General features: G+C 31.4%; 63 protein-coding genes, 4 tRNA genes and 2 pseudogenes. 48 read left to right on the top strand and 21 right to left on the bottom strand.

All coding sequences use genetic code 11. The features are described from left to right. Positions 1-119 precede the first annotated feature (119 nt). The 3 genes from AJN58_RS02995 to AJN58_RS02985 all read left to right on the top strand — a co-directional run bounded on the left by AJN58_RS02995 (position 120) and on the right by AJN58_RS02985 (position 1,679). Complete coding sequence (locus tag AJN58_RS02995) at positions 120-767, top strand: ferritin family protein (protein ID WP_002855562.1); 648 nt, start codon at positions 120-122, stop codon at positions 765-767. A 64-nt stretch (positions 768-831) separates the two neighbouring features. After that, positions 832-1,071: a ComEA family DNA-binding protein gene (locus tag AJN58_RS02990; protein WP_002855574.1), complete on the top strand. Its 240-nt coding sequence runs from the start codon at positions 832-834 to the stop codon at positions 1,069-1,071. A 32-nt stretch (positions 1,072-1,103) separates the two neighbouring features. After that, entirely contained in the window at positions 1,104-1,679 is a 576-nt protein-coding gene (locus tag AJN58_RS02985; RefSeq protein ID WP_070291959.1) for a ribonuclease HII, read from the top strand. Here AJN58_RS02985 and AJN58_RS02980 read toward each other — a convergent pair whose 3' ends face one another. The 3 genes from AJN58_RS02980 to AJN58_RS02970 all read right to left on the bottom strand — a co-directional run bounded on the left by AJN58_RS02980 (position 1,680) and on the right by AJN58_RS02970 (position 9,066). Continuing rightward, positions 1,680-3,125, bottom strand: coding sequence for a glutamate synthase subunit beta (locus AJN58_RS02980; protein ID WP_070291957.1), 1,446 nt, complete (start codon positions 3,123-3,125; stop codon positions 1,680-1,682). It abuts the gene before it with no gap. A gap of 9 nt (positions 3,126-3,134) precedes the next feature. Further along, positions 3,135-7,625, bottom strand: a complete 4,491-nt coding sequence (gene gltB / locus AJN58_RS02975) for a glutamate synthase large subunit (protein WP_070276302.1) — start codon at positions 7,623-7,625, stop codon at positions 3,135-3,137. A gap of 133 nt (positions 7,626-7,758) precedes the next feature. Then, positions 7,759-9,066, bottom strand: a complete 1,308-nt coding sequence (locus AJN58_RS02970; RefSeq protein WP_070276304.1) for a Na+/H+ antiporter family protein — start codon at positions 9,064-9,066, stop codon at positions 7,759-7,761. A gap of 205 nt (positions 9,067-9,271) precedes the next feature. Here AJN58_RS02970 and AJN58_RS02965 point away from each other — a divergent pair, with 205 nt between their 5' ends. Together AJN58_RS02965 and AJN58_RS02960 are read left to right on the top strand one after the other, a co-directional pair. Next, positions 9,272-10,510 (top strand): sulfite oxidase, encoded by a 1,239-nt coding sequence (locus tag AJN58_RS02965; protein ID WP_070291955.1) that lies wholly within the window; start codon positions 9,272-9,274, stop codon positions 10,508-10,510. Positions 10,511-10,512: 2 nt separating this feature from the next. Then, positions 10,513-10,854, top strand: coding sequence for a monoheme cytochrome C (locus AJN58_RS02960; RefSeq protein ID WP_002857673.1), 342 nt, complete (start codon positions 10,513-10,515; stop codon positions 10,852-10,854). Positions 10,855-10,879: 25 nt separating this feature from the next. On the opposite strand, the gene gyrB is transcribed toward AJN58_RS02960, so the two are convergent. The 3 genes from gyrB to dnaA form a co-directional block, all read right to left on the bottom strand. After that, positions 10,880-13,189 carry a DNA topoisomerase (ATP-hydrolyzing) subunit B gene (gene gyrB, locus AJN58_RS02955; RefSeq protein ID WP_070291953.1) on the bottom strand — a complete coding sequence of 770 codons (2,310 nt, stop codon included), beginning with the start codon at positions 13,187-13,189 and terminating at the stop codon, positions 10,880-10,882. 29 nt (positions 13,190-13,218) lie between these two features. Continuing rightward, positions 13,219-14,286: a DNA polymerase III subunit beta gene (gene dnaN / locus AJN58_RS02950; protein ID WP_002860849.1), complete on the bottom strand. Its 1,068-nt coding sequence runs from the start codon at positions 14,284-14,286 to the stop codon at positions 13,219-13,221. Between the two features lie 158 nt (positions 14,287-14,444). Further along, on the bottom strand, positions 14,445-15,767 hold the full coding sequence (gene dnaA / locus AJN58_RS02945; protein ID WP_070291951.1) for a chromosomal replication initiator protein DnaA: 1,323 nt from the start codon (positions 15,765-15,767) through the stop codon (positions 14,445-14,447). Between the two features lie 94 nt (positions 15,768-15,861). Here dnaA and ruvC point away from each other — a divergent pair, with 94 nt between their 5' ends. The 4 genes from ruvC (at position 15,862) to AJN58_RS02920 (ending at position 20,501) form a co-directional block, all read left to right on the top strand. Continuing rightward, positions 15,862-16,344, top strand: a complete 483-nt coding sequence (ruvC, locus tag AJN58_RS02940) for a crossover junction endodeoxyribonuclease RuvC (RefSeq protein WP_083265154.1) — start codon at positions 15,862-15,864, stop codon at positions 16,342-16,344. A 202-nt stretch (positions 16,345-16,546) separates the two neighbouring features. After that, positions 16,547-19,087 (top strand): flagellar hook protein FlgE, encoded by a 2,541-nt coding sequence (gene flgE, locus AJN58_RS02935; RefSeq protein WP_070291947.1) that lies wholly within the window; start codon positions 16,547-16,549, stop codon positions 19,085-19,087. Positions 19,088-19,335: 248 nt separating this feature from the next. Continuing rightward, a complete protein-coding gene (gene queF / locus AJN58_RS02925) occupies positions 19,336-19,719 on the top strand; it encodes a preQ(1) synthase (protein ID WP_044778580.1) in 384 nt (127 codons plus the stop codon). Positions 19,720-19,856: 137 nt separating this feature from the next. Then, positions 19,857-20,501, top strand: a complete 645-nt coding sequence (locus AJN58_RS02920) for an outer membrane beta-barrel protein (protein WP_070243342.1) — start codon at positions 19,857-19,859, stop codon at positions 20,499-20,501. Between the two features lie 35 nt (positions 20,502-20,536). Here AJN58_RS02920 and AJN58_RS02915 read toward each other — a convergent pair whose 3' ends face one another. Next, positions 20,537-21,166, bottom strand: coding sequence for a hypothetical protein (locus tag AJN58_RS02915; RefSeq protein ID WP_002860843.1), 630 nt, complete (start codon positions 21,164-21,166; stop codon positions 20,537-20,539). Positions 21,167-21,628: 462 nt separating this feature from the next. On the opposite strand from AJN58_RS02915, the pseudogene leuD reads away from it, so the two are divergent. Further along, positions 21,629-22,015: pseudogene (gene leuD, locus AJN58_RS02910) on the top strand (3-isopropylmalate dehydratase small subunit); the annotation flags it as partial. Here leuD and AJN58_RS02905 read toward each other — a convergent pair. The 3 genes from AJN58_RS02905 to AJN58_RS02895 all read right to left on the bottom strand — a co-directional run bounded on the left by AJN58_RS02905 (position 21,995) and on the right by AJN58_RS02895 (position 22,707). Further along, on the bottom strand, positions 21,995-22,525 hold the full coding sequence (locus AJN58_RS02905; RefSeq protein WP_053872649.1) for a GNAT family N-acetyltransferase: 531 nt from the start codon (positions 22,523-22,525) through the stop codon (positions 21,995-21,997). The pseudogene leuD and the gene AJN58_RS02905 overlap by 21 nt on opposite strands. 27 nt (positions 22,526-22,552) lie before the next feature. Then, a tRNA-Val gene (locus tag AJN58_RS02900) sits at positions 22,553-22,628 on the bottom strand. Positions 22,629-22,631: 3 nt separating this feature from the next. Further along, positions 22,632-22,707: transfer RNA gene (locus AJN58_RS02895), tRNA-Ala, on the bottom strand. A 115-nt stretch (positions 22,708-22,822) separates the two neighbouring features. Between AJN58_RS02895 and AJN58_RS10560 the strand changes: the two are divergent. The 7 genes and pseudogenes from AJN58_RS10560 to AJN58_RS10035 form a co-directional block, all read left to right on the top strand. Beyond that, positions 22,823-23,107: pseudogene (locus AJN58_RS10560) on the top strand (DNA topoisomerase); the annotation flags it as partial. Continuing rightward, complete coding sequence (locus AJN58_RS02890) at positions 23,084-23,563, top strand: topoisomerase DNA-binding C4 zinc finger domain-containing protein (RefSeq protein ID WP_410002395.1); 480 nt, start codon at positions 23,084-23,086, stop codon at positions 23,561-23,563. The pseudogene AJN58_RS10560 and the gene AJN58_RS02890, both read left to right, overlap by 24 nt. Then, entirely contained in the window at positions 23,560-24,585 is a 1,026-nt protein-coding gene (locus AJN58_RS02885) for a hypothetical protein (RefSeq protein WP_070240256.1), read from the top strand. Before AJN58_RS02890 ends, AJN58_RS02885 begins: the two co-directional genes overlap by 4 nt. A 209-nt stretch (positions 24,586-24,794) precedes the next feature. Continuing rightward, the gene (locus AJN58_RS02880) at positions 24,795-25,910 is read left to right on the top strand and encodes a hypothetical protein (RefSeq protein WP_070240254.1); all 1,116 of its coding nucleotides are present in this window, start codon (positions 24,795-24,797) and stop codon (positions 25,908-25,910) included. 166 nt (positions 25,911-26,076) lie between these two features. Beyond that, positions 26,077-26,415, top strand: a complete 339-nt coding sequence (locus AJN58_RS02875) for a hypothetical protein (protein ID WP_070240252.1) — start codon at positions 26,077-26,079, stop codon at positions 26,413-26,415. After that, complete coding sequence (locus tag AJN58_RS02870) at positions 26,412-26,693, top strand: hypothetical protein (protein WP_070209948.1); 282 nt, start codon at positions 26,412-26,414, stop codon at positions 26,691-26,693. Before AJN58_RS02875 ends, AJN58_RS02870 begins: the two co-directional genes overlap by 4 nt. A 53-nt stretch (positions 26,694-26,746) precedes the next feature. Beyond that, the gene (locus AJN58_RS10035) at positions 26,747-26,974 is read left to right on the top strand and encodes a hypothetical protein (protein WP_186820934.1); all 228 of its coding nucleotides are present in this window, start codon (positions 26,747-26,749) and stop codon (positions 26,972-26,974) included. Between the two features lie 171 nt (positions 26,975-27,145). Here the strand turns inward: AJN58_RS10035 and AJN58_RS02865 are convergent, their stop codons facing one another. From AJN58_RS02865 to AJN58_RS02850, 6 genes are all read right to left on the bottom strand, one after another. Continuing rightward, positions 27,146-27,535: a hypothetical protein gene (locus AJN58_RS02865; protein ID WP_053872655.1), complete on the bottom strand. Its 390-nt coding sequence runs from the start codon at positions 27,533-27,535 to the stop codon at positions 27,146-27,148. Position 27,536: 1 nt separating this feature from the next. Beyond that, complete coding sequence (locus AJN58_RS02860) at positions 27,537-28,331, bottom strand: Fic family protein (RefSeq protein ID WP_004305857.1); 795 nt, start codon at positions 28,329-28,331, stop codon at positions 27,537-27,539. 202 nt (positions 28,332-28,533) lie between these two features. Further along, positions 28,534-28,698, bottom strand: coding sequence for a YopX family protein (locus AJN58_RS09735; RefSeq protein ID WP_079860130.1), 165 nt, complete (start codon positions 28,696-28,698; stop codon positions 28,534-28,536). A 63-nt stretch (positions 28,699-28,761) separates the two neighbouring features. After that, positions 28,762-29,016, bottom strand: a complete 255-nt coding sequence (locus AJN58_RS10300; protein ID WP_261665673.1) for a hypothetical protein — start codon at positions 29,014-29,016, stop codon at positions 28,762-28,764. A 131-nt stretch (positions 29,017-29,147) separates the two neighbouring features. After that, entirely contained in the window at positions 29,148-29,372 is a 225-nt protein-coding gene (locus AJN58_RS10295; protein WP_257841569.1) for a hypothetical protein, read from the bottom strand. Between the two features lie 458 nt (positions 29,373-29,830). Then, positions 29,831-29,918 (bottom strand) — tRNA-Ser (locus AJN58_RS02850). Positions 29,919-30,053: 135 nt separating this feature from the next. Here AJN58_RS02850 and AJN58_RS02845 point away from each other — a divergent pair. Continuing rightward, positions 30,054-30,130 (top strand) — tRNA-Met (locus AJN58_RS02845). 13 nt (positions 30,131-30,143) lie between these two features. On the opposite strand, the gene AJN58_RS02840 is transcribed toward AJN58_RS02845, so the two are convergent. From AJN58_RS02840 to AJN58_RS02830, 3 genes are read right to left on the bottom strand one after another with little or no spacing between them, the layout of a single operon-like run. After that, positions 30,144-30,242: a hypothetical protein gene (locus AJN58_RS02840; RefSeq protein ID WP_002869298.1), complete on the bottom strand. Its 99-nt coding sequence runs from the start codon at positions 30,240-30,242 to the stop codon at positions 30,144-30,146. Then, complete coding sequence (gene rlmN / locus AJN58_RS02835) at positions 30,239-31,309, bottom strand: 23S rRNA (adenine(2503)-C(2))-methyltransferase RlmN (protein WP_070291945.1); 1,071 nt, start codon at positions 31,307-31,309, stop codon at positions 30,239-30,241. Before rlmN ends, AJN58_RS02840 begins: the two co-directional genes overlap by 4 nt. Before the next feature lie 22 nt (positions 31,310-31,331). Next, a complete protein-coding gene (locus tag AJN58_RS02830; protein WP_004305850.1) occupies positions 31,332-31,868 on the bottom strand; it encodes a purine-nucleoside phosphorylase in 537 nt (178 codons plus the stop codon). A gap of 79 nt (positions 31,869-31,947) precedes the next feature. On the opposite strand from AJN58_RS02830, the gene rsmA reads away from it, so the two are divergent. From rsmA to secY, 24 genes are all read left to right on the top strand, one after another. After that, positions 31,948-32,748: a 16S rRNA (adenine(1518)-N(6)/adenine(1519)-N(6))-dimethyltransferase RsmA gene (rsmA, locus tag AJN58_RS02825; RefSeq protein WP_070291943.1), complete on the top strand. Its 801-nt coding sequence runs from the start codon at positions 31,948-31,950 to the stop codon at positions 32,746-32,748. Further along, the gene (locus AJN58_RS02820) at positions 32,717-34,711 is read left to right on the top strand and encodes a ribonuclease J (RefSeq protein WP_074469935.1); all 1,995 of its coding nucleotides are present in this window, start codon (positions 32,717-32,719) and stop codon (positions 34,709-34,711) included. The genes rsmA and AJN58_RS02820 overlap by 32 nt, the downstream gene beginning before the upstream one ends. A gap of 35 nt (positions 34,712-34,746) precedes the next feature. Then, positions 34,747-35,508 (top strand): pseudouridine synthase, encoded by a 762-nt coding sequence (locus AJN58_RS02815; protein WP_002853086.1) that lies wholly within the window; start codon positions 34,747-34,749, stop codon positions 35,506-35,508. 198 nt (positions 35,509-35,706) lie between these two features. Then, on the top strand, positions 35,707-36,018 hold the full coding sequence (gene rpsJ / locus AJN58_RS02810; RefSeq protein ID WP_002779353.1) for a 30S ribosomal protein S10: 312 nt from the start codon (positions 35,707-35,709) through the stop codon (positions 36,016-36,018). 9 nt (positions 36,019-36,027) lie between these two features. Further along, the gene (rplC, locus tag AJN58_RS02805; protein WP_070240244.1) at positions 36,028-36,603 is read left to right on the top strand and encodes a 50S ribosomal protein L3; all 576 of its coding nucleotides are present in this window, start codon (positions 36,028-36,030) and stop codon (positions 36,601-36,603) included. After that, positions 36,600-37,214 (top strand): 50S ribosomal protein L4, encoded by a 615-nt coding sequence (rplD, locus tag AJN58_RS02800; protein ID WP_002829330.1) that lies wholly within the window; start codon positions 36,600-36,602, stop codon positions 37,212-37,214. Before rplC ends, rplD begins: the two co-directional genes overlap by 4 nt. Positions 37,215-37,216: 2 nt before the next feature. Then, on the top strand, positions 37,217-37,498 hold the full coding sequence (locus tag AJN58_RS02795) for a 50S ribosomal protein L23 (protein WP_002856384.1): 282 nt from the start codon (positions 37,217-37,219) through the stop codon (positions 37,496-37,498). Position 37,499: 1 nt separating this feature from the next. Beyond that, positions 37,500-38,330, top strand: a complete 831-nt coding sequence (gene rplB / locus AJN58_RS02790) for a 50S ribosomal protein L2 (RefSeq protein ID WP_002869292.1) — start codon at positions 37,500-37,502, stop codon at positions 38,328-38,330. Position 38,331: 1 nt separating this feature from the next. Then, positions 38,332-38,613 (top strand): 30S ribosomal protein S19, encoded by a 282-nt coding sequence (gene rpsS, locus AJN58_RS02785; protein WP_002851509.1) that lies wholly within the window; start codon positions 38,332-38,334, stop codon positions 38,611-38,613. Between the two features lie 10 nt (positions 38,614-38,623). Next, positions 38,624-39,049 carry a 50S ribosomal protein L22 gene (rplV, locus tag AJN58_RS02780; protein ID WP_004305840.1) on the top strand — a complete coding sequence of 142 codons (426 nt, stop codon included), beginning with the start codon at positions 38,624-38,626 and terminating at the stop codon, positions 39,047-39,049. Further along, a complete protein-coding gene (rpsC, locus tag AJN58_RS02775) occupies positions 39,049-39,750 on the top strand; it encodes a 30S ribosomal protein S3 (protein ID WP_002851138.1) in 702 nt (233 codons plus the stop codon). Before rplV ends, rpsC begins: the two co-directional genes overlap by 1 nt. Before the next feature lie 2 nt (positions 39,751-39,752). Beyond that, positions 39,753-40,178 carry a 50S ribosomal protein L16 gene (gene rplP, locus AJN58_RS02770; RefSeq protein ID WP_002779441.1) on the top strand — a complete coding sequence of 142 codons (426 nt, stop codon included), beginning with the start codon at positions 39,753-39,755 and terminating at the stop codon, positions 40,176-40,178. Beyond that, positions 40,165-40,350 carry a 50S ribosomal protein L29 gene (gene rpmC, locus AJN58_RS02765; protein ID WP_002851566.1) on the top strand — a complete coding sequence of 62 codons (186 nt, stop codon included), beginning with the start codon at positions 40,165-40,167 and terminating at the stop codon, positions 40,348-40,350. The genes rplP and rpmC overlap by 14 nt, the downstream gene beginning before the upstream one ends. A gap of 11 nt (positions 40,351-40,361) precedes the next feature. Continuing rightward, positions 40,362-40,613: a 30S ribosomal protein S17 gene (gene rpsQ, locus AJN58_RS02760; protein WP_002851549.1), complete on the top strand. Its 252-nt coding sequence runs from the start codon at positions 40,362-40,364 to the stop codon at positions 40,611-40,613. Beyond that, positions 40,613-40,981, top strand: coding sequence for a 50S ribosomal protein L14 (gene rplN / locus AJN58_RS02755; protein WP_002779438.1), 369 nt, complete (start codon positions 40,613-40,615; stop codon positions 40,979-40,981). Before rpsQ ends, rplN begins: the two co-directional genes overlap by 1 nt. After that, complete coding sequence (gene rplX / locus AJN58_RS02750) at positions 40,981-41,214, top strand: 50S ribosomal protein L24 (protein ID WP_070248637.1); 234 nt, start codon at positions 40,981-40,983, stop codon at positions 41,212-41,214. Before rplN ends, rplX begins: the two co-directional genes overlap by 1 nt. Positions 41,215-41,217: 3 nt before the next feature. After that, entirely contained in the window at positions 41,218-41,763 is a 546-nt protein-coding gene (gene rplE / locus AJN58_RS02745; protein WP_002851453.1) for a 50S ribosomal protein L5, read from the top strand. 1 nt (position 41,764) lies between these two features. Further along, the gene (locus AJN58_RS02740; protein WP_002851478.1) at positions 41,765-41,950 is read left to right on the top strand and encodes a type Z 30S ribosomal protein S14; all 186 of its coding nucleotides are present in this window, start codon (positions 41,765-41,767) and stop codon (positions 41,948-41,950) included. A 9-nt stretch (positions 41,951-41,959) separates the two neighbouring features. Further along, the gene (gene rpsH / locus AJN58_RS02735) at positions 41,960-42,355 is read left to right on the top strand and encodes a 30S ribosomal protein S8 (protein WP_002860830.1); all 396 of its coding nucleotides are present in this window, start codon (positions 41,960-41,962) and stop codon (positions 42,353-42,355) included. Positions 42,356-42,433: 78 nt separating this feature from the next. Beyond that, on the top strand, positions 42,434-42,970 hold the full coding sequence (rplF, locus tag AJN58_RS02730; RefSeq protein ID WP_004305835.1) for a 50S ribosomal protein L6: 537 nt from the start codon (positions 42,434-42,436) through the stop codon (positions 42,968-42,970). Between the two features lie 9 nt (positions 42,971-42,979). Next, entirely contained in the window at positions 42,980-43,336 is a 357-nt protein-coding gene (gene rplR, locus AJN58_RS02725; RefSeq protein ID WP_044778598.1) for a 50S ribosomal protein L18, read from the top strand. Between the two features lie 11 nt (positions 43,337-43,347). After that, positions 43,348-43,791 carry a 30S ribosomal protein S5 gene (gene rpsE / locus AJN58_RS02720; protein ID WP_002779428.1) on the top strand — a complete coding sequence of 148 codons (444 nt, stop codon included), beginning with the start codon at positions 43,348-43,350 and terminating at the stop codon, positions 43,789-43,791. Between the two features lie 4 nt (positions 43,792-43,795). Beyond that, positions 43,796-44,188 carry a 50S ribosomal protein L15 gene (rplO, locus tag AJN58_RS02715; RefSeq protein WP_002868266.1) on the top strand — a complete coding sequence of 131 codons (393 nt, stop codon included), beginning with the start codon at positions 43,796-43,798 and terminating at the stop codon, positions 44,186-44,188. Next, complete coding sequence (gene secY, locus AJN58_RS02710; protein ID WP_070274845.1) at positions 44,188-45,453, top strand: preprotein translocase subunit SecY; 1,266 nt, start codon at positions 44,188-44,190, stop codon at positions 45,451-45,453. Before rplO ends, secY begins: the two co-directional genes overlap by 1 nt. A 27-nt stretch (positions 45,454-45,480) precedes the next feature. Here secY and AJN58_RS02705 read toward each other — a convergent pair whose 3' ends face one another. Then, complete coding sequence (locus tag AJN58_RS02705; RefSeq protein ID WP_070210590.1) at positions 45,481-46,752, bottom strand: MFS transporter; 1,272 nt, start codon at positions 46,750-46,752, stop codon at positions 45,481-45,483. 174 nt (positions 46,753-46,926) lie between these two features. On the opposite strand from AJN58_RS02705, the gene topA reads away from it, so the two are divergent. From topA to AJN58_RS02675, 6 genes are all read left to right on the top strand, one after another. Beyond that, a complete protein-coding gene (topA, locus tag AJN58_RS02700; protein ID WP_070291939.1) occupies positions 46,927-49,029 on the top strand; it encodes a type I DNA topoisomerase in 2,103 nt (700 codons plus the stop codon). Between the two features lies 1 nt (position 49,030). Beyond that, positions 49,031-49,867 (top strand): biotin synthase, encoded by an 837-nt coding sequence (locus AJN58_RS02695; protein WP_070210588.1) that lies wholly within the window; start codon positions 49,031-49,033, stop codon positions 49,865-49,867. Then, positions 49,848-51,023: a cation:proton antiporter gene (locus AJN58_RS02690; RefSeq protein ID WP_060816449.1), complete on the top strand. Its 1,176-nt coding sequence runs from the start codon at positions 49,848-49,850 to the stop codon at positions 51,021-51,023. Before AJN58_RS02695 ends, AJN58_RS02690 begins: the two co-directional genes overlap by 20 nt. Positions 51,024-51,137: 114 nt before the next feature. Further along, positions 51,138-52,406, top strand: coding sequence for a citrate synthase (locus tag AJN58_RS02685; protein WP_002922091.1), 1,269 nt, complete (start codon positions 51,138-51,140; stop codon positions 52,404-52,406). A gap of 79 nt (positions 52,407-52,485) precedes the next feature. Beyond that, the gene (locus AJN58_RS02680; RefSeq protein WP_070278383.1) at positions 52,486-53,250 is read left to right on the top strand and encodes a 3'(2'),5'-bisphosphate nucleotidase CysQ; all 765 of its coding nucleotides are present in this window, start codon (positions 52,486-52,488) and stop codon (positions 53,248-53,250) included. 39 nt (positions 53,251-53,289) lie between these two features. After that, positions 53,290-54,057, top strand: coding sequence for a hypothetical protein (locus AJN58_RS02675; RefSeq protein ID WP_074469934.1), 768 nt, complete (start codon positions 53,290-53,292; stop codon positions 54,055-54,057). A 3-nt stretch (positions 54,058-54,060) separates the two neighbouring features. Here AJN58_RS02675 and AJN58_RS02670 read toward each other — a convergent pair whose 3' ends face one another. Continuing rightward, on the bottom strand, positions 54,061-55,815 hold the full coding sequence (locus tag AJN58_RS02670; RefSeq protein WP_070291938.1) for a hypothetical protein: 1,755 nt from the start codon (positions 55,813-55,815) through the stop codon (positions 54,061-54,063). Positions 55,816-55,983 lie beyond the last annotated feature (168 nt).

Here is a 55,983-nt window from a genome sequence, read left to right as displayed (position 1 = left end):
AAGCTTAATTTTTGTGAAATTTATTTTGATATACATTTTCATAAATGATAAAAATTATTAATTGACAAAAATATTTTTTTATAATACAATGCTTTTTGATAATCAAAAAAGGAGTCAAAATGAGACAATATGAAACCTATAAATGCCAAAAATGTGGTAATGAAGTAGAAGTTCAAAATGTAGGTGGCGGTAAGCTTAGCTGTTGTGGTGAAGAAATGAAATGTATCACTACAGATTTAACTGCAGTAAATTTGATGAAAGCTTTTGCAGGCGAATCTATGGCAAGAAACAAATATGATTTGTTTGCTGATGTAGCTGAAGAAGAAGGTTGGCATGCGGTTGCTAGACATTTTAGAGAAGCAGCTGAAAATGAAAAATGGCATGCAAGAGCAGAATTTAAAGCTTATCATGAAATCGTTGATGGCAAACCTTTAGAAGTAACTACAAAAAACCTAGTAAGTGCTGCAGAAGGTGAAAACTATGAGCACACAACTATGTATCCAAATTTTGCAAAAATTGCTGAAGATGAAGGCAAAAAGGCTATAGCGAGATTATTTACAGCTATTGGTAAAGTAGAAATTGAACACGAAAGAGAATATCTAGCACTTAAAAAAATGCTCGAAGAAGAAGAATTTTTCAATAGTGAAGTAGAAGAATTATGGGTTTGTGAAGTATGCGGACATATACATCGTGGTAAAAAAGCTCCAGCAGCCTGTCCTTTATGTAAAGCACCAAAAGAGTATTTTAAACGCGAATTTTTGGGTTAAGTTAAGAAATTCTTATCCTTTTTAAGATAATATTATAATGATTTTTTAATAAAAGGATAAGAAAATGAAAAAATTACTATTTTTATTTTTTGCTTTAACGGCTTTTCTCTTTGGTGCTGTAAATATCAACACTGCAACGCTAAAAGAATTAAAAAGTTTAAATGGTATTGGCGAAGCTAAGGCTAAAGCAATTTTAGAATACCGTAAAGAAGCAAATTTTACAAGTATTGATGATCTTAAAAAAGTTAAAGGCATAGGTGATAAGCTTTTTGAAAAAATCAAAAATGATATCACAGTAGAATAAAAGGGCATTTTTGCCCTTCTTTTTAGAAAAATTTGAAAACTTTATTTGACACAAAAGAACTTTTAAACGAATTTGATATAAATTTAATCGGTATTGATGAAGCAGGACGCGGTGCTTTAGCAGGTCCTATGATGATGGCAGCTTGCAAACTGAACAAAAAACTTGATGGGTTGTGTGATTCTAAAAAACTAAGCGAAAAAAAACGCGAAGAACTTTATGAAATCATCATCAAAAATTCAAATTATCTCATACTTGCTTTTTCTTCAGAGCAAATCGACGCACTAGGCTTAAGCACTTGTTTAAAAACAGGCTTAAAGCTTATAAAAAAGCATTTTAAAACAGAAAATAACTTCTTATATGATGGAAACACCAACCTAGGTATAAACGGGATAAAAACACAAATCAAAGCCGATACTAGCATTTTGCAAGTAAGTGCAGCTAGCATACTTGCAAAAGTTAGTAAAGATAGGGTGATGAATTTCTTAGCTAAAGACTTTCCTTGTTATGAATTTGAAAAAAACAAAGCCTATGGCACAAAAGCTCATAAAGAACTTATAGCTAAATTTGGAATTTGCAAACTCCACCGAAAAAGTTTTAAACTTTTATGATTATTTTGCTAAATTTTGATGCAAACTCAAAGCACATTCTATACCATCTTTTATAGCCCAAACAACTAAAGATTGTCCTTTTCTAGCATCTCCACAAGCAAAGATTTTTTTATGAGTGGTTTGGAAATTTTCTGTGCTTATGTTGTTTTTCTCATCTAATTTCACTCCAAAATTTTTAGAGATAGCTTCTTCGCACCCGCTAAAACCCATAGCTAAAAGCACTAAATCCGCTTTATAAGTTTTTTTAGAATTTGAAAATTCGACATTTATAGCTTTGCCTTCTTTAAACTCGCGTTTTAAATCATTTGCTTCAACGCCTTCTACATGAGTTTTTCCTAAAAATTTCTTTGTCATTTTTTGATATTCCCTAGGATCTTTGCCATATACAGCAATGGCTTCTTCTAAACCATAATCAGTAGTAAAAATGTCAGCTTTTAAAGGCCAAGGATTGTTTTGGCTTCTTTGCAAAGGTCTTTTTGGACTTCTTTCAAAACGCACTATAGATTTGGCCCCTTGTCTTGTCGCTACAGCGATACAATCAACACTTGTATCCCCACTTCCTATAACTAAGACATTTTTACCCTTGGCCGTATCTGCGCCCTTGCCTGTTTTTAACAAAGTTTTGGTATTTTGCGTTAAAAAATCAAGGGCAAATTCAACCCCTTTTAGCTTTCTACCTTCTATATCAAGATCTATAGGCTTGCTTGCTCCTGTACAAAGTACCAAAGCATCAAATTCTTTTAGAAGTTTTGAAACCTTATCTTTGCTGTCAATATTTTCATTCGCTTTAAATTCAATCCCACTTTTTTTAAGCAAATCCACCCGTCTTTGAACTATACTTTTATCAAGCTTCATATCAGGGATACCATACATCAAAAGTCCGCCTATTTTATCGCTTCTTTCAAAAACACTTACTTTATAACCTAGTGAATTTAAAGTATTAGCACAAGCAAGCCCAGCAGGCCCACTTCCTATGATAGCAATTTTTTTGCCATTGTATTGCTTAGGTTTATTTACTCTTACTAAATTTTCTTTAAAAGCATTTTCTATGATGGATAATTCATTATTTTTGATGCTCACGCTTACACCATTTATCGCACACACACAAGAATCTTCACAAGGAGCAGGGCAAACACGACCGGTAAATTCAGGAAAAGGATTAGTAAGTTCAAGTCTTTCATAAGCTTCTTTCCATAAAGAACGATAAATAAGTTCGTTCCATTCAGGAATGAGATTGTTTAAAGGACAGCCTACATCTTTTCCTTCGCTCATCACACCCGTATGACAAAAGGCCACGCCACAATCCATACAACGCCCACCTTGAAATTCTTGTTCTTTTTTATCCAAAGGTATAGTAAATTCTTTGTAATTTAAAACCCTTTCCTTAGGAGCAATTTTTTTAAAATCCATTCTTTTAAAGTCTAAAAAACCTCTTGCATTTCCCATTTTTACTCCTTATTTTTGTGTGATTTTCAAAAATGCTGCTAAATTTGGATCTTTTTCATTTTTACAAAGATCAAGCATTTTTAACATCTTTTCATAATCTCTTGGCATGACTTTAAAAAAGTCTTTTTTATCGAATTTTTCTAAGATATCTTTAGCCTTTTTAGAATCTGTATAAGCGATATGTTTTTCTATCACAGCTTTTAATTCTTTTTCATCCTTAGCATTAAGATCTTTAATATCTACAAGCTCGGTATTTACATGTGCTTCATTGTGTCTTCCAAAGATATAAACAACGCCCCCACTCATACCAGCAGCGAAATTCGCACCCACATCGCCAAGCACTACAACTTGCCCCCCTGTCATATATTCACAACCATGCACGCCTGTTCCTAAAACCACAGCCAAAGCTCCTGAATTTCTTACACAAAATCTTTCCCCTGCTATACCATCTAAATACACTTCACCTTTTGTAGCTCCGTATAAACAAGCATTTCCTGCGATTATATTTTCTTCAGGCGAAAAAGTAGCTTCATTTGAAATTTTTGCTATGATTTTGCCACCACTTAAACCCTTGCCTAAATAATCATTGCTATCGCCTATAATCTCAAGTTTAATGCCCTTTAACAAAAACGCTCCAAAGCTATTGCCTGCATTGCCTATAGCTTTGATATGGATACTATCTTCGTCTAAAGCATCTTTTCCATAAGTTTTTAAAATTTCACTTGAAAGCATAGTCGCAAAAGTACGGCTTTGATTTCCTACTTCTAAAGAAAGTTTGATAGGCTCTTTTTTCTCCACAGCATTTTTACAAAGCGGTAGTAAAATTCTATAATCAATCGTTTTTTCAAGTTTATTGTCTTTATAATCTTTAAAATGCACAGCAGTTTTATTATAAGTAGGCAAGGATTTTAAAATTTTATCTAAATTTAGCTTTCCTGCTTTACCTTGCACACTTTTTTGGCGGAGTTTATCCACGCGACCTATCATATCATCTAGGCGTTCAAAACCAAGCCTTGCCATGTATTCTCTAAGCTCCTGGGCTATAAAATACATGAAATTAATCACATCATCTACTTTGCCTTTGAAACGATCTCTAAGTTCTATATCTTGAGTGGCTATACCAAAAGGACAGGTATTTAGATGACAAACTCTCATCATCGTACAACCTAAAACAATCAAAGGCGCGGTTGCAAAACCAAATTCTTCAGCTCCTAAAAGTGCTGCTATGGCTAAATCACGCCCATTCATAAGCTTTCCATCAGTTTCTAATCTTACCCTATCTCTAAGCTTGTTTAAAATCAAAGTTTGATGTGTTTCAGCCAAACCTAACTCCCAAGGAATTCCTGCATGCGGTATAGAAGTTCTAGGGCTTGCACCCGTACCTCCATCATAACCTGAAACAAGGATTAAATTCGCTCCTGCCTTAGCCACACCTGCAGCAACCGTTCCTATGCCATTTTCGCTTACAAGTTTTACTGAAATTTTAGCGTCTTTGTTAGCATTTTTTAGGTCATAAATAAGTTGAGCCAAATCTTCTATAGAATAAATATCATGATGAGGAGGTGGGGAAATAAGCGTCACACCTGCAGTAGAATGCCTAGCCTTGGCTATCCAAGGATAGACTTTAAAGCCCATTAATTGTCCGCCTTCACCTGGTTTTGCGCCTTGAGCGACTTTGATTTGAATTTCTTTTGCATGACTTAAGTAGTTTAAATCCACGCCAAAACGCCCACTTGCTACTTGCTTAATGGCTGAGTTTTTATCCACACCCTCTTTGATTTCATAGCGTTCTTCATCCTCGCCACCTTCGCCTGAATTTGATTTAGCACCTATTTTATTCATAGCCTGTGCTAAACACTCGTGCGCTTCTTTAGAAATAGAACCATAACTCATCGCTCCTGTTCTAAAGCGTTTAACTATACTTTCTACACTTTCAACCTTATCTATACTGATAGCTTCACTAAAATCAAATTCCATCAAAGAACGCAAATTAACTTGTTTTTCATCTACTAAAGCCGAGTATTTTTTAAAGCTTTTATAGTCTTTGTTGCGACAGGCTTGCTGAAGATTAAAAATCACAAGCGGATCGATTAAATGTTCTTCTTTAGCACTTCTAAAACCATGAATTCCTTTAGAATCTAAAGCCTTATGTGTATCGTTAAAAGCATGTTTGTGTAAAGCAATGAGCTCTTTTTCAAAATCTTCTAAATCCATACCTTCAATGCGTGAAGTTGTAGAAGTGAAGTATTTATCAATCACCTTAGAGCTTAAGCCCAAACATTCAAAAAGTGCAGAGCCATTATAACTTTGCAAGGTAGAAACTCCCATTTTAGAAGCAATTTTGACTATGCCACTTGAACTTGCCTTGATGAAATTTTCTACCGCCTTTTCATAACTTAAATTTAAATCTTTATTGGCAATGAGTTTTTGTATGCTCTCATAAACCAAATAAGGATTAATAACAGTCGCACCATAACCTAAAAGACATGCAAAATGATGAATTTCTCTAGGTTCACCACTTTCGATGATAAGACTTGTGTGTGTTCTTAAATTTTTTCTTACTAGATGATTATGCACTCCAGAAACAGCAAGCAAAGCAGGGATATAAGCGTTTTTTTCATCGACTCCTTTATCGCTTAAAATGATAATAGAAACACCTTTTTTAACCTCATCTTCTATCTTAACACAAAGTTCATCTAAAGCCTTTTCTAAAGTTTTTTTAGAATAATCATAAAGTATAGAAAATTCTTTAACTTGAAATTTATTTAAAGCCTTAACTTCAAAAAGTTCTTCATTGCTTATCACAGGCAGGGCTATTTTTACGCGTTTTGCATTGTTTTCATCGGGTTTTAACAAATTGCCTTCGCTTCCTAGATAAATCCTTGTAGAAGTAACAATCTCTTCTCTTATAGCATCAAGGGGAGGATTAGTTACTTGTGCAAAAAGTTGTTTAAAATAATTATACAAAGGTTGATAAGTTTTAGAAAGTATAGCCAAAGGAGTATCTACACCCATAGCTGCTATAGCTTCTTTACCATTTTGAGCCATAGCAGCCACACTCATTTTAAGCTCATCATAACTCCAACCAAAAGCTTTTTGGAGTTTTAAAACCTCATCTTCTTTTAAAAACTGATGTTTATAAACTCCACTTTTTTGTTTTTCAAGTTCAACTAAATTTTTAAGCCATTTTTTATAAGGCTTAGCATTAGCATAATGCTCTTTGATTTCATTATCAGCTATAACTCTACCTCTTGCTGTATCAACGAGCAAAAGTTTTCCAGGTTCTAAGCGTTTTTTGGCTTTGATATTTTTTTCATCAAGTTTTAAAGCCCCTGTTTCACTTGAAAGTATGAGCATATCATCTTTTGTAAGATAATACCTTGAAGGACGAAAGCCATTTCTATCCAAACTCGCCCCCATAATCACTCCATCAGTAAAAACTATAGCAGCAGGCCCATCCCAAGGCTCCATCAATAAAGAATGATACTCATAAAAAGCACGCTTTTTGCTTTCCATATTTTCATTTTTATGCCAAGGTTCTGGCACCATCATCATAAAAGCTTCTTCTAAAGTGCGACCATTTAGAGCTAAAAATTCTAAAGTATTATCAAACATTGCAGAATCACTGCTAGGCTTAGCTATGATGGGAAAAATTTCATCTAAATTTTCAAAATACTCACTTTGCATCAAACCTTCTCTAGCTCTTATGCTATCAACATTTCCGCGTATGGTATTAATCTCTCCATTATGCACCATATAACGGTTTGGATGGGCTCTTTCCCAACTTGGGAAGGTATTAGTCGAAAAGCGAGAATGCACCAAAGCGATGGCTGATTTCATATTGACATCTTTAAAATCAAGATAAAAATCGCTCAATTGAGTTGAAAGAAGCATTCCTTTATAAACTATAGTGCGTGAAGAAAAACTTGAAAAATAAAATTTTGGCACATTAATAGCTCTTTTTTCTATAAGGCGACGCGTACTATAAAGCACTCTTTCAAACTCAAGTCCTGCACTTATTTTACTTGGTTTTTTCACAAAGGCTTGTAAAAAATAAGGCATAGCTTTTAAAGCACTTGCACCTATATCGCTAGGATTAAAAGGCACTTCTCTAAAACCTAAAAATTCAAGTTTTTTATCCTTTAAACCTTGTAAAAATATCTCTTTTGCTTCTTCTTTTGCATCAGTATTGGGTGATAAAAACATCTGTGCTACGGCATAATCACCCTTTTTAGGGAGTTCAAAACCCAATTCTTGAGTTTTAAAAAAATCATGTGGAATTTGGATCAAAATCCCCGCTCCATCACCTGAATTTTCTTCAGCTCCTACACCACCTCGGTGCTCAAGATTCATCAAAATTTCTAAAGCATCACAAATAACCTTATAAGAGGCAATACCGCGTATATTAGCAACTGCAGCGATGCCACAGGCATCGTGTTCGTTCTTTGGATGATATAAACCTATGCTTTGATTATTTTCTAGGATATTTTCTAAATCCATTTTGCTCTCCTTATAAGGCTGATTTAAATTTTGTTAGCTTTATAAGGATTATAGCATACATTTTTTTAAAATCGATATAATTTTTATCTTAAAAATAAATAAATTAAAAAATATTTTAATAGATTTGCAAAAATTATAAAAACATGGCGATAATACTACCTAAAATCAATAATGGACCATTATAGAAAATAAAAGTTGGTATGCAAGTATCTTTAATGTGATCGTGTTGTTTATCAGCATTTAATCCTACAGTAGTTCCCATGGTTGTTTCACTGGCTGGACTTCCTGCATCTCCTAAAGCTCCTGCTACTCCTAAGATAAATATAATAAGTGCTATGCTAAAACCAAGTTCCAAACAAATAGGACAAAAAAGCGTAGCTATGATAGGTATAGTTCCAAAAGAAGTACCTATACCCATAGTGATGATAAGTCCTATTAAAAGCATGAAAAATACTGCTAAAAATTTACTTTGTTCCATCCAAGGAACGACTGAATTTACAAGCTCTACTACTGATCCACTTTCTTTTAAAACTTCTCCATATCCTGCAGCAACAAGGATAACAAAAGCTATAAAACCCATCATTTTAAGCCCATCATCAAAAACTTCATTGACTTTTGAAAATTCAACTCCACCCAAAATAACCATTAAAACAAAACCCAAAAGTCCTGATAAAGGTAAATTCATAGTCAAAATTTGTAAAATTAAAGTTAGAACAAGCCCAGCTAAAACGCCCCATTCCTTACGCGTCATTTCAAGATTTTCTAAATCCACTTTAGCAATTTCTAATTCTTGATACTCTCTTGGCTTACGATAAAACACAAAAAGCGCTAAAAAAAGTCCTGTTATCATACAAATAGCAGCAAAATACATAGTATTTGTAACATCATTTAAAGATACACTTACATTATTTGCATTTAAATTATCTTTTAAAAGATCTTGAAAAGTAAGTCCAAAGCCTACTGGCAAAACCATATAAGGCGTAGTAAGTCCAAAAGTTAAAGCACAAGCAACCGCTCTACGATCGATTTTAAGTTTATTAAAAAGACTTAAAAGAGGTGGAATCAACAAAGGTATAAAAGCCACATGAATAGGAATTAAATTTTGAGAAAAACAAGAAATCAAAGCTATAGACAAAAGCAATAAATATTTTTTATGAGATATAAAATGACTTACTATCTTAATCAAATATGCAGTTAAATTTGTCTTTGAAATCGCTGCGGCAATAGCCCCTAAGAGTATATAGCTAAGAGCCGTTTTTAAATTTTCTTTCATTCCGCTTATAAGTATATTCATAGTATCTACGAGTTCAAGATGAGAAAATACACCTGCAACAAGAGCTGAAATCAAAAGACTCAAAAGCACATTAAAACGAAACAAACAAAGTAAAGTCATCAAAACAACACTGATAATAATAGGATTAGTAAGTAAAGTCAAAATCATTCCTTAAATAATTTTAAAAATTCAATTGTAGAAAAAACTTAGTTAAAATGTAATAAAACTCGAACATATGATGATTTTATTTTAATATGCAAAATTAAAAAAATAATTAATTTTTTTAATTTAAATAATTAATTATATTAATTATTTAAATTTTTAAAATTTATAATAAAATAAAAGATTATATAAATATTTAAAGGATATTTCAATGAAACAGAACGATCAAAAAGAAAATCGTAGAGACTTTCTAAAAAATATAGGACTTGGCTTATTTGGCATTAGTGTATTGTCAAATTTTTCTTTTGAAAATTTTTTAGGAAGTAAGGCTTTGGCAAAAGAATTGCCTGATTTTAAAATAGAAGGTAAAAAAGATCTTATCTATCATGGTGAAAAACCATTAACAGCAGAAACTGAAATTTATGCTCTTGATTCTGATTTTACCAAACCTGAAAATTTCTTTGTTAGAAATAATGGCTTACCACCAAGCCTAGAAACGATAAAAGAAAGACTTCATAAAGGTTGGACTTTAGAAATCGATGGAGAAAGCATTATCAATAAAAAATCTTACACCATAGAAGATTTAAAAAAGAAATTTAAAACCTATACTTATGCCTTAACAGTTGAATGCGGTGGAAATGGTAGATCCGAAGTTATACCTAGCACAAAAGGAACTCAATGGGGTTATGGTGCAGTAGCTTGCGGTAGATGGACAGGAGTGCGTTTAAAAGATATTTTAAAAGATTGTGGCATCAAAAATGATGCGGTTTATATCGGATATTATGGCATAGATACAAAATTAAACGGTGAAGAAACTTCACCTATTAGTAGAGGGGTTCCTATTTCTAAAGCTTTACAAGATGAAACTTTAATTGCTTGGGCTTATGAAGGTAAAGATATTCCTTTAATCAATGGCTATCCGCTTAGACTTGTTTGCGGTGGTTATCCTGCAAGTACAAGTGGCAAATGGCTTTATAAAATTTCAGTAAGAAATAAAATTCATGATGGTGAAAAAATGGAAGGTTCCTATAAAGTTCCTGTAAATCCAGTAAAACCAGGAGATTTTAACTATAAAGGCGAGATGAAAATCATAGAATCAATGCCTGTAAGATCTGTAATTACTAATATCAAAAATGGTTCTGAAATAAAAGCGAGTAAAAAATTTGAAGTTAGAGGTAAAGCTTGGGCTGGCGAACTTGAAGTTAGTGAAGTTTATATAAGCAATGATTATGGTGTAACATGGACTAAAGCAAAGGTAGAAAAACCATTAAATAGATTAGCATGGCAAAAATGGAGTGCTCAAATATCAATACCGACAAAAGGATATTATGAAATTTGGGCAAGGGCTATCGATAGTCAAGGTAACAGTCAACCTATGGTTTTAGCACAGTGGAATCCAGGAGGATATATCAATAATGCATGCCATAGAGTTAATGTTTATGGAGTTTAAGTATGAAAAAAATTATATTGATCTTAGCATTGTTTTTAAGTGCAAGCTGGGCACAAAATCTTGAAATTAATCCTGATACAGGATTGATTATCGATCCTGATTCACCTTTAGTGGAAGCAAATTGTTTAGCTTGTCATGGATCCAATCTCATTACCAATATGCACGCAAGTAGAAAAGCTTGGTTAGCAGCTATAAGATGGATGCAAGATAGTGAAGGACTTTGGGAAATAGAACCTGAAGATGAAGAAAAAATTTTAAATTATCTTGAAAAATATTACGGAGAAAAATACGATACAAGAAGAAGAATTCCTCTAGCTATATTCTTACAAAACAAAACTCATTGAAGAAATGATTTCTTCAATGATAAATTTACACATCCAAATGTTTTACATCTTTAGCGTGTGCTTGAATATAATCGCGTCTTGGTTCAACTTCATCACCCATAAAGAGATTAAAGGTATCGTTTGCACTTTGTGCATCTTCAATAGTAATTTTTAAAAGTCTTCTTACACTTGGATCCATTGTGGTTTCCCAAAGTTGCTCAGGATTCATTTCTCCTAAACCTTTATAGCGTTGTATAGTAGCACCTTTTTTAGCATTGGTTTCAACATCTTCAAGAACTTCTAAAATATCTTTATCAAATTCCAAGCCTCTATCTTTAATCTTATCAAAAATATAACTTGCTTCTTCATATAGTGGATGAGTGAAAAGTTCTTCATTGATCACAAGTTCTTCTAGGCCATTTTGAGTTTGAACAAAAGCTCGAATTTCATTTTCGTTGATATAATGATTTAAGATATTGTGTCCTTGTGTTTCTAAAAATTGTTTGATTACACTAAATAATTCTTCATTATTTGCTTTAACTAAATTTGATTTTTCTATCATATAGCGTATCACGGAAATCACATTAAAACGCTTTTCAAGATCTTTTAAAATCGCACGATAAGCTGCAACGATTTTCAAATAATCTTTTAAATCATTCATTCCTATACCTTCATAATTTAAACCTTCTATTCCCGTTTCTATCAAGTATTCACTCAAAGCTTTTTCATCTTTTAAATAAATTTGCTTTTTAGCTTTTTTATAAAGATATAAAGGCGGTTGTGCTAAATAAATATGTCCATTTGTCACAAGTTCATTCATAAAACGGAAGAAGAAAGTTAAAAGCAAGGTTTGTATATGTGATCCATCAACATCCGCATCTGTCATGATGATGATTTTATGATATCTTAGTTTTGAAAGATCAAAATCTTCACCTATACCACAGCCAAAAGCGGTAATCATATTTTGAATTTGCTCAGATTTTAAAATTTTATCCAGTCTTGCTTTTTCAACATTTAAAATTTTACCACGCAAAGGCAATATAGCTTGAAAAGATCTTTCTCTACCTTGTTTTGCAGAACCTCCTGCAGAATCCCCTTCCACAAGATAAATTTCACTTTCACTTGGATCTTTACTTTGACAATCAGCTAATTTCCCTGGTAAAGTTCCTACGCTTAAACTTTCTTTTTTACGCGTTAATTCTCTGGCTTTTTTCGCTGCTTCTCTTCCTCTAGCTGCCATTAAGGCTTTGTTCATTATAGCTTTAGCTTCGATAGGATTTTCTTCAAAATATTTAGTCAAATACTCAAAACTTGCTTTTGAAACTATAGGACGCACATAAGTTGAACCAAGTTTTCCTTTGGTTTGTCCTTCAAATTGTGGTTCAGGCACCTTTACACTCACAACAGCGATCAAACCTTCACGCACATCTTCGCCCGTGATTTTATTATCCTTTTCTCTAGCACTTGCATTTGCTTCTATATAGTTACTTATCACACGAGTTAAGCCCATTCTAAAACCAGCTTCATGTGTTCCACCATCTGGGGTTTTGATATTATTTACAAAAGAGAGTAAATTTTCGCTATAAGTATCATTGTAAAGTAAAGCTACTTCAACATTCACATCTTCTTCATCTACGCTAAAGAAAATTGCTTTAGTTAAAGCTTCTTTTTTATTTAAGTCTGTAACAAACTGAGAAATTCCACCTTCAAAGTGAAAACTTTCATGTTTGCCTACGCGGTTATCTTTGAAATTTATAGTGATTTTTGGATTTAAGTATGCAAGTTCTCGAAATCTTTTAGCCAAAATTTCATAATCAAATTCAGTCACTTCAAAAATTTGATCATCAGGCCAAAATTCTATAGTTGTTCCTGTCTTTTTACTTTTTCCTATCACACCAAATTCACTGATAACTTTACCTTCTGAAAATTCTTGACGATAAATTTCTCCATTTCTTTCAACTGTAGCTACAAGTTTTTTAGAAAGTGCATTTACAACTGAAACCCCAACACCGTGCAAACCGCCTGAAACTTTATAAGTATCTTTATCAAATTTTCCCCCTGCATGAAGGACAGTTAAAACAACAGTTAAAGTTGGCATATTTTCAGTTGGGTGCATATCAACAGGAATACCACGACCATTATCACTAACTATACAGCTTCCTTCAGTAGTGATTTCTACATCTATAGTATTACAATGTCCTGCCATAGCTTCATCGATAGAATTATCCACAACTTCATAAATCATATGATGAAGTCCGCCTATGTTTGTATCTCCTATATACATACCTGGGCGTTTTCTAACAGCTTCTAGGCCTTTTAGGACTTTAATATTACTCGCACCGTAATTTTCTTGCATATTTTTCCTTTATCTTTTACTTGTTCTTATTATAAAACCATAGGCATGATAATCATTGATAGTCCTTGGGATTTGACTATAAATGCTGAATTAGGTTCATTTACACTTAAAGTGAATTTTTCTTCTTCTATAGAAGTTAAGAAATCAAGTAAATATTTGATTTTTATAGTAAGATTAAATTCTTCACTTACTCCTGTTTGAATTTCAAGTTCTGTTTTTGCTTCCATATTGTCTAAACTTATACCTTCAAAGATGATTTTATCTTTGTTAAAATGAAGTTTCATTTTTTCAGTTACAACGCTGATTTTTTTAAGACTATCTATAAAATCTTCAGTTGAAAAGCTAAGTTCTTGTTTGAAAGTTTTTGGTATAACTTTTTCATAATCTGGAAATTTATCGTTAATAAGTTTTGTAAAGAATTCAAAGTTTTCATTTTTAGCGATAAGCATATTTTGATCATAAAAAATTTCTATTTTTTCATAGAAAAGTTTTTGCATTTCCATGATAGCTTTTTTAGGGATACTAAAACTGAATTCTTGATTATTTGCTTTTTCTAAAGTATAGATTGCAAGGCGTTTTGTATCAGTTCCTACGAAGTTAATTTTATCTGTTTTTATATCTAAAAATGCACCATTTAAGGAGTATTTTGGGTTGTTTGTATCAATACTTGGTAATATCTTTTTAAGAGAACGGCTTAAATCACTTGAATCAATGTCAAATTGGTTTTTTCCTTCTGTATTTGGAAAATTTGGAAAATCTTCGTGATTAAACATAGGAAGTTTGTATTTTGTACTTTTTTGTCTTATAAATAAGAAATTATCAATAGTTTCTAAAACAACTTCTTCATTATTTAAGCTTTTAATAACATCTGCAATACTTTTTGCATTTGCAGTAGCAAAACCACTTGATTCTACGCGGATTTTTTTTATCTTATAGTTGATACCTATTTCATAATCACTAGCTCTAATAAGAAGTTTATCTTCATCAGCATGAAAAAAAAGATGAGAAGTAATGGTGCTTGAATCTTTTTTTTCTACATAAGCATTACATAAAATCACTGCAGATTCTAAAGTATTTTTATTGATACTTAACTTCATTTTTTCTCCTTGGTTTATTTTAATTTAAATTCGTTGTAATAATAAGCTTGTTGAAATTGTGAAATTCTTCAAAGCAAAATAATCAAATTTGTATTTTATCATACTTTGCTTAATTTCTTTTTTTCACACTCTAGAATTTATTTTTCACATCCTTTCACTTAACTTTGACTTTTAACAAGAATTTTGTTTTTAAGTTCTTCGATTTTTGCTTTTAAAGAAGTATCATTTTCTATCATTTCTGTGATTTTTTTAACATTATGTGAAATAGCTGTATGATCTTTCATTTCAAAATAATTCGCAAGTTGTGGCATAGTCAAAGCTGTAAGTGTCCTAGCTAGGTAAATCACAATGCGTCTTGCTGTGACTATATTTTGAGTTTTTTTATTGGATTTCACATCGCTTGGTTTGATGTTAAATTCTTTACATACTAAAGATAAAATATCATCTATGGTGATATTTTCTTTCTTTTCTTTGATATGATCTTTCATCACACTTTTGGCAAGTTCGAGTGTGATTTCTTGTCCTAGTATGGTTGCATAAGCATTTAAACTTATGATGATACCTTCGATTTCTCTTATATTATCCCCTAAAGAAGTAGCGATATAGTTTATGATATCATTAGAAAGATTGATATCGTTAAATTCACATTTTTTTCTTATGATGGCTATTTTTGTATCTAGTTGAGGTGGAGTTATATCAGCTATGATCCCATGTGCAAAACGACTTTTTAAGCGTTCGGTTATACCTTTTAGCATGTTGGGTGGATTGTCTGAAGTCATGATGATTTGTCCATCGTTATTTTTGATTTCATTAAATATAAAGAAAAATTCTTCTTGAATTTTATCGGTTTTTCCTAAAAACTGCACATCATCTATAAGCAAAACATCGCAGTTTCTATACTTTTCATGAAATTTATCTAAAGAGCCATTTTTTAAATTTGAAGTAAAATCATTTATAAAATTTTCACTTGTAGCGTAAATGACTTTTTTTCCCATTTCTAAGCTTGCATTTCCAACTGCTTGAAGTAAATGTGTTTTTCCAAGTCCTGTAGGTCCATAAACAAAGATTGGATTATAAAGTTTTCCAAGTTTGTCTTTATGCGCTACGGCTTTACATGCTCCATAAGCGTATTTGTTAGAATCCCCCACAACAAAACTTTCAAAAGTAAAAGAAGGATTTAAAATCGTGCTTTGTGCCTTTATATGAGCTATGTCGATTTTTGTGCTTTTGTTGCTTTGTTTAGCACTTTGTGCTTGTATATTTATGATGGCTTTATTTCCGCTTTGCACTTCATAAAAATGTGCGATTTTTTTGCCGTATTTTGTTTGTATGAATTTAGCCATGAGTTCATTTGGAGCATTAAAAACCAAAAGATCTGCTTTGCTTTGCTTTTCGTTGAATTTTAAATTTGATAGATAATTTTCGTATTCGTTTTCGCTTAATTCTTTTTTTAAATTTTCAAGTATTTGGCTTGGATTCATAATCTCTCTTTAAATTTTGCATAATGTATAAATTTTATCTTAAATTTCATAAAAAAAGGTTAAAATCCGCTTTTGTATTTTATTTTCAAAAGGTATGAATTTGAAAATTTTAGGTATAGATCCAGGTTCGAGAAATTGTGGTTATGCTATCATAGAAGCCAGCAAAGGAAAAAACATTCTCATAGAAGCAGGGCTTATAAAGATAAAGCCAAGTGCTTTACAGTATCAAATCACAGAGCTTTGCGAGGGTTTGGATTTGATTTTTAAAAATCATTCTTTTGATGAGGTGGCTATAGAAGATATCTTTTTTGCTTACAATCCAAAAACCGTTTTAAAACTCGCACAATTTCGCGGAGCTCTATCTTTAAAAATTCTTCAAATTCATGGAGACTTTGCAGAATACACTCCCTTACAAGTGAAAAAAGCCGTCACAGGAAAAGCCAAAGCAACCAAAGAACAAGTTGCTTTTATGGTAAAAAGACTTTTAGGACTTAGCAAAGATATCAAGCCTTTAGATATCACAGATGCTATAGCAGTGGCTTTAACCCATGCGGCAAATTTAAGAGTTAGGGTGTGATTTAGTAATTTTCATTACATAAAAGCCCAAAGCTCCATAAACTCCTAAAATACCTTTAAATTTTTTCTATAAATTTTTAAAAAATTCATAAAAAATTTCAAAAGTTGGAACAGAACTTGCTTGTAAAACTTCACATAAACGCAAAAGTTTTTTAAAGCCAAAGCGTTAAATTTTTAAAGCAATATTTTATAAAGGATTTAAGATGATGAGATCACTTTGGTCTGGCGTAAGCGGACTACAAGCACATCAAGTTGCGATGGATGTTGAAGGTAATAACATTTCAAATGTTAATACCACTGGTTTTAAATACTCTCGTGCAGATTTTGGAACTATGTTTAGCCAAACAGTAAAAATCGCTACTGCTCCAACTGATGGAAGAGGTGGACAAAATCCACTTCAAATCGGTCTTGGCGTTTCAGTAAGTTCTACTACAAGAATTCACTCTCAAGGTTCAGTTCAAACTACAGATAAAAACACTGACGTTGCTATCAATGGTGATGGTTTTTTCATGGTGAGTGATGATGGTGGTCTTACAAACTATCTTACAAGAAGCGGGGATTTTAAACTTGATGCTTATGGGAATTTCGTAAATAATGCCGGTTTTGTTGTGCAAGGATGGAATATCAATTGGGACGATCAAACCATAGATAGCTCAAGAACTCCACAAAACATTTTCATCGATCCTGGTATGCATATCCCTGCAGCAAAATCAACCGAAGTAGCTATCAAAGCAAATTTAAATAGTGGTTTAAGTATAGGAACTTCAAGTAGAAATCTTTATGCACTTGATTCTGTTCATGGTTATAATAATAAAACCAACAGAGCAGAAGATGAAAATGATACAGGAACCACTCAGTTTTATACTACTTCTAAAAATGCTATAGAAGTAACAGAAAAAGGCGTGGATGCAGGATCGTTATTTAATGCAAAAGGGCAAGGCTTAAATTTAAGAGATGGACAAGGAATTTGGGTATCTTATGCGGATGCAAAATACTCTACAAATAAATTAGGTGTAAGCGCTTTTGATCCAAATTTACAAAGCAATCAAACTGCAGCTTTTTGGGGAACAGCAGATCAAAAAGTAACTTTAGATATAACTTTAAATGGTGTAAGAATTACAAATAGTGATATTCAAAGCATAGATGATGCTATAGCTTATATTAATACTTTCACTGCTCCAACAGATACAAGAGACGGAACAGGAGTAAAAGCGGTTAAAAATAAAGATGGCAGTGGAATTGATTTTATCAATACAAATTCTGATGGCACTACAGATAATATGAAAAATATTAATCTTAGTGTTTTATCTACGAATACAGCAGGCGAGGCTTGGACAGCAACTTGGGATGATAAGACACAAAAACATACTTTTAAACAGGTTCAACAAAATAATGGTTCTTTATGGACAGCAACAGCAGGAACAGCAGGAACAGAAAATAGTTTAACTGGCTCTAGAGATGTGCAAGTTATTACAGCTCATAAATATATTTATAGTTCAAATCCTGTGGATATAGGTCCTATGTATAATCCTGATGGTGGTCCTGGATTTCAAGGTGGAGCTAATCAAGATACACGACCAACAGATCCTGCTTCAGCAGCCTATTATGATGCAGTTCATGGCAAGCTTTTAAATACAGATGCAAGAACTTTTAGAACGACTGAAGATTTAAGAGAACTTTTACAAAGAGACGCCAGATATGGGGTGGATTATGATGGAAGTGGAACTTTTGCAGCAGCAGATATCAATCAAGCTGTAAAAGTAGTGGTAACAGAAAACGGAAATTTTGCTATATCTAATGCAAAAGAAGATTCTACTATTCCTCCAAATGCTATAGCGGGAACAACACAAACGACTAATCCAAAAAATATGAGCTTTAATATCACAGCTTATACTAACAAAGAAGGCACAGTTAGCACCAATGATGCTTTTACAGCTATGTTTAAAGCTTTTGATGGTCCTTTAGTTGTAGGTGGATCGATCAAAGAAAGTGAGCAATTTAAACTTTCAGCTTTTTCAGCAGGGCTTGAAATTTATGATTCTTTAGGTTCAAAACACACTTTAGAAGTGCAATTTGTAAAACAAAGCACCACTCAAGATGGGGGTAATGAATGGCAAATGATCATCCGTGTGCCAGAACCTGCGGAAATCAATACCACAGGAGAAGGTCCAAACAATATCATCGTAGGAACAGCAAGATTTAATAATGATGGATCTTTGGCAAACTATACACCAAAAACGATCAATTTCTCACCAAATAATGGTGCTGCGCCAAATCAACAAATCAAACTTTCCTTTGGAACAAGCGGAAGCAATGACGGCCTTGTAAGCTCAAACTCTGCTTCAACTCTAACAGGACAAGCAACCGATGGTTATACTTCGGGTAACTTAAAACCTGATGCTATCCGCGTTGATGATAAAGGAAATATCTTAGGCGAATTTACCAATGGTAAAACTTTTGCAGTGGCAAAAATCGCTATGGCTTCAGTGGCTAATAACTCAGGTCTTGAGGAAATCGGCGGAAACCTTTTCAAAGTTACTGCAAATAGTGGTAATATCGTAGTAGGTGAAGCAGGAACAGGGGGTCGTGGTGAGATGAAAACCTCAGCTCTTGAAATGTCAAATGTGGATTTGAGCCGTTCTTTAACAGAACTTATCATTATCCAAAGGGGTTATCAAGCAAACTCAAAAACCATTTCAACCAGTGATCAAATGCTTCAAACCTTGATCCAGCTTAAACAATAGTTTAAGCTTAGTATTCTATAAAATATTGTTTTTTGCTCCCTTAAAGGGAGCAAGCCTTGCTTTACAAGCCTATCTTGGTAGTCTTGTAATACTAGGCTTAGGCTTGAACTGCCTTCAATTTATTGCTAACTCACTCTTGCTAGGGGTGAGTTGCAATAAAATTGCATTTTCTTATCTGTATCATAATCGTTTTAAAAACTTATTTTGTTATAATTTTTGCTCGAAATTTAAATTTTTAAGGAAAATCTATGCGTTATGGTGAAAAAGAAATCAAAGAATTTGATGTAGAAAATATGGAAATTTGGCCAAATGATGCGAAAAATGACTATATCATTAAAATCACTTTGCCTGAATTTATGTGTTGTTGTCCGCGTTCGGGTTATCCTGACTTTGCGACGATTTATCTTGAATATATGCCTGATAAATTTGTGGTTGAGCTTAAGGCGATAAAGCTTTATATCAATACTTTTATGTATAGAAATGTTTCACATGAAGCAAGTATCAATGAAATTTACAATACTTTAAAAGATAAATTAAAACCAAAATGGATTAAAGTTGTGGGGGATTTTAACCCGCGTGGAAATGTGCATACGGTGATAGAATGTCGTAGTGATATAGTTGTTCCAAAATAATATTTGAGTAAAATATTCACATATTTTTATGTAAAGATTAAATATTTTATAAAAAATTCTTATTTAATCTTTGAAGAATATATAATATAAAAAGATCTAAAATTTTTAGATCGAATTTTATTATAAGGAGTTAGGTTATGAATAAAAAATTATTAAGCATTGTCGCAAGTGCTACTTTGTTTTCAAATTTGGCTTTAGCAGATGAGAATTCCGGTTTTTTTATAGGTGCTGATGCAGCTTGGATACATGCTCAAGTAAAAAGTGAGTTAAAACATAAGAATACAAAGCAAAATTTTAATGGAGATATTTCAGGTAATATACCATCGTTTGGTCTAAAACTTGGATATCGTTTAAATGAAAATCATAGAATTTATGCTGGTTATAATTATTCTGATGAATTTAGTGATTTTATCAAAACTCCTAGAATTCAAATCGAAGGTGATTTTACTACACATAAATTTTTAACAGGTTATGATTTTACTCCTAAGCTTTTTGAAAAAACCAGAGCTGTTTTAGGTGTGTATGGAGGATATGCAAGAACAGATCTTACCTTAAAAACAAGCTTTTTATCTTTGTCGCAAAATTTTGACGGTTATTTTTATGGAGCGAAAATAGGTGCTTTATATGATTTGACACCACATAATGAAATAGAATTAGGCTTTAAAGCAGAGCAAATTCATTATAATTCTAGAAATTTTTATCAAAATCAAGTGGGTTCAAACTTTTACGATCCTAAACAAACAAATTATGGTGTATATTTAGGATATAATTATAAATTTTAATCTAATGCAAGTTTTTATAACTTGCATTAATGAAATCAACCTCCACCAATAAAGTATTTTTCAACATCATCAAGTAATTTTTCACAAATTTGAGAATCTGTATTTTTTTCTACTATAAGATTTATATAAGTTTTAGTATCTCTAAAGCTTCCTGCTGATTTTGAATTTTCGCGAGTGAGTTTTTGAGTGTCTCTAGTGTATTCTATATTGATGTTAAATTTTAGCGCAGCGCTTGCTTCTCCTAAATTTGTTTTTACTACTACATTCATTTTAGAAGCTTTAGCGAGTGTGGCTTGGGTTTTATTTATGATTTCTTTAAAGCGTTGGCAAGATCGTATGAGTGTAGCGATAAATTTGTTATCAAGTCCCTCATAAGCTACTTTGAGTTTGTTTTTGATATCTTTTGTACTTTCCTTTTCAGGGGCGACAAAAACCATGTAAAAACCGTTTTTTATAGCTACATTGTCTGTTTTTACATCGCGTCCACTTGACATAACTTTAACATAAATGGCATTATCAAGATAAACACGATCTACCATAGGGCCATAAATTTCGTATTCTTTTTTTCGGACTATGACTTCACGGGCTAGCATATTTAATTTTACATTGGCTTCGTGAATAACAGGTTCCATTTCTTTTTTAATCTCTAAGAGTTCTTTTAACATCAACATCCTTTTTGTTACTTAAAATTACAATTATATCAATAATTTTCTTAATTTAAGAATTTTACAAATACATTTACTAAAAATATGATACATCAAGGATTAGTTTTAACAAAGGAGGAAAAGATGAAGCAAATTTGTAAATTTCAAATTCAGTCCAACAAAAAAGTAAAGACAATACTTTTAATCTGCTACTGCAACTCTCACTCTAAAACTCAATTTTATTTTTAATCATTTTTTACATTTTTAATTTTTTATCATTGTTGTTAAGTTTTTGAAATTTTATTCATTTAGTCTATTTGGTTTTAAAGGATTAAATCATGAAAGATAATAAAATCATAATCTTTGATACCACTTTGCGTGATGTAGAAAATGCGATTTAGAAGAAGTGGTTATGGCGATAAAAACTTGCCTTGAAAATTTAGACTACGATGAAAATATTTATAATTTAGATGATGTTTATGTTTGGTGAGTTTTGAAAATTTTTGTAGCGGCTCTTCAAGAAAGCATGCGCCTTGGGCTTTGGTTGATTATGGTATTAGAGTTATTATCGCACCTTCTTTTGCAGATATTTTTAAAAACAATGCCTTAGGAAATGGTTTGCTTACCATAGAACTTACTAAAGATGAGGTTTTGGAAATAGTTGATGAGTTAAAAAAATCCCAAGATAAAATATAGAAATTTCTTTGTTGGAAAAAAAGAGTATTTTTTAAAGATAAGATTTTTTCTTTTGATTTAGATGATTTTCACAGAATTTGTCTTTTGGAAGGACTTGATAATATAGCTTTGACTTTAAAACATGAAGCACAAATCAAAGCCTATGAGAAAAACTCAAAAAGCTTTTTGGTTTAGAATTTTTTCATAAGCTAAAAAAGGATCTTGGTAATTAGGTATGTTAAAATTTCCACAAAAATTAAAATCGAGCTTTTTAAAAAGCGAATTCATAGGAAAATTTTTACTATGAGTATCTGCTCTTAAACTTGCCTTGTGATTTTCCAAGGCAAAATTTTCGCAAAAATTTAAAAGTTTTTGTGCTACGCCTTTGCCCTTTGCCTTTTGTTTGACGGCTAAACGGTGTAGATAAAAGGCTTTATCATCATAATTTTTGTTAAAAATAACTTGTTTATAAAATTCAGGTTCAAATTTTTCATTGATACAGATAAAGCCTAAAATTTCATCATTTTCTTTAAACACATAAAGTTCTTGTGCTTGTATATCTTCTTGAAAAACTATTTCATTGGGATAATTCTCATCCCATTGGTGAAAATTCATAGCTTTCATAGCATTTAAAGCATCTTTTGTGATTTCAAGTATAGAATTTAAATCTTTATGGATGGCTTTTTGTATGATAGTGTTTTGCATGATAATCCTTTGTATAAGGAAGGGTGATGGTGGCTCCGATTGGACTTGAACCAACGGCCACTACCATGTCAAGGTAGTGCTCTACCAGCTGAGCTACGGAACCATATGGTGGAGCATAGCGGGTTCGAACCGCTGACCCCAACGCTGCCAGCGTTGTGCTCTCCCAGCTGAGCTAATGCCCCTTTATAAGTCTGAGATTTTATCGCAATATTACTTGTTTTTGGCTGAAAACTAAAATCAAATTTTTAATTTATGATGTAATATACTACTTTATTAAAAGATTTAAATCAAGTTTCTAAATATGTTAAAGATGAAAAAATTAAAAAACTTTTAATAGAAAAAGATAAAGATAAAAAAGGCGAAAATGGCGGAATAGGAACTCCAGCAACAAGAAGTAATCACATAGAAACTTTAATAAACAGAGGCTATATTGTAGTTTCAAAGGATAAAAAGCAAGTTGTTAATGCTACAGAACTTGGAATTAATTTAATCCAAAATTTAGATCTTATATTGACAAATCCAGACATGACAGCTTTATGGTTTGAATCTCAAAAAGAAATACAAGAAGGAAAACTAAAAAGAAGCGATTTTTTAAATTCAATTAATGATTTTATTTTAAAAATAATTGATAATGAAAAGAGTTTAAACAAAAAAATTGCTTCTAATGAAGAAAAAGAAAAAATAACTTGTCCTAAATGTCAAAAAGGTTTTTTAAGAGAAATAAATGGAAAATTTGGAAAATTCTTTTCTTGTTCTGAATATTCTAATGGTTGTGATTTTAAGGCAAAATCTGTTAATGGAAAACCTGAATTAGAAAATAAAAGCACTAATTTAAATACATCTTTTAAATGTCCTCAATGTAATCAAGGAAACTTAATAAAAAGAGAAAGTAAAAATGAAAAAAACAAATTTTGGTATGGTTGTTCTGAATGGAAAAATGGTTGTAAATTTATGTGTCCTGAATTAAATGGCGAACCTAATTTAAATGCTAAAAATAATTTTCAAAACAATTATAAGCAAAAGGTTAAATACAAATGAAAAAAATAATTTTATTTTTATTGCTGTTTAATTTCTTATTCGCAGAAGGAACAAATAATGGGCAAGGAGTTGTTTCTGAAACTACTAAAGAAGAAATGCAAAAAATATTTTCTAATAGAAATGATGACATAGAAACTAATGATGGATGTAGTTGGGAGTGTAGAAAGGTTAATAGCGGATATGGAACTCAAATCATAGGATTTGATTTTAAAAATGGGACAACTTTTTGTAGAGTTTATAAAAATGAAAATTTTGATTTAGATTTAAAATTTAATGCTTCAAAAACTAATTTATCTTGTGCTAAACAAGTGTATACAGGACTTGATACTGAATTAAAAAATTATGAAAATATAGATAGAAAAATTAATTTAGAAAGTATAATTAAATGGACGCCAAGCGATACTAAAATTAATTTTGCAAAATATTTAGTTGCTTTAGCAACTTTAAATCCAAATATTATTGATAGAGAAAAAACTTATAATTTAGGAGAATTAACCTTAAAAGATGGTATAGATAATTTTAGCATTAAAACTATACAAAAAAATCAAAGTTTTATGGATTTTTTGATAGCTCCAAATTCTGTTTTAAATCAAAATAAAGGATTTTCTACTTCAAGTATAAGTTTGCAAGAAACTTCAGCTGTAGATGGTTTTAATAAAAATAATATGGCGTATTTTTCAAATCTATTTTTAGCCAATGAAAAAATTTATCAACATTTACAAATTCTAATTCTTGTTTTAGTTGGTGGATTTTTTCTTACTTCAATTAGTGCAGAAAAAATTCAAGCTTACTTAGAAAATAGGGGCGAAAATGAAGGAAAGCAAAAATTTTTACATAAATTTTATATTCCAATGATTATGATAGGAACATTTTTTATGCCTATACCCGAAGGAAATGGTTTAGCTCACTCAACAATTATGCAAAACGTCATTAGATATTTTGCATTAAAATCAACAGATATTGCAGATATGGCTAGTGCAATTGGTGGAAAAACCTATATGGATAAATTTATAAAAGTATAGGTGGAGTAAATATTCAAGGTATTAAAGCCTTATTAGAAAAAAAGAAAGAAAATGAGTTTCTTATAAGTCAAGGAGATGAAATTTATAAAAAAACTTGTTCTTTAAGATATAAAAACCAACTATCTGCCATTAGAGAAAGCTATATCACTTCTTTAACAGATGAAGATAAAGAAAAAATAAAACGATTTTTAGCTGAAGATAGTAATGATATGGCAGGAAAAAATGGCGATATTTCCTTGGAAGCTTGTATAGCTTTAGAAGCTGATATTTTAAAAGCAAGAAATGAAATAACTAAAATAAATTCTCAAATGGAAAAAATTGATAAATTAAGAGATAACACTCAAAAAATCAATGAAATGAAAAATCTTGATGCTTATTTTGCAGTAAGAGAAATGCAACTTGGATGGATAAATTCTTTATTTACGCCAAGCAGTGCAATTTTAGCAGAAGTAACTATGTTTAAAGAAGAGCAAGGTGATGAAGATGAACAAAAAGAAAGGATGATTAAAGCAACTAAAAAAAATATTCAAAACACTAAAGAAAATATAAATAAAGGAGATATTGAAATTAGTAAAGATGATATTACAGATAGCTCTTTAGGATGGATAGCAGGTAAATTAGTATGGATGATGTTACCAGGAGCTTCAACTATAAAAGATTTTGTAATGGAAAATACTGGAAAATTCATGGCTGTAATTCAAGCAGCAGCAGCTTCTACTGTGCCAATCATAGGAACAGTAGGTGGAGCTATCGTTGGATACATAACAGGAACAGTTGTCTCAACAATTACAGGATATGCTATAGCTATAATGTTAATAGAATGGACCTTTCAAAAAATACCATTATTGGTTTGCACTACAGCTTCTATTATAATATTTGTATCTTATTTAGTTTCTTTGATAAAATATTTTTATATTTCACCATTCGTTGTAGCTTTCTCCTTAGCAACTAAAAGAATGGATAAAATTATTGAATTCTTAATTAATGGCATGGCTATATTTTTAAAACCCGTATTAATTATTCTCTTTATATATTTATCATTATTTATAAATGTTTTAGTAGACGAATTTTTCTTATTTGTTTCTGTAGAACAATTTACAGGAATTAAAACTAGCGTATATAATTTTCACACTAACTTTATTATAGGTGCAATCACAGGCTTATTAACTATATTTGCAAAAATTGCTTCAGCGGTAATTATGTGGAATTTAATTATTAAAGGGTCTTCATGGGCTTTATCATTAGTAGGTATTGATGGAAAACAAAGTGAAATGATTTCTCAAGGTATGGAAAACACTTTAAACAAGAGAGCAAATATTGTTTAAAGAAATCTCAACTAAACCAAATATATACAAAGGAATAAAATGGAAAATAAAATGAAAAAAATATATAGAACTTGAAAGAAAAGAAGGACAAATCAATGACATTCCATACACTATTTTGAAAGTTGAATATCCTAATCTAAAAGAATTAAAAGATAAGGATTTATTAATGCAAAATGACAAAGGACAATGGCTTTGTGGCTATATTGGCTTAAAACACGAACAAGAATTAGATTTTAATAAGTTGAAAAATGAAGTTTGTATAGCCCCTATTTATTTAGAAAAATTTGACACTGATTTATTTGAAAAAGACGAGAATATTACTAAAATCATATTTTTTGATCAAAATCATTCTTGGAATAAAAGTAGGATAAATACTCAGTTAGATGAAGATTTATGCTTAAAAGATATTGAAAAAGTAGTAAATCACATTATTAATTTTAACAAAAATAATATAAAAGAAGAAAATTCCAATAAAGAATATAAATTTCAAAGGAGAAGAAAATGACAAAAATAGATTATTATAATTTTTTAGATGAAGCAGATTACTTAATGAAAAAATACAAAGAAGAACAAAAGGAGCTTACAGAAGAAGTATTTTTAAATTTTTTAAAAGAAATGGTAGAAAAATACAATCTTAATAAAAGAAAATATGATTTTTTTGTGCTTCATAATAATTTTTTCTTTGTAACAAAAAACAAGCAATGTTACACAATAATCAGCTTTGAAAAAGACAAAGATAGAAAAATAGATTTTTCAGGATATAGCCTTGAAACAAAAGAATAAGGACAAAAATATTTTGAAGAAAATTTTAAAGAATATGAGAAAGTTGATTTTTTATGGAAAACATAAAATTTGAGAAAAAATTAAAAGAATTAGAACTTACAAAAAAAAGAATTTGTAAATATGGAAAGAGTAACTATGTTAAAATTACAAATCCAAACGCAACAAAAAAAGATATAGAAAAGAATAAAAAGAAAATGGTAGAAGAGAAAGAAAGTAAGGGGAGCAATCTTATACAATTAAGAATTAGCGATAAGACGAAAGAATACCTTCAAGAGAGCTGACAGCTTAGGTTTTCCTTTAAATACATATATTTATCATCTTATTATGAAAGATATGGAAACTTTTAATCGAAAGTGATTAAAAGTTTTTTCGAAAAATGCTAAACTCAAAGAAACACTAGATAAAAAAGCTGAAGAGTTAGGCATTAACACAACTCAACCCATAAAAACATTTTAATTATCAGAAATATCACAAAATTTCCTTCGCAAATTACACTCAACGCTAAGTATACTATAATGATCATTATAATTTATAATCATTATATCAGCATATTCATATCTTCCATTTTCAATTTCTTTTTTAGATTCTTTTTGTGAATTTAAAAGAAAATTATAATCTCTTTCTTTAAGTGTTTTAATATTTTTTATTTCGCTTAAATCAATTAAAGAATACTTTCCACTTGTTTTATACTCTTCATCAATTTTTTTAAGTGCAAATTCATATCCTTCTTTACTTCCTTGCTCTGAATTATAAGTATATTCTTTAAGTTTAGGTTCTCCACAACCTATAAAAATTAAAGATAATCCAAAAATAATTAAATGCAAACTTTTTTCTTTTTTCATTTTAGTTCCTTCTTATTTTATCTTTTAAATTTTCTTGATATTCATTTTTTTCATTTTTTAGAGCGAAATGTTTTCTTTTTTCTAGTTCATTTTTAACTTCTTTTATTACTATTGTGTCAAATTTTTCAAAGTTTTTATAATAACAAGCTTCTTCCAAAGCTTGAAAGTATTCTTCTTTTGAAGAATACTTAATATTGATAGGTGGATAATTATTTTTAACAAGCTCATAATTCATTAAAAGCCTTGACATTCTTCCATTACCATCAATAAATGGGTGTATTCTAACAAAGTCAATATGTATTCTTGAAGCTCTAATAATAGGGTGTAAATTTTGTGCTTCATTCTCATACCAATTTAAAAAGTTTTTCATTTCAAAATCAATACTCAAATAATCAGGTGGAATATGTTTTGCACCGCTAATCACTACATTAGCCTTTCTATATACTCCAGCATTCTTTATATCAATTGTTTGTAAAATAATTTGATGTAAAGATTTAATATCAAATTCATTTAAAATTGTATTAGCATTTGCAAGTTCTAACATAAAATCAATAGCATGTGAATGGTTTATGGTTTCTAAGTGTTCTTTTACACTTTTTCCTGCAATAGTCATACCTTCAAGCACTGCTTTTGTTTCAAATAAGGTAAGTGTATTTCCTTCGATTGCATTAGAATCATTTGTATATCTTAATTTAAAATCTTCTTCTAGTGATTTTTTAGTTTCAAAAGCTAGTTTGTGTTCTTTCAAAAAATCTTTTAGAATATCAATTTCCTTTAGAACATCTTTTAAATTCATTTTCTTTTCCTATTTTTTATAATGATAGAATATTTTTTTATTTTATCAATTTTTCTATTAATTTAACCATCCCAATACAAAAAACAGATATTTCTCCATATTAAGACAGAAATTCCCTAACTTTTCTTTTGTTATTCATTTTTTCTCTTTTTATTCCAAAGATAATCAATATTATATTATATAGTATTATATTATAAAATTTTCACTCCTTAACTTCTAATAACTCCTTGTTTTCATGGATATTGCCTACGATTTCAAAATTATAATAATATTTTTCATAATAAGTTATTTCTCCACCTTGTTCCGCATCTTCATCTATATTCGATGTAAGCACAAAACCATTTTTCCCAAATTTAACAATACCCATATATTTTTGCCAAAAATGATAAGCTGTGATAAATGTATAAAAAGATTTATTTTTTATGAAAAATTATTTGATTAATTCTAAAATATCTCTTTTTTTGTTAAGTTCAAGTTGTCTAGAATAATAAAAATATTTGGTCAAAACCAAAATTCCTATATGGAATTCTTTTTTCTTATCTAAAAATTTCTTAATATATTGATGAGCATTATTAATAATTTCCAATGCATCTTTTGGGCGACTTTTAAAATATTCAATTACTGCTGACAAATTCTCATTATCAATCAAAGCAAAGTGATAATTTGGTTTTAAAGTTCCTTTCATAAACTAAGTTTCGCAAGTTATTTTTGGAGCTAAAACTAAAGAATTAGAATTCATAGCCCATTTTAAGTTGCTTGCTACATCGTTACACTCTAAAGAAATTATAAATTTATATTTCATTTGTTCTTTTTTGTTTAAAAAGTTTTTTTCCATTGGCTAGGTTGTTTTGAAGTATCTCCTATATTGCAAAAAGTTCTACCAAAATAAGAATCAAAAAATTCTTTTCTATGTTTTTGATATACTGCTCCTCTAAATATTGCTATATCCTTTTTATTTTCATAGTTTATGTTATCTTTTAAAAAGCAAAAATGCCTATTTTTATCAAGTTTTAATAAAATATTATTTATATTATTTTCCAAAGATCTTGATTTGCAAATAGTTGCTTCTTTAAAAGTATGTCTTACATCGCCAAATTCTTTATTCCATAAAAATTCATCTTTAAAGTATTTACTGATTTCATAAGCATCAAAAGCATAAGAGGTGTCTTTAAAAGGAAATTTTCCTATTTTTTCCTTTGCTGTAGGTGTAAAAAATTCATTTATTTGATTATAATATTTAACTCGAGTTTGTATTTCTTCTAAGTCTTTAATATTGTATTTTAAAATATCATTAAAAATTTTATCTAAATTTGTTTGAAAAAAAATATCTTGGTATAAAAGATATTCCCATTCCTTTTAAATTCATCAAAAGTCTTGATTGTAGCATTATAAAAAACCTAATAAATAAAATTTTTAATATTTTATCAAAAATTTAAGAATTTGTAAACAATAAAATAACTTTTGACAAAACAATAATTTTTAAATATTAAAAATAAGAATGGCAGACAGGAAGGGATTCGAACCCTCGAAAGCTTGCACTTTACACGCGTTCCAGGCGTGCTCCTTCAACCGCTCGGACACCTGTCTATGAAATAAAGCTTTCATTATATCTATAAAAGCTTTAAAAATAAAGAAATTTTTTAAATATTGAAAATAAAATTATTTTTTTAAAAAATCAGAAAATTTTTAGTAAAAAGTAGTATAATTATATTTTTATTTTTAGTCAGGGTAGCTCAGCTGGTTAGAGCGCTGGTCTCATAAGCCGGAGGTCGGGAGTTCAAGTCTCCCCCTTGACACCATTAAATGTAATAATTATTTTTTTTCTTTTGTTACTACAAAAACAATTCCACCGAAACCTATAATCACAACAGCTGTTATAAAAACGATTTCAAAAATATCTAACATTGTCATTGTTCTTTTGCCCTTTCTTTAAGCTGTCCACAAGCAGCTGAAATGTCAAGCCCTTTACTTTCTCTTATAGTGCAAGTTACACCTTTATTACTGAGTAAATCTTGGAATTTAATCGCATTTTCTAAACTAGGGCGTTTATATAAACTTCCTTCATGTGGATTAAAGAGTATTAAATTCACTTTAGCTTTAATGCCGTTTAAAAGCTTGACTAATTCTTTAGCGTGTTCAAGCTTATCATTGATACCATCAATTAAAAGATATTCAAACATTACCCTTTTTCTTTGATCTATAGGAAATTCACGCACCGCATCCATAATCGCAGCGATATTATAAGCTTTATTGATAGGCATAAGCTCAGTTCGAAGCTCATCATTAACCGCATGCAATGATATAGCAAGTAAAACACCTAAATTCATTTGACCTAATTCTTTGATTTGTTTTGCTAAACCGCTAGTGCTGATGGTTTGACGGCGAGGACTTATGGCAAGCCCCTCATTTTGCGCTAAAATTTTTACCGCTTTAGAAACATTTTTAAGATTATCCAAAGGCTCGCCCATACCCATATATACTATATTTACACGGCGTTCATAAGGGATATTGTTTTGTTTCTTTATCCATAAAATTTGTCCGACTATCTCACCTGCACTTAAATTTCTTTTCAAACCACCCTTGGCAGTAAGACAAAAACTACATCCGCTTTTACAACCTACTTGAGAAGAAACACAGATAGTATATCTCGCATGAGAAATTCTTTTGCCCTCCGCGTCTATTTTTTCTTCTTTCATAGGCAAAAGCACACTTTCTACTCTTAAACCATCGATGAGTTCAAAAAGATATTTTATACTTCCATCTTTACTTTGCTCATTTTTAACGCATTTTACAGGTGAGAAATGAAAATTTTGTGTAAGTTCTAAACGTAGATCTTTTGGTAAACTTGACATATCGGAAAAATTATTGGCGTATTTTTGATAAATCCATTGATAAATTTGTTTCACGCGAAACATCGGTTTGATTTTTTCTCCTAATTCTTCAGGTAAAAAATCTAAAATATTAACAAGCTCTTTCAAAATTATTTTCCTTTTTGAATTTTTAAATATAATGATATTTTTTTAAGTATTCTTCTAATTTTTCTTTTGCCTTTTGATGATTTTTTATAAAATCTTCGTGAGCATTTTCATTGCAAAAATTTGTCGCACATAAAATACACTCTGCATCAATATCTAAATTTTGAGCTACGCTTAAAACAGAAAAGGCTTCCATATTTTCTGCAAAAAAACCTAATTTCGAAAATTCTTTTGCTGCTTTTGAATTTTGACAAATATAATTTGAAGAATTGATTTTGATTGTTTCACGAGAAACATTTTCTTTTTCTAAGCAAATTTCATATTTTGCAGGAGTATAAAAAGCATGTGAAATTTTAGAAAATTCTACATTAAAAGCGCATGAACTTCTATAAATTTCTAAAATTTCCCCCTTATCATAAAGCCCACAAGTTCCTATAAATATGAGTTTTGATGGTTTTTCTTTTAAGCAAAGTTGACCCAAATGAAAAGCTGATTCAACCAAACCTATACCTATGGCTTTTGCAAAAGAAAAATTTTCATTTCCACCCGCACAAACAATCATTTTGATCCTTATGAAATTTTACAAAAATAATTCTACCTAAAAAGACTTAATTAAGAATTTTTAGATAAAATTATTTCTTATGGTTAAAGCAAAAAAACAATACGGACAAAATTTTTTAATCGATAAAAGCGTATTAGCAAAAATCATCCAAGCCATACCCAAAGAGATGAACAATATCATTGAGATTGGGCCTGGCTTAGGTGATTTAACGCAAGAACTTTTAAAAATTTCTCAAGTAAAAGCTTATGAAATCGATAATGATCTCATACCTATTTTAAAAAAGAAATTTCAAAAAGAACTTGAATGTGGAAAATTTAACTTGATCCATCAAGACGCAAGCGAAGCTTTTAATCCTAGTCTTGATGAAAAACCATATTTTTTGGTTGCAAATTTGCCTTATTATGTTGCAAGTCACATTATATTAAAAGCTTTAGAAGATAAAAATTGTCTAGGGCTTATTGTAATGGTACAAAGAGAAATGGCTGAAAAATTCTGCGCTAAAGAAGGGAATAGTGAGTTTTCTTCCTTAGGTGTTTTAAGTGCAATGATTTGCGAAAGAAAAATACTTTTTGATGTTGATCCACAATGTTTTAATCCGCCGCCAAAAGTTATATCAGCGGTGATGAGTTTGATTAAAATTAAGGATTTTGATGAACTTTGTGAAATAGAAAATTTCAAAAATTTTCTAAAAGACTGTTTTAAAGCTCCTAGAAAACAACTCTTAGGAAATTTAAAAACATATAAAGCAAAAGTTTTAGAAGTTTTAAGCATTCTTGGCTTAAAAGAAAACATCAGACCACATGAAATTTGCGTTAATTCATACCTTAAAATTTATGACAAATTAAAGGATGAATATGGACGAAAACAAAGAGATAAATAAAAACGAACAAAATCCGAACTCAAATTCAAAAAACAATAAACGCTATAAATATAAAAATCGCAGAAAAAAATTAGCCGATTCTTTGCAAAATGAAAATGATACTCCAAAAATTGATCAAAATTCTAACAAGGAAATTTCTGAAAACTCAGAGAATAAAACTGAGAAAAAAAAGAAAAAAAATCGCAATCTTCCTTCAAAACTCACAGGCAATGAAGATTGGCAAATCGCTCTTGCAGAATGTATAGAAGCTAACCGTGTTTCACATGAAAACCGCTTACACCCTTTAAAATATAATAATTCTAGCGAACATAAAATCCGCATTACTCCTTTAGGAGGCTTAGGAGAAATCGGTGGAAATATTAGCGTTTTTGAAACCAATAAAGATGCAATCATAATAGATATAGGTATGAGTTTTCCTGATGGAACTATGCATGGGGTAGATATTATCATCCCTGATTTTGACTATGTAAGAAAAATTAAAGATAAAATTCGTGGTATAGTGATTACCCATGCGCATGAAGATCATATCGGTGCGGTGCCTTATTTCTTTAAAGAATTTCAATTTCCTATCTACGCTACACCTTTAGCTTTAGGAATGATTTCAAACAAATTTGAAGAACATGGCTTAAAAGCAGAACGCAAATGGTTTCGTCCTGTAGAAAAACGCAAAGTTTATGAAATAGGTGAATTTGATATAGAATGGATCCACATCACGCATTCTATCATTGATGCTTCAGCACTTGCGATCAAAACAAAAGCAGGAACGATTATCCACACAGGTGATTTTAAAATCGATCAAACCCCAATTGATGGCTATCCAACAGACTTAGGGCGTTTGGCACATTATGGAGAAGAAGGAGTTTTATGTCTTTTAAGTGATAGTACAAATTCTTATAAAGAAGGTTATACAAAAAGTGAAAGCTCTGTAGGGCCAACTTTTGATCAAATCTTTGCACGTACCAAAGGCAGGGTGATCATGAGCACTTTTAGTTCTAATATCCACCGCGTTTATCAAGCTATCACTTATGGTTTAAAATACGGTAGAAAAGTTTGTGTGATCGGTCGTTCTATGGAAAGAAATCTTTATACTACTATGGAATTAGGCTATATCAAACTTGATAGAAAAATTTTCATCGATGCTGATGAAGTAAGCAAATATAAAGACAATGAAGTGCTTATCGTAACTACAGGAAGTCAAGGTGAAACTATGAGTGCGCTTTATAGAATGGCAACAGATGAGCATAAATTTATAAAGATTAAGCCTACAGATCAAGTAATCATTTCAGCTAAAGCTATACCAGGAAATGAAGCAAGCGTTTCTGCAGTGCTTGACTATCTTTTAAAAGCAGGAGCTAAAGTAGCGTATCAAGAATTTAGTGAAATTCATGTAAGCGGACACGCTAGTATAGAAGAGCAAAAGCTTATGCTAACTCTTACTAAACCTAAATTTTTCTTACCGGTTCATGGGGAATACAACCATATCACCAAACACAAAGAAACAGCAATGAAGTGCGGTATCCCTGAAAGAAATATTTATCTTATGAGTGATGGCGATCAAGTAGAACTTTGCCAAAAATATGTCAAACGCATAAAAACCGTAAAAACAGGTAAAGTTTTTGTAGATAATCAAATCAACAAACAAATCGCCGATGATGTAGTTATAGATCGCCAAAAACTTGCAGATAGTGGTATAGTAGTTATTATCGCACAAATTGACAAAGCTACAAAAACACTGATCAACAAACCAAGAGTATTTAGCTATGGGCTAGTAGCTGACAAACACGACCATGCTTTTAGCAAAGATATGGCTGAAGTTTTAGGACAATTTTTCATCAATGTTAAAGATGAAGTACTCAATGATCCAAGATTTTTAGAAAATCAAATCCGCCAAGTTTTAAGAAAACACATCTTTAGAAAGATTAAAAAATACCCAACCATAGTTCCAACTATTTTTGTAATGTAAAAAAGGGCAAAAACGCCCTTTTTAAGGAAGATCAAATGAGAATTAATAAATTTATATCCCATAACACCCGCTATTCACGCCGTGAAGCCGATGAACTTATCAAACAAGGCTTAGTAAAAATAAACAACAAAATTGCCCTTTTAAGCGATGAAGTTAAATTTGATGATAAAGTTTTTGTTAAAGGTAAAAGAGTACAAAAAAGAACGCAATTTAGCGTGATAATCTACCATAAACAAAAAGGTGAAATTGTCAGTAAAAAAGACGATCGTGGAAGAAAAACTATATATGATACCTTGCCAAGACAATTTAGCACTTGGCTTAGCGTAGGCAGGCTGGATTATGCAAGTGAAGGCTTACTTTTACTTACAGATTCTCCTGTGATTGCCGATGCTTTAATGCATAGCGATTTAGAAAGAGAATACTACCTTAAAGTTAAAGGCACGGTGAGCAAACAAGTCATCGAAGCCATGCAAAATGGACTTGAGATTAAAAATGAAAAAAAAGGCGCGCATGCAAAAACTAAAATTACCTCTATGAGTTTTGCTCCTTTTATAGACTTTGAAATTTTTGGATCAAGTGGAGGCTATACTAAGCTTAGAGTGGTTATAAATGAAGGTAAAAATAGAGAGCTTAGACGCTTTTTTGGACATTTTGATCTTGAGGTTATGGATCTTAAGCGTGTTGCTTTTGGGGCTTTAGATCTTGGTATGTTAAAGGCGGGAAAACACCGTTATTTAGAAAATGGCGAATATGAAAAATTAAGAGATTTTTTGAAATTTAATGAAATAAGATATTGATCATTATATACAAAAATTTAAAAAATAATGATAATTTTTAAATTCTAAAAATTCTATTATTATCCTTTTTAAAAGGAAAATAATAGAAAAATTTCATCAAATTCCTTGACTTTGAAAACAAGATTTTATATACTCTCATTTCAATTTTTATAAAGTTGGTTAGTTTTTAACTAACGAGTTCTTTTTAAAGGAAATATTATGGAAAGAATTAGGCTTAAGCTAAAAGCTTATGACCATCGAGTACTAGACAGAACAGTTGCAGCAATCGTAGAAGCTGTTAAAAGAACAGGTGCGGATATCAGAGGTCCGATACCAATGCCTACTAAAATCAAACGCTATACAGTTTTAAAATCTCCACACATTAACAAAGATTCTCGTGAGCAGTTTGAGATAAGAATTCACGCGCGTATGCTAGATATAGTAGCAGCGACTCCAGATACAGTTGATTCTTTAACTAAGCTTGATTTAGCGCCAGAAGTAAGCGTTGAAGTAAGAGCTATGGGTAAGTAAGGATAAGATATGGAATATATTGTAGAAAAAATCGGAATGAGCAGAACAATTACTAATCCAAGTATCGCTGTAACTTTACTAAGAGTTGTAAATGCAAAAGTATGTGAAGTTGAAGGCGGAAAGGCTTTAGTAGCATATCCAAAAGGTAAAGCAAGTAATAAATGTGTCGCAGGACAACAAAAAAAGTATAATCTTTCTGCAGAATACAATAGATTTGCGACTTTAGAAGTAGCAAATACTGAAGCAGGAGATTTAGATGAAACTCCATTAAATGAAGCAAAAATTTTAAAAGTAAGCTTTAACACCAAAGGTAGAGGTTATAGCGGTGTTATGAAAAGACATAACTTTGCAGGGGGTCCAGCAAGTCACGGTTCGAGATTTCATAGACGCCACGGATCTATTGGTAATAGAGAATGGCCAGGTCGTGTTCAACCAGGTATGAAAATGGCAGGACACTATGGAAATACTAAAGTAACCGTTAAAAACGAAGTTGTATCTTATGATTCTGAAAACAAAATTTTAGTAGTTAAGGGTGCAGTACCAGGTTATAATGGTGCTATGGGTAAAATAAGGATTGCAAAATGAGTAAAGTAGTTGTTTTAAATGATAAATTAGAAAAAGCAGGTGAACTTGATTTACCTTCAAAATATGCGGAAGTAAATCCACACAATCTTTACTTATATGTAAAATCTTACCTTGCAAGTTTAAGAGCAAATACAGCTCATACTAAAGGTAGAAGTGATGTAAGCGGTGGTGGTAAAAAACCTTGGAGACAAAAAGGTCGTGGCGGTGCTAGAGCGGGTTCAACAAGAACTAACGTTTGGGTAGGCGGTGCGGTTGCTTTTGGTCCAACAAATGAAAGAAACTACTTCCAAAAAGTAAATAAAAAACAAAAAAGATTGGCGCTTGAAAGAGCTTTAGCAGATAAAGCAGCTAAAGGTGTGTTATTTACTGCTGATTCTTTGGCTATTGAAAGTGGTAAAACAAAAGATGCAAACGCTGTGATTAAAAAACTTGGCGTCAAAGATGCTTTAATCGTTAAAGATTTACTAGATGAAAAAACACTTTTAGCTTACAGAAATTTAGCAAATTGCTATGTAGTTGATGTAACTGAAGTAAATGCTTATTTAGTATCTGTATTTAATGCTGTTATCATAGAAAAATCAGCGTTAGAATCTATTACAAAAGAGGGATAATTATGGCAGATATTACTGATATAAAGACTATACTTTACACAGAAAAAAGTTTGAATTTGCAAGAGCAAGGTGTCGTAGTTATTCAAACTTCACCAAAGATGACTAAAACAGGCTTAAAAGCGGTTTTAAAAGAGTATTTTGGTGTAACTCCAAAAAGCATCAATTCATTAAGAATGGATGGAAAAGTTAAGCGTTTTAGAGGTCGTTTAGGTCAAAGAAACGATTACAAAAAATTCTATGTTAAGCTACCTGAAGGTGTTAGCTTAGAAAATACGGAGGCTTAAGATGGCAATTAAAACTTATAAACCATATACTCCAAGTAGAAGATATATCACAGGTTTAAGTTCTGAAGATATTACAGCTAAACCAAGTGTGCGCTCACTACTTGTTAAACTTCCAGTGCACGCAGGTCGTAATAGCTATGGAAGAATTACAAGTCGTCATAAAGAAGCGGGTGCTAAAAAACTTTACAGAATTATTGATTTTAAACGCCGTAAATTTGGTATAGAAGGCAAAGTAGAAGCAATCGAGTATGATCCATATAGAAATTGTAGAATTGCTTTGATTGCTTATAAAGATGGGGAAAAAAGATATATTCTTCAACCACGTGGATTAAGCGTTGGCGATATTGTTGCAGCTGCTGAAAGCGGACTTGATATTAAACCAGGTAACGCAATGAAACTTAAAAACATTCCTGTGGGTACTATTGTTCATAATGTTGAGTTAAAGCCAGGTAAAGGCGGTCAAATGATTCGTTCTGCGGGTGCTTACGCACAACTTATGGGTAAAGAAGAAAAATATGTTATTTTAAGACTTGCAAGCGGCGAAATGAGACAAGTTTTAGCTGAATGTATGGCAAGTATCGGCGAAGTAGGTAACGAAGAATGGGCTAATGTAACTATCGGTAAAGCAGGTAGAAATCGCCATAGAGGTATCCGTCCACAAACTCGTGGTTCTGCTATGAACCCAGTAGATCACCCGCACGGTGGGGGTGAAGGTAAGAAAAATTCAGGCCGTCATCCAGTAACTCCATGGGGTAAACCAACCAAAGGTGCGAAAACTCGTCGTAAAAAAGCTAGCGATAAGCTAATAATTTCAAGAAGAAAAGGAAAGTAAGATGGCTAGATCACTAAAAAAAGGTCCTTTTGTTGATGATCATGTAATGAAAAAAGTCATCGCTGCTAAAAAGGCTAATGATAATAAACCAATTAAAACTTGGTCAAGAAGAAGCACAATTACTCCTGATATGATAGGACTTACATTTAATGTTCATAATGGTAAAAGCTTTATTCCAGTTTATATTACTGAAAATCATATCGGTTATAAGCTTGGTGAATTTGCTCCAACACGCACATTTAAAGGGCATAAAGGCTCTGTGCAAAAGAAAATTGGTAAGTAAGGGATAAGATATGAGTAAAGCATTAATTAAATTCATAAGATTATCTCCAACTAAAGCAAGATTGATTGCTAGGGAAGTTCAGGGGATGAATGCAGAATTAGCTATGGCTAGTTTAAAATTTATGCCAAATAAAGGTGCAAAATATATCGCAAACGCAATTTCAAGTGCAGTAGCAAATGGTGGCTTTGAAGCAAACGAAGTGGTTGTAAAAAGTTGTCGCGTGGATGCAGCTGCGGTGTTGAAAAGATTTAGACCAAGAGCTAGAGGAAGTGCAAGTCGTATTAGAAAACCAACTTCACATATTTTAGTAGAAGTGGCAAAAGCAGAAGTGAAAGCTGAAGAGAAAAAAGCAGTAGCTAAAAAAACTACTACAACAAAAGCTCCAGCTAAAAAAACAACAAGCACTAAAAAAGCAACAGCGAAAAAGGAAAGCTAATGGGACAAAAAGTTAATCCAATTGGTCTAAGACTAGGAATCAATAGAAACTGGGAATCAAGATGGTTTCCAACTAAAGCAAATTTAGTAGAAAATATCGGTGAAGATTACAAAATCAGAGCTTTCTTAAAAAGAAAACTTTATTACGCAGGAATTAGCCAAATTTTAGTAGAAAGAACTGCTAAAAAACTTCGCGTTACTGTAGTTGCTGCAAGACCAGGTATCATCATCGGTAAAAAAGGTAGTGATGTTGATAATTTAAGAAAAGAATTGCAAGATTTAATCGGTAAAGATGTAAATATCAATATCAAAGAAGAAAGAAAAGCAGGAGCTTCAGCTCAACTTGCTGCTGAAAGTGTTGCAACTCAACTTGAAAAAAGAATTGCTTTTAGAAGAGCAATGAAAAAAGTAATTCAAGGCGCGCAAAAAGCAGGCGCTAAAGGGATTAAAGTTTCAGTTTCTGGTCGTTTAGGCGGTGCTGAAATGGCAAGAACAGAATGGTATCTTGAAGGACGCGTTCCACTTCATACTTTAAGAGCAAAAATCGATTATGGTTTTGCAGAAGCTAGAACTACTTATGGAAACATAGGGGTTAAAGTATGGATCTTTAAAGGTGAGGTATTACACAAAGGTATGCAACCTGAAAAAACTGAAGAAAGTGCTCCAGCTAAAAAGCCAAGACGCACAAGAAGGGGTAAATAATCATGTTAATGCCAAAAAGAACTAAATATCGCAAAATGATGAAAGGGCGTAACAGAGGTTATGCTAATCGTGGAACAGAATTTACTTTTGGTGAATTTGCATTAAAAGCAACTGAAGCAGGACGCATTAACTCACGCCAAATCGAAGCAGCGCGTATTGCTTTAACTCGTTTCGTTAAAAGACAAGGAAAAACTTGGATTAGAGTTTTCCCAGATAAGCCTTTGACAAAAAAACCTTTAGAAACTCGTATGGGTAAAGGTAAAGGTGCTGTTGAGGAATGGGTAATGAATATCAAGCCAGGCCGTATCATTTATGAAATGGCAGGAGTAAGCGAAGAAATGGCAAGAGAAGCATTGACTTTAGCTATGCATAAACTTCCATTTAAAACTAAGTTTGTTACAAGAGAGAGCCAAAATGAAATATACTGAGATTAAAGATAAAACAGCAGCTGAGCTTGCAACAATGCTAAAAGAAAAAAAGGTGCTTTTATTCACTTTAAAACAAAAGCTAAAAACAATGCAACTTACTAATCCAAAAGAGATTAGCCAAGTAAAAAAAGACATTGCTAGAATAAATACAGCAATTAACGCTTTAAGATAAGGATAGAGAAAATGGCATTTAAAAGAGAAATTCAAGGCGTTGTTGTTAAAATCGCTGGTGAAAAAACCGCAAGTGTTTTGGTTGAAAGAAAAGTGGTTCATCCAAGATATAGAAAAATTGTTAAACGCTTTAAAAAATATCTAATTCATGATGAGAGAAATGAAGTTAAAGTGGGTGATACTGTTGTTGCAGTAGAATGCAGACCACTTTCAAAAAGAAAATCATTTCGCTTAAAATCTGTATTAGCTACAGGAGTTGAGTAATGATTCAAAGTTTTACAAGACTTGCAGTTGCTGATAATAGCGGTGCAAAAGAATTAATGTGTATCAAGGTTTTAGGGGGTAGCAAAAGAAGATACGCTACCGTAGGTGATGTAATCGTTGCATCTGTTAAAAAAGCTTTACCAAATGGAAAAGTTAAAAAAGGTCAAGTGGTAAAAGCGGTTATCGTTAGAACTAAAAAAGAAATTCATAGAGATAATGGTTCTTTGATTCGTTTTGATGAAAATGCTGCGGTTATTCTTGACAACAAAAGAGAGCCTATCGGAACTCGTATCTTTGGGCCAGTGGGCAGAGAAGTTAGATATGGTGGCTTTATGAAAATCGTTTCACTAGCACCGGAGGTATTATAATGGCGGTTAAATTAAAAATCAAAAAAGGTGATAGCGTTAAGGTTATCACAGGCGATGATAAAGGTAAAATAGGTAAAGTTTTAGCGGTATATCCAAAAACACTTAAAGTGGTAGTTGAAGGATGTAAAATCGCTAAAAAAGCTATTAAGCCGAGTGAGAAAAACCCAAATGGTGGTTTTATCAATAAAGAAATGCCAATGGATATTTCCAATGTGGCAAAAGTTCAGGAGTAAGCGATGATGAGATTAAAAGAAAAATACAATCAAAGCATTAAACCTGCATTGGTTAAAGAATTTGATATTAAAAATCCTATGCTTATCCCTGTGATCGAAAAAGTAGTTATCAGTGTAGGTGCTGGTGAGTTGGCTAAAGATCAAAAAGTATTGCAAAATGTTGCAGATACTATTTCTTTAATTGCAGGACAAAAGGCTGTGATTACTAAAGCTAAAAAATCAGTTGCAGGATTTAAAGTTCGCGAAGGTTTTCCTGTGGGTGTAATGGTAACTTTAAGAAAAGAAAATATGTATGCTTTTCTTGATAAATTAATTTCTATTGCTTTGCCAAGGGTGAAAGACTTTAGAGGTTTAAGTAGAGATGGTTTTGATGGACGCGGAAACTATAACTTCGGTCTTGATGAGCAGTTGATGTTCCCAGAAGTGGAGTATGATAAAATTTTAAGAACTCATGGTATGAATATTTCTATAGTTACAACAGCACAAAATGACAAACAGGCACAAAAGTTATTAGAACTTATCGGTGTGCCATTTACAAAAGGAAAGTAAGATGGCTAAAAAATCAATGATTGCAAAAGCGGCACGCAAGCCTAAATTTAAGGTTAGAGCTTATACGAGATGCCAAATTTGTGGGCGTCCGCATTCGGTTTATAGAGATTTTGGAATTTGCAGAGTTTGCTTAAGAAAAATGGGCAATGAAGGTTTGATTCCAGGCCTTAAGAAAGCAAGTTGGTAAGGATAAAATATGATAAATGATATTATTTCAGATTCACTCACTCGTATCAGAAATGCAGGAATGAGAAAGCTTGAAACAACCAAGCTTTTACATTCTAAAGTTGTAGAAGCTTTAGTTGGAATTTTTCAAGCTAAGGGCTATATTGAGAGTTTTAATGTTATTGAAGAAGATAAAAAGAAATTTATCAATGTAGTTTTAAAATACGATGAAAAAGGTAAGAGTGTTATCAATGAGCTTAAAAGAATTTCTAAGCCTGGTCGTCGTGTTTATAAAGGTAAAGATGAAATCAAGCGTTTTAAAAACGGTTATGGTACTATCGTAGTTAGCACAAGTCGTGGCGTTTTAGCTAATGATGAAGCTTATAAAGCAGGTGTTGGCGGCGAAATTTTATGTACTATTTGGTAAAAAATCTGCTTTTTATGGCATTGGGTATCCATTCTTTTAAAAAAGTAGAAATATCCTAGACAAATAAAAAGGAAAAATATGTCTCGTATAGGTAAACAACCGATTGCTATTCCAGCAGGAGTAGAAGTAAAATTAGAAGGAAATTTGCTTAAATTTAAAAAAGGAAATTTGGCAAAAGAACTTGATACTAAAGCAAATGTAAATGTTGAGATTAAAGATAATAATATTCTTTTTTCTCCAAAAGGTGAAGATAGACAAAGTAGAGCTTATTGGGGAACTTACAGAGCTTTAGCTTACAATATCGTTGTAGGTTTAACTCAAGGTTTTTCAAAAACTCTTGAAATCAATGGAGTTGGTTATAAAGCAGCTTTAAAAGGTAAAGTTTTAGAACTAAGCCTTGGTTTTTCTCATCCTATTAATTATGATATTCCAGAAGGAATTGAAATTGTAGTGGATAAAAATACTATTACAGTTAAAGGAAGTGATAAACAAGTTGTAGGTCAAGTTGCTGCTCAAATTCGTGAATTTAGACCACCAGAGCCATATAAAGGAAAAGGCGTTAAGTATTCTGATGAACGCATTATCCGCAAAGCTGGTAAGACATCTAAGAAGTAAGGGTAGAATATGAGAGCAAATGTATTAAAAAGAAAACTAACTTTAAGAATCAAAAGAAAAAAAAGAATTAGAGCGAAAATTTCAGGTTGTGAAAATTTTCCAAGAATTTCTGTATTTAAATCGAACAGAACTCTATATATCCAAGCGATTGATGATGCAAAAGCTGTAACTTTAGCAGCAGTTGATGGACGCAAACTTGGCGTTAAAGCAAATAAAGAAGGCGCTAAAAAAATCGCTGCTGAATTTGCTAAAACTTTAAAAACTAAAAAGATAGAACAAGCTGTTTTTGATAGAAATGGTTATGTATATCATGGTGTTATTGCAGTTTTAGCTGAATCTTTAAGAGAAAATGGCATTAGGCTATAAGGGGTAAATCGATGGAAAAATATAATAGAGAAGAATTTGAAGAAGTAATCGTCGATATCGGCAGAGTTACTAAGGTTGTTAAAGGTGGTAGAAGATTTAGATTTACTGCTTTAGTTATCGTTGGAAACCGCAAAGGTTTGGTAGGTGTTGGTTATGGTAAGGCTAAGGAAGTTCCAGATGCTATCCGTAAAGCTGTTGACGATGCGTTTAAAAATATCGTTGAAGTTAAAACTAAAGGCTCAACTATCGCTCATGATGTAGAGGTAAAATACAACGCAAGTAGAATTTTACTTAAACCAGCTAGTGAAGGTACAGGAGTTATCGCGGGTGGTTCTACACGCCCTATCGTCGAGCTTGCAGGTATTAAAGACATCTTAACCAAGTCTTTGGGTTCAAATAATTCAGCTAATGTGGTTCGTGCTACAATCAAAGCTTTAACAATGTTAAAAGGATAAGAAGATGAATTTAACAAAAGCAGCGGGTTCAACGCATAAAACTAAAAGAATTGGTCGTGGTCAAGGTTCTGGCATGGGTAAGACTGCTACTAAAGGGGGTAAAGGTCAAACTGCTAGAAAAGGCTATAATGAAAAAAGAGGTTTTGAAGGGGGTCAACAACCACTTCAAAGAAGACTACCAAAAGTAGGTTTTACTTCTAAAATTCAAAAACCTTATGTAATCAATGTTGAAAAAATCACAGCTGTAAAAGAGCTTAGTGAAATTACATTTGAGAGCATTAAAAGTGTTCACAAAATTTCAAAATCTGTGAATAAAATCAAATTAATTGGTGTAAGTGCAAAAGACTTAGTATCAAAAATCAAAGACGAGAATATTAGCGTCACCGGATCAAAATAATGAATAGAGCATTGACGAATAAGATTTTAATCACCTTAGCATTTTTGTTTGCTTATAGGGTTCTGGCTTATGTGCCAGTTCCTGGCGTCAATGCTGATGTGATTGCGGAATTTTTTAATAACAATCAAAACAATGCTTTGGGTTTATTTAATGTTTTTAGTGGTGGAGCGGCTGAACGCTTTTCTATCATTTCTTTAGGTATTATGCCTTATATTACTGCTTCTATTATTATGGAGCTTCTTGCAGCAACTTTTCCAAATATTGGTAAGATGAAAAAAGAGCGTGATAGTATGCAAAAATATATGCAAATTATCCGTTATGCGACTATTGTGATTACTTTGGTTCAAAGTATAGGCGTTGCTATAGGTTTGCAAAGCTTACATGGTCGTGGTGGCGCAGGGGCTATAATGGTGGAAGATTTAAATATGTTTATCGCACTTTGTGCTATTTCTATGCTTGCAGGAACTATGCTTTTAATGTGGCTTGGCGAACAAATTACACAAAGAGGTATAGGAAATGGTATTTCTTTAATCATTTTTGCAGGTATTGTTTCAGGTATTCCAAGAGCGATTTCAGGAACTGTAGGACAAATTAATTCAGGTGAGATGAATTTCTTAACCGCTTTTGCAATTTTTGCTTTGATTTTAATCACTATAGGCGTGATTATTTATGTAGAACTTGGAGAAAGAAGAATTCCTATTTCTTATTCTCGTAAAGTTGTAATGCAAAATCAAAACAAACGCATTATGAATTATATTCCTATTAAACTCAATCTTAGTGGAGTTATTCCACCGATTTTTGCTAGTGCGATTTTGATGTTTCCAACAACGATTTTACAAACTAGTATAAATCCTTATCTACAAGCCATTAATGACTTTTTAAATCCAAATGGTTATTTGTTTCATGTTTTAACTTTCTTGTTTGTAATTTTCTTTGCTTATTTTTATGCTTCTATTGTATTTAACGCTAAAGACATAGCAGAAAATTTGAAAAAGCAAGGCGGTTTTATCCCTGGAATTCGTCCAGGTGAAGGAACTTCAAATTATCTTAATGAAGTGGCTTCTCGTTTAACTTTATCAGGTTCTATTTATTTAGGGCTTGTTGCAACCTTGCCTTGGGTTTTGGTGAAATTTATGGGTGTGCCTTTTCATTTTGGCGGTACTTCTGTACTTATTGTAGTTCAAGTAGCGCTTGATACAATGAGAAAAATTGAAGCTCAAATTTATATGAGTAAATACCAAACTTTAAGTGCAGTAGGTTTGTAATAAATAAAATTAGCAAGATTTTTCTTGCTAATTTATCCTAGGTTTTTGCTTTAAAAATAAAAACACAATGCACACTATAAAAATTACTATTGACCATATTAAAAAAGCATCTACAAGACCCATTTGCCTAACGATAGGTTGAGAGATAATAGGACTTAAAAATTGTCCTAAAAATATACAACTTGCTAAAATTCCATAAGCCCTAGCGCGAGCATTTTCAGGACAGATTGAAAAAAGATAAGCCGTATTATTTACAAGCATAATACCTCCGCCCATTCCAAGCAAAGCTAAGGCGATTAAAACTGTGAAAAAGCTATCTACTAAAAAAAGCAGCAAAAAAGAACAAGATACGATAAAAAGAGTTAAAACATAGATAGTTTTAATACTTAAGAATTTTATAATATATCTATAGCTTAGAGAGAAAAAACCATAACATAGTGCAGACACAGACATCGAAATACCTATATATTTAGGGTCCAATCTTAAATGTTCTTCTATATAGTAAGGAAGTTGAGTTGGCGAAATATAATAAACTACCATGATAAAAAAACCTATAAAATAGATAGGGAAAAATTGCCAATAATTTGTTTTTGCTTCTATTTTTGTATGATTATAGAATTTAAATTTTCTAGGTTCAAAAAGATAAATGATAGCCATTAAGGTAATTAAAATTCCAAGTCCATACACCAAAAAAGGATAACGCCAAGAATAACTTGAAACAAATCCCGCAATAGAAATAAAAATAGCACCCCCTACCGCACAAAAAAATCCTTGAAGACTTAAAGCATTTTCTCTGCGATTAAAGCCACCGCGACTATAATAATCTCCAAGTAAAGCCGAAGCGCCTGTCATTATAAAAGCAGTTGCCATACCAAAAATAGCTCTTGAAGTCAGTATAGCATAAATATCATTTAAGAAAAAGCCACTTACTCCAGAAATAGTCCAAACCACCATAGCTGGAAGAATGAATTTTAATTTGCCAAATTTATCCATTAAAATACCAGCGAATGGAGATAAAATGACAACAAAAATAGCAGGAATGGTTAAAACTAAGCGAACAAGTATATCAAGATGAGCTAATGTGAAACTTGAAGCAAGAGTAGCACCACTTTGGGTTAAAAGTTCTTCAAAATGTCTGTTGATAGCAGGTAGAGCAGATGAAATGACTACACTTCCTAGCATAGTCATAGCGGCCATAGAAAACACAGCTGCTTTAAATCCGGATTTTTCGGTAATTTGAATTATTTTTTTATCCATTTTTGTATCATTTGGATGAAATTTATAAGTTTTGCCATTCATAATTTTGCCTTTTTTATTTTATTATACTCCAAAAATTATGATTTGTATTTAAAATTACTTAAAATTATATTTTATTTATTTTGTTATGATAGTTTTGTTTTTAAAATATATTTTATAAGTAGAATTTTAAATAATTTTAGCTAAATTCAGCTTTTTATTTAACAAGGGTGTAAAATGAAGAAAAATTTAATCATAGTAGAATCTCCTGCAAAAGCTAAAACCATAGGAAATTTTTTGGGAAAAGATTATGAAGTGATTGCTTCTAAAGGACATATTAGAGATTTACCTAAATCAAGCTTTGGGATTAAAATAGAAGATGATGAATTTATCCCTGAGTATAGAATCACAAGCGATCATAGCGCCTTAGTTAAAGAACTTAAAAGCAAAGCCAAAGATGCCAAAGAAGTCTATCTTGCAACGGATGAGGATAGAGAAGGAGAAGCCATAGCTTATCATATTGCAAAAGCTATAGGAAAAGATGAAAACACCTTGCCACGCATCGTTTTCCATGAAATTACTAAAAGTGCTATAGAAAATGCTTTAAAAAATCCAAGAAAATTAGATATGCACTCTGTAAATGCCCAACAAACTAGACGCCTTTTAGATCGCATTGTAGGATATAAACTCAGCCCCTTATTGGGGCAAAAAATTCAAAGAGGACTTAGCGCAGGGCGTGTTCAAAGTGCGGCTTTAAAGATCATAGTCGATCGTGAAAAAGAAATTCGTGCCTTTGTACCACTGGAATATTTTAGCATAGATATGATTTTTCAAAAAGATTTGGATGCAGAACTAGTTGAGTTTGACAAAGCTAAGATAGAAAAACTTACCATTATCAACAAAGATCGTGCCAAACTTGTACTGGAAGCTTGCAAAAATGAAGCTTATGCTATAAGTGACATTGAAAGCAAAGAAAGAAAAATCGCTCCACCACCTCCTTTTATGACTTCAACTTTACAGCAAAGTGCTAGCAATCGCCTTGGTTTTAACCCTAAAAAAACCATGATGATAGCTCAAAAACTCTATGAAGGAGTAAATACTCACGAGGGCGTGATGGGGGTTATTACCTACATGAGAACTGATAGTTTAAATTTGGCCAAAGAAGCTATAGAAAATGCAAGAAAATTCATACAAGCAAATTTTGGCCAAGATTATCTTCCAAGCAAAGCAAATGTATATACTACAAAGGCCAAAGGTGCTCAAGAAGCCCATGAAGCTATACGCCCTACAAATTTAAGTTTTACCCCAGAAATTGCGGCTAAATTTTTAGACAAAGATGAGTTAAAACTTTACACACTTATTTACAATCGCTTTTTAGCCTGTCAGATGAATCCTGCTATTTCTCAAACTCAAAATGTGTTTGTAAAAAATGATAGAGCAGTTTTTAAAATAAGCGGTAGAAAAATCCTTTTTGATGGATATTATAAAGTTTATGGCGATATGGATAAGGATAAAATTTTACCAAATCTTAAAATAGGTGAAAATTTAAAAATACAAAATTTAGAAATGAGCTCACATTTTACCGAACCGCCTTCAAGGTATTCAGAAGCAGGCCTTGTAAAAAAACTTGAAAGTTTGGGTATAGGTCGCCCTTCTACTTATGCGCCAACTATTTCTATACTTACAAGCCGTGATTATGTAAAAATAGACAAAAAACAACTCATTCCTAGTGAAATCGCTTTTAATGTAACCGAAGTGCTTGAGAAAAATTTTAGCGATATAGTAGATAGTAAATTTACTTCAAACCTTGAAAACACCTTAGATGAAATCGCTGAAGATAAGGCAGATTGGCAAGAAATTTTAAAAGAATTTTACTATCCTTTTATGAGAAAAATCGAAGAAGGAAAAACAAAAATTGCTAGTCAAAAAACTGTCACAAAACTAGGTGAAAGTTGTCCTGATTGTGGCGGGGAACTTGCTATTAGAAAAGGGCGTTTTGGAGAATTTGTAGCGTGTTTAAATTTCCCAAAATGCAAGTATTCAAGAAATTTAAAAAGTGAAAGTAAAAATGAAAGCGAAAACACAGCCGCAAAAGCCAAAGCCAATGGTACAGGTATTACTTGTCCAAGTTGTCAAAAAGGTGAAATCGTAGAACGCTTTTCAAAACGCGGTAAATTTTATGGTTGTAGTGCTTATCCAAAATGCAATTTTATAAGCAAATACAAACCAAGTGAAGAAAAATGCGAAGAGTGTGGCGAAACTTTAGTGATAAAAGAGCTTAAAAAAGGTACATTCTTAGAATGCTTAAAGTGCAAAATCAAAAAAGAAATGAAGGATTAAAATGCAAATCATGCTTTGTGCTATTTCAAATATAGCGAGTGGAAATTGTTCAGAAGACTGTAAATACTGTACCCAAAGTGCCCATGTAAAAACAGATATTCAAAAATATCGTCGTAAAGAACTTTCACAAATCGTTTTAGAAGCAAAAATGGCAAAGAAAAATGAAGCCTTGGGTTTTTGTTTGGTTACAGCAGGACTTGGGATTGATGATGAAAAGCTTGAGTATGTTTGCGAAGCTGCTAAGGCTGTGCAAAAAGAAGTGCCTAACTTGCTTTTAATTGCCTGTAATGGCATGGCAAGCGTGGAGCAACTCAAAGAACTTAAAAAAGCAGGAATTTTTTCTTATAATCACAATCTTGAAACTTCTAAGGAATTTTTTCCACAAATTTGCACCACGCATACTTGGGAAAGTAGATTTCAAACCAATTTAAACGCTAAAGAAGCAGGGCTTATGCTTTGTTGTGGTGGAATCTATGGTATGGGTGAGAGTGAAGAAGATAGGCTAAGTTTTAGAAAATCTTTGCAAGAATTACAGCCTTTTTCAACGCCTATTAATTTTTTTATAGCAAATGAAAATTTAAAACTACAAGTTCCAAGACTTGGCGCTGATGAAGCTTTAAAAATCGTGCGTGATACCAAAGAGGCTTTACCGCAAAGCGTGGTAATGGTAGCAGGTGGGCGTGAAGTGGTATTACGAGAAAGACAATATGAAATTTTTCAAGCAGGTGCTGGGGCTATTGTTATAGGGGATTATTTAACCACTAAAGGTGAAGAACCAAGTCAAGATATAATAAAATTAAAAGAAATGGGATTTACTTTTGCATCAGAGTGTCATTGATCCGCAAGGTTTAATTGATCTAAAAATTCTTATTGTTATAGCTTTATGCTTACTTTTTTCTCCGCATATTGCAAAAATTTTACGCTTGCCTCTTTCGGCTACTGAAATTATTTTAGGGGCAATAATAGCGTATTTTGGTTTCATAGGAAAAAGTGAAAATTTTGCACTTTTAGCCAATGTAGGTTTTTATTATCTAATGTTTATAGCGGGCATGGAGGTAAATTTAAGAGCCTTTTTTAATATGGATAAAGAAGTTGTCAAAAAAAGTTTTTTTTATATTTTTTTACTTTACGCTTTATCTTCTTTTATAGTATGGATTTTTGGACTTTCTTTAGTATTTATTATCATTATACCTGTGATGAGTGTAGGGCTTTTATCTTTACTTTTTAAGGATTTTGGAAAAGAGTGTTATTGGCTAAATATTGCTATGATAGTAGCTACTTTAGCTGAGGTGATTTCTATTGTGCTTTTGACTATAGCGGGAGCTTTTTTGCGCGAAGGAACAGGTATTATTGATGTAGCGCAAAGTATTTTATATCTTAATATCTTTTTGGGACTTTGTTTGCTCGGATTTAAAATGCTTGGTGTGCTTTTTTGGTGGTATCCTCAGCTTAAAGTTGTGCTTATGCCATGGGAAGATAAAAATGAAAAAGATATAAGATTCTGTATGGCCATTTTTATACTGATTATTGTTGCTATGGTTATTACAAAACTTGAAATCGTTCTTGGCTCTTTTATAGCAGGTTCATTTATAGCTACTTTTTTTGATCATAAAAAAGATCTTGAGCACAAGCTTTCTACTTTTGGACACGGGTTTTTGATCCCTATTTTTTTTATCCATATAGGCTCAACTTTTGATCTTAAAATGATTTTAGATTATAAAATCGTTTTACAAGCATTTTTACTTATGTTTGTTATGGTGGGTTTAAGAATTTTATGTGCAAGTGTTTTTTTAAAAAGAATTGGTTTTAAAAATATGATTTTATTTGGTCTTAGTCATTCTATGCCTTTAACCTTGCTTATAGCAACAGCTACTCTGGGTTATTCGGGCAAGGTTATTGATGAGAAGCTTTATTCAGCACTTATTTTAACAGCGTTATTTGAGGCTATTATTGTTATGAGTATGATTAAATTTCTTTCTAATTCTAAAAAATGAAAGTTACTTTTTTACTCAAAAAAGCAAACAAAATCTTAAAAATTCAATAATAAAAAAACTCATAATCGTCCTTTTTTGTTAGAATTAATAAAAGTAACAATAAAAGGAGCGAAAATGTCAAATTCCGTTACTATAACCGATAATAGAAATGGAAAAAGCTATGAATTTCCTATATATGATGGTACAACTGGGCCAAGCGTTGTAGATATGTCGAGTTTTTATAAACAAACAGGAATGTTTTCTTATGATGAGGGCTTGACTTCTACAGCTACTTGTAAATCAAAAATCACTTATATTGATGGAGAAAACGGAATTTTAATGCACCGTGGCTATCCTATAGAGTGGCTTGCTGAAAACAAACTTTATTTAGATGTGGTTCATCTTTTACTTTATAAAGAATTACCTGATGCTACGCGTCTTGAAGCGTTTCGTTATGAAATGAAAAAGCGTTCTTTTATCCATGAAGGTATGCATCGTCTTTTTGATTCTTTCCCTGATAATGCTCATCCTATGGCAGTTTTACAAGGTGCTGTTTCATCGCTTAGTGCTTTTTATCCTGATCATTTAAATATGAACGTAAAAGAAGAATATATGGAAATGGCAGCTAGAATAGTAGCTAAAATCCCTACTATAGTCGCCACCGCTTATAGATATAAACATGGCTTTCCTATGGCTTATCCAAATTTAGATCGTGGTTTTACAGAAAATTTCTTATATATGTTAAGAACTTATCCTTACGATCATGTAGAGCTTAAACCTATAGAGGTAAAAGCACTTGATACAGTTTTTATGCTTCATGCAGATCATGAGCAAAATGCTTCAACTTCAACGGTTCGTGCTGTGGGTTCAACTCATGCTCATCCTTATGCCTGTATAGCAGCAGGTATTGGCGCACTTTGGGGTCATGCACATGGTGGAGCTAATGAAGGTGTTATTAGAATGCTTGAGCAAATAGGTAGTGTTGATAGGGTAGATGAATTCATCAAAAGGGCTAAGGATAAAAACGATCCTTTCCGTTTGATGGGCTTTGGGCATAGGGTTTATAAAAATTTTGATCCCAGAGCAAAAGTGCTTAAAAAACTTCGTGATCAACTTATTGATGAGTTGGATATTGATACCAATCTTATTAAAGTAGCAACGCGTATAGAAGAGATTGCTTTAAGCGATGATTATTTTGTTCAAAGAGGGCTATATCCGAATGTTGATTTTCATAGCGGACTTATTTTAAAAGCCTTAGGTATTCCAAATGAAATGTTTGCTACTTTATTTGTTATAGGACGCACCCCAGGATGGATAGCTCAGTGGATAGAACAAAAAGAGCAAGAAAGTCTTAAAATAGTCCGTCCAAGACAACTTTATTTGGGTGAAACTAGTAAAATTTAATTAAAATTTTTTGTGGAAATTAAAAATTCCACAAAATCTTCTTGTATAATTTTAAAAATCTTATAGAAAGTTTATAATCATGCTTAATCTTGATAAATTTTTAGAAATTGCTATAAATGCTAGCAATCAAGCTTCTAAGGCTATTTTAGAAGAGAGAAAAAATTTCAAAACTTGGGAAAAAGAAGATAAAAGCCCGCTTACATCAGCAGATCTTGCTTCTAATAAAATTTTAAATGATATTTTAGGTTCTACGGATATTAAAATTTTATCAGAAGAAAAATTACTCAGCAAAGAAGAATGTGAAGAATTAAAAACTTTTTGGCTTATTGATCCTCTTGATGGAACAAGTGGTTTTTTAAAAGGCAGTGATGAATTTTGCGTTATGATAAGTTTGGTTCATGACAATCGCCCTGTTTTATCGCTTATACAAAATCCATCAAAAGGTGATATGTTCTATGCTCATGCAAAAACTAAGGTTTATAAAAACGATAAACCTTTGCAAATTGACCAGCAAGAATACGAGAAAAATAAATATAAAGCCTTATTGAGTGTTAATCATCTTAGCAAAGAAGATGAAGACTTTGCAAAAGAGCATCAATTAGAAGCTATTAATATAGGCTCTGGATTGAAATTTTGTGCTATTTTAGAGGCTAAGGCAGGAGTTTATAAAAGATTTGAAAAGCTTAATATTTGGGATATTGTAGCAGGAGATTTTTTGATTAATCAAAATGGAGGATTTATGGGAGATTTTTCTAAAAAATACATTTTATATAACCCTTTAGATTATAAATCCAGTCCTTTTATTTGTGTTTCATCTATGAATTTTTTACAAGATTTTTTATAAAATAAAGAGTATAATTTTATATTTAAATAGTTTATAAGGATGAAGATGAGGTATTGTTTCATTTTGTTTTTAAGTTTAGTTTTAAGTTCTAATCTTTTGGCAAATAATTTTTCTCAGAAAAAAGTTATTAAAATTGAAAAAAACGCAGATAGTTTTGAGCTAATAGATCTAAATCAAAATGTTACAAATCCAAATCTAAATCAACAAAAAGCATTGTTTGATAGTTCTACTTTGATTGAAAAAAAATCACAAATCACCAAAGATAAAGATATTGATTTTGCTATTGTATTAACTTTTAGGAAAAATTTCGGTTATTTTTTAGATGGTTTCAGGGTGAGTGATAAGGAGTTTTCTACATTATTTGCTAAAAATTTGATTCAAAGTTTAAAGCTTAATTGGGTTAATTCTGCTGCAAATGGTATTTATCAAAGTTCTAAAACTTTGTCACATTTTAGTCCTAAAGATGCAAAACTTATAAATGTAAGTCCTTTTTTAACACAAGAAAAAGACAAGGCTAAAATGTATGCTAAATTTACAGATTATGTTGTGGTGGTAAATTTGCAAGATTTTTATGTAAATATTACAAATTATTTTATCACAACGAGTAAGGAAGGTGTGGCTAGTATTAATTTTAAAATCATTTCTACAAGTAATGGAAAAATTCTTGCAGCAAAAAATGCAAAATTAAATTTGACATTAAAAGGTCAAGATGCAAAGCAAAATTATCAAGATATTATAAACCAAATGCCAAAAATGCTAGCTGATGTTATCAAAAACCAAATTTTCCACCTAAAGCTCTTAAACTAAGCTTTAATTTAAAATATCTTTAATCAGTTTTTGCAAATTCCTTTTTGTTTCTTCTTGTTCTTTTATGATAAAACATTTTGCTTTTGGCCAAAAATAACTTTTAGGATTTTCAAATTTTCCCCAACGCCAATCAAACCTAGGATGTAAAAGAACTATAGTAGGAATATCCATAGCTAAACTTAAATGCGCTATAGCACTATCAATACTAAGCATACAGTCAATATCATATAAATAATTTAGAGTATCATTCCAATTTTTTATAAGCTTGCTTCTATCTTCTATTACCTTAGGTAATTCTTCTTTTAATTGCATTTGAAAAGAAATGATTTCATAATCTAAGTCTTTTAATACATCAAATAAAAATTCAAATTTTACATTTCTTAATAAATCAGAATTTTCAGCATTAGGAGTAGCATAAAAAATACCAAGTTTTTTTCTTTGATTATGCGGTTTTTTCTGTGGCAATATAGGTGTTTTTAATCGTAAAATCTCATCAAGCTTAATATCAATAAAAAAAGGCAAAGAACAAATAGGAATAGCATAATCAAAATTTGTAGGTAGATTTTTTAAAACCTTTACATTTTTAAAAATATCATCATTTTGATTTAAAAATTTGATTTGATTTTTAAACATTTCATACATGGCACTTTGAGGAGCAAATAAAACCTTTGAAGCGATTTTGCAAAGTTTTTCTAAGCATCTTGCATACATTATAGTATCGCCAAAGCCTTGCTCGCAAAATACTAAAACTTCTTTATTTTTAAAAGCATCAACGCCAAATTTATTAAAAGCTTTTAGGCTTTCATTATAATGATAAGTAGAAAAAGTTTCATTATGAGCATAAAATAATCTGCTTTCATAATATTTCTTGCCCTCTTCAAAATTATCATCCACTCCCATACGCATCAAAAGATAAGCCAAATCAAATTGATAGGTTGCATGAGAATCCAAGCTAAGACATTTTTTATAAGCATGATAAGCTTCTTGATAGTTTGAGTTAAATTCTAATACCTTAGCATAGTTTTGCCAAAACTGTGCATGGTGTTGATTGGCTTCTTGTAGCGATTGAAAAAGTTCTAAAGAATCAGATATTCTAAAAAGCTTAAAAAGCAAGTATGCTTTTTGGGGTAAAATTTGATGAGTTAAAAAATCTTCTATTTTAGAAATGGTAAGATTTTCTTTGGTTTTACTATGAAGCCTATCTTCGAGTTTAATTAAATTAAGATTGGTTTGTTCAGCAATGATTCCTTTTTGTAGTTTATCAATCAAATCTTGCATAAAATGACACAAGTGCTCATGTGCATTTAATGCCTTCGTAAAATCATGTTTAAAATAAATTTCTGCATAATTTTTCCATAGATTAAGATTATACATATCTTTAGAAAGTAATTCTTTGAAAATTTGTTCAGATTCTTCTAGTTTATTACTCAGTTTATAAATAAAAGCCAATTCTAACTTAAGTTCATCCTCTAAATCATCTTTGCGAGTTAAAAGTGTTTGTAATAAATTCAAGGCTTCATCAAGTCTTAAATTTTCAATATAGCTTTTAGCAAGTATAAGACCATTAAAACTTGTAGGATTTAAAGAAAAAAGCTCTTGAGCATAATATAAAGCTTTTTGAAAAAGAGAAAGTTTATAAGAAGAAAGCGTAGCAAATTCTAAAGCAAATTTTGGACTTTCTTTTAAAAATTGCTCACTCAAGTTTAAACATTTTTCATAATTAGCATTAAAATAATAATAATGAATTTTATCAAACATGATCTTCCTAGATAATAAAATTAAAATCCTATATTATCCTATAAGTTGCATAAAAAGATAATTATATTTTTATAAAATTAAATAATAAAACAAAAATAAATACAATAAAAACATCCATCCTAATAATTTTAAAATTATCAGGATGAAATTTTTAACAAGTAGGAGAGT

The organism is Campylobacter sp. BCW_4321, from assembly GCF_001763075.1.
Classification (GTDB): Bacteria; Campylobacterota; Campylobacteria; order Campylobacterales; family Campylobacteraceae; genus Campylobacter_D; species Campylobacter_D jejuni.
This window is presented reverse-complemented; position numbering and strand designations above follow the sequence as displayed.

What these genes read in the sequence shown, in the direction of transcription:
- AJN58_RS02995 (WP_002855562.1), top strand. Translation starts at nt 120, where the DNA reads ATGAGACAATATGAAACCTATAAATGCCAAAAATGTGGTAATGAAGTA.
- AJN58_RS02990 (WP_002855574.1), top strand. Translation starts at nt 832, where the DNA reads ATGAAAAAATTACTATTTTTATTTTTTGCTTTAACGGCTTTTCTCTTT.
- AJN58_RS02980 (WP_070291957.1), bottom strand. Translation starts at nt 3,125, where the DNA reads ATGGGAAATGCAAGAGGTTTTTTAGACTTTAAAAGAATGGATTTTAAA.
- gltB (WP_070276302.1), bottom strand. Translation starts at nt 7,625, where the DNA reads ATGGATTTAGAAAATATCCTAGAAAATAATCAAAGCATAGGTTTATAT.
- AJN58_RS02970 (WP_070276304.1), bottom strand. Translation starts at nt 9,066, where the DNA reads ATGATTTTGACTTTACTTACTAATCCTATTATTATCAGTGTTGTTTTG.
- AJN58_RS02965 (WP_070291955.1), top strand. Translation starts at nt 9,272, where the DNA reads ATGAAACAGAACGATCAAAAAGAAAATCGTAGAGACTTTCTAAAAAAT.
- AJN58_RS02960 (WP_002857673.1), top strand. Translation starts at nt 10,513, where the DNA reads ATGAAAAAAATTATATTGATCTTAGCATTGTTTTTAAGTGCAAGCTGG.
- gyrB (WP_070291953.1), bottom strand. Translation starts at nt 13,189, where the DNA reads ATGCAAGAAAATTACGGTGCGAGTAATATTAAAGTCCTAAAAGGCCTA.
- dnaN (WP_002860849.1), bottom strand. Translation starts at nt 14,286, where the DNA reads ATGAAGTTAAGTATCAATAAAAATACTTTAGAATCTGCAGTGATTTTA.
- dnaA (WP_070291951.1), bottom strand. Translation starts at nt 15,767, where the DNA reads ATGAATCCAAGCCAAATACTTGAAAATTTAAAAAAAGAATTAAGCGAA.
- ruvC (WP_083265154.1), top strand. Translation starts at nt 15,862, where the DNA reads ATGAATTTGAAAATTTTAGGTATAGATCCAGGTTCGAGAAATTGTGGT.
- flgE (WP_070291947.1), top strand. Translation starts at nt 16,547, where the DNA reads ATGATGAGATCACTTTGGTCTGGCGTAAGCGGACTACAAGCACATCAA.
- queF (WP_044778580.1), top strand. Translation starts at nt 19,336, where the DNA reads ATGCGTTATGGTGAAAAAGAAATCAAAGAATTTGATGTAGAAAATATG.
- AJN58_RS02920 (WP_070243342.1), top strand. Translation starts at nt 19,857, where the DNA reads ATGAATAAAAAATTATTAAGCATTGTCGCAAGTGCTACTTTGTTTTCA.
- AJN58_RS02915 (WP_002860843.1), bottom strand. Translation starts at nt 21,166, where the DNA reads ATGTTAAAAGAACTCTTAGAGATTAAAAAAGAAATGGAACCTGTTATT.
- AJN58_RS02905 (WP_053872649.1), bottom strand. Translation starts at nt 22,525, where the DNA reads ATGCAAAACACTATCATACAAAAAGCCATCCATAAAGATTTAAATTCT.
- AJN58_RS02885 (WP_070240256.1), top strand. Translation starts at nt 23,560, where the DNA reads ATGAAAAAAATAATTTTATTTTTATTGCTGTTTAATTTCTTATTCGCA.
- AJN58_RS02880 (WP_070240254.1), top strand. Translation starts at nt 24,795, where the DNA reads ATGGCAGGAAAAAATGGCGATATTTCCTTGGAAGCTTGTATAGCTTTA.
- AJN58_RS02875 (WP_070240252.1), top strand. Translation starts at nt 26,077, where the DNA reads ATGCAAAATGACAAAGGACAATGGCTTTGTGGCTATATTGGCTTAAAA.
- AJN58_RS02870 (WP_070209948.1), top strand. Translation starts at nt 26,412, where the DNA reads ATGACAAAAATAGATTATTATAATTTTTTAGATGAAGCAGATTACTTA.
- AJN58_RS10035 (WP_186820934.1), top strand. Translation starts at nt 26,747, where the DNA reads ATGGAAAACATAAAATTTGAGAAAAAATTAAAAGAATTAGAACTTACA.
- AJN58_RS02865 (WP_053872655.1), bottom strand. Translation starts at nt 27,535, where the DNA reads ATGAAAAAAGAAAAAAGTTTGCATTTAATTATTTTTGGATTATCTTTA.
- AJN58_RS02860 (WP_004305857.1), bottom strand. Translation starts at nt 28,331, where the DNA reads ATGAATTTAAAAGATGTTCTAAAGGAAATTGATATTCTAAAAGATTTT.
- AJN58_RS09735 (WP_079860130.1), bottom strand. Translation starts at nt 28,698, where the DNA reads ATGGGTATTGTTAAATTTGGGAAAAATGGTTTTGTGCTTACATCGAAT.
- AJN58_RS10300 (WP_261665673.1), bottom strand. Translation starts at nt 29,016, where the DNA reads ATGAAAGGAACTTTAAAACCAAATTATCACTTTGCTTTGATTGATAAT.
- AJN58_RS02840 (WP_002869298.1), bottom strand. Translation starts at nt 30,242, where the DNA reads ATGACAATGTTAGATATTTTTGAAATCGTTTTTATAACAGCTGTTGTG.
- AJN58_RS02830 (WP_004305850.1), bottom strand. Translation starts at nt 31,868, where the DNA reads ATGATTGTTTGTGCGGGTGGAAATGAAAATTTTTCTTTTGCAAAAGCC.
- rsmA (WP_070291943.1), top strand. Translation starts at nt 31,948, where the DNA reads ATGGTTAAAGCAAAAAAACAATACGGACAAAATTTTTTAATCGATAAA.
- AJN58_RS02820 (WP_074469935.1), top strand. Translation starts at nt 32,717, where the DNA reads ATGAATATGGACGAAAACAAAGAGATAAATAAAAACGAACAAAATCCG.
- AJN58_RS02815 (WP_002853086.1), top strand. Translation starts at nt 34,747, where the DNA reads ATGAGAATTAATAAATTTATATCCCATAACACCCGCTATTCACGCCGT.
- rpsJ (WP_002779353.1), top strand. Translation starts at nt 35,707, where the DNA reads ATGGAAAGAATTAGGCTTAAGCTAAAAGCTTATGACCATCGAGTACTA.
- rplC (WP_070240244.1), top strand. Translation starts at nt 36,028, where the DNA reads ATGGAATATATTGTAGAAAAAATCGGAATGAGCAGAACAATTACTAAT.
- rplD (WP_002829330.1), top strand. Translation starts at nt 36,600, where the DNA reads ATGAGTAAAGTAGTTGTTTTAAATGATAAATTAGAAAAAGCAGGTGAA.
- AJN58_RS02795 (WP_002856384.1), top strand. Translation starts at nt 37,217, where the DNA reads ATGGCAGATATTACTGATATAAAGACTATACTTTACACAGAAAAAAGT.
- rplB (WP_002869292.1), top strand. Translation starts at nt 37,500, where the DNA reads ATGGCAATTAAAACTTATAAACCATATACTCCAAGTAGAAGATATATC.
- rpsS (WP_002851509.1), top strand. Translation starts at nt 38,332, where the DNA reads ATGGCTAGATCACTAAAAAAAGGTCCTTTTGTTGATGATCATGTAATG.
- rplV (WP_004305840.1), top strand. Translation starts at nt 38,624, where the DNA reads ATGAGTAAAGCATTAATTAAATTCATAAGATTATCTCCAACTAAAGCA.
- rpsC (WP_002851138.1), top strand. Translation starts at nt 39,049, where the DNA reads ATGGGACAAAAAGTTAATCCAATTGGTCTAAGACTAGGAATCAATAGA.
- rplP (WP_002779441.1), top strand. Translation starts at nt 39,753, where the DNA reads ATGTTAATGCCAAAAAGAACTAAATATCGCAAAATGATGAAAGGGCGT.
- rpmC (WP_002851566.1), top strand. Translation starts at nt 40,165, where the DNA reads ATGAAATATACTGAGATTAAAGATAAAACAGCAGCTGAGCTTGCAACA.
- rpsQ (WP_002851549.1), top strand. Translation starts at nt 40,362, where the DNA reads ATGGCATTTAAAAGAGAAATTCAAGGCGTTGTTGTTAAAATCGCTGGT.
- rplN (WP_002779438.1), top strand. Translation starts at nt 40,613, where the DNA reads ATGATTCAAAGTTTTACAAGACTTGCAGTTGCTGATAATAGCGGTGCA.
- rplX (WP_070248637.1), top strand. Translation starts at nt 40,981, where the DNA reads ATGGCGGTTAAATTAAAAATCAAAAAAGGTGATAGCGTTAAGGTTATC.
- rplE (WP_002851453.1), top strand. Translation starts at nt 41,218, where the DNA reads ATGATGAGATTAAAAGAAAAATACAATCAAAGCATTAAACCTGCATTG.
- AJN58_RS02740 (WP_002851478.1), top strand. Translation starts at nt 41,765, where the DNA reads ATGGCTAAAAAATCAATGATTGCAAAAGCGGCACGCAAGCCTAAATTT.
- rpsH (WP_002860830.1), top strand. Translation starts at nt 41,960, where the DNA reads ATGATAAATGATATTATTTCAGATTCACTCACTCGTATCAGAAATGCA.
- rplF (WP_004305835.1), top strand. Translation starts at nt 42,434, where the DNA reads ATGTCTCGTATAGGTAAACAACCGATTGCTATTCCAGCAGGAGTAGAA.
- rplR (WP_044778598.1), top strand. Translation starts at nt 42,980, where the DNA reads ATGAGAGCAAATGTATTAAAAAGAAAACTAACTTTAAGAATCAAAAGA.
- rpsE (WP_002779428.1), top strand. Translation starts at nt 43,348, where the DNA reads ATGGAAAAATATAATAGAGAAGAATTTGAAGAAGTAATCGTCGATATC.
- rplO (WP_002868266.1), top strand. Translation starts at nt 43,796, where the DNA reads ATGAATTTAACAAAAGCAGCGGGTTCAACGCATAAAACTAAAAGAATT.
- secY (WP_070274845.1), top strand. Translation starts at nt 44,188, where the DNA reads ATGAATAGAGCATTGACGAATAAGATTTTAATCACCTTAGCATTTTTG.
- AJN58_RS02705 (WP_070210590.1), bottom strand. Translation starts at nt 46,752, where the DNA reads ATGAATGGCAAAACTTATAAATTTCATCCAAATGATACAAAAATGGAT.
- topA (WP_070291939.1), top strand. Translation starts at nt 46,927, where the DNA reads ATGAAGAAAAATTTAATCATAGTAGAATCTCCTGCAAAAGCTAAAACC.
- AJN58_RS02695 (WP_070210588.1), top strand. Translation starts at nt 49,031, where the DNA reads ATGCAAATCATGCTTTGTGCTATTTCAAATATAGCGAGTGGAAATTGT.
- AJN58_RS02685 (WP_002922091.1), top strand. Translation starts at nt 51,138, where the DNA reads ATGTCAAATTCCGTTACTATAACCGATAATAGAAATGGAAAAAGCTAT.
- AJN58_RS02680 (WP_070278383.1), top strand. Translation starts at nt 52,486, where the DNA reads ATGCTTAATCTTGATAAATTTTTAGAAATTGCTATAAATGCTAGCAAT.
- AJN58_RS02675 (WP_074469934.1), top strand. Translation starts at nt 53,290, where the DNA reads ATGAAGATGAGGTATTGTTTCATTTTGTTTTTAAGTTTAGTTTTAAGT.
- AJN58_RS02670 (WP_070291938.1), bottom strand. Translation starts at nt 55,815, where the DNA reads ATGTTTGATAAAATTCATTATTATTATTTTAATGCTAATTATGAAAAA.